At 44.1% G+C, this 41,094-nt stretch carries 35 protein-coding genes; 26 read left to right on the forward strand and 9 right to left on the reverse strand.

The genetic code is table 11. From position 1 onward, the window contains the following. Positions 1-95: 95 nt before the first annotated feature. Positions 96-284 (reverse strand): DUF3545 family protein, encoded by a 189-nt coding sequence (locus ACED53_RS15370; protein ID WP_009848419.1) that lies wholly within the window; start codon positions 282-284, stop codon positions 96-98. Positions 285-994: 710 nt separating this feature from the next. Between ACED53_RS15370 and ACED53_RS15375 the strand changes: the two genes are divergently transcribed. Next, positions 995-2,425, forward strand: a complete 1,431-nt coding sequence (locus ACED53_RS15375) for a sodium:alanine symporter family protein (protein WP_009848420.1) — start codon at positions 995-997, stop codon at positions 2,423-2,425. A gap of 243 nt (positions 2,426-2,668) precedes the next feature. After that, positions 2,669-3,445, forward strand: coding sequence for a peroxide stress protein YaaA (gene yaaA, locus ACED53_RS15380; RefSeq protein WP_017098335.1), 777 nt, complete (start codon positions 2,669-2,671; stop codon positions 3,443-3,445). Between the two features lie 180 nt (positions 3,446-3,625). On the opposite strand, the gene srmB is transcribed toward yaaA, so the two are convergent. Both srmB and ACED53_RS15390 read right to left on the reverse strand, forming a co-directional pair. Beyond that, complete coding sequence (gene srmB / locus ACED53_RS15385) at positions 3,626-4,891, reverse strand: ATP-dependent RNA helicase SrmB (RefSeq protein ID WP_009848422.1); 1,266 nt, start codon at positions 4,889-4,891, stop codon at positions 3,626-3,628. A gap of 107 nt (positions 4,892-4,998) precedes the next feature. Next, positions 4,999-5,727 carry a tRNA1(Val) (adenine(37)-N6)-methyltransferase gene (locus tag ACED53_RS15390; protein ID WP_017098336.1) on the reverse strand — a complete coding sequence of 243 codons (729 nt, stop codon included), beginning with the start codon at positions 5,725-5,727 and terminating at the stop codon, positions 4,999-5,001. Between the two features lie 314 nt (positions 5,728-6,041). Here ACED53_RS15390 and brnQ point away from each other — a divergent pair, with 314 nt between their 5' ends. Further along, the gene (gene brnQ / locus ACED53_RS15395) at positions 6,042-7,355 is read left to right on the forward strand and encodes a branched-chain amino acid transport system II carrier protein (RefSeq protein WP_017100503.1); all 1,314 of its coding nucleotides are present in this window, start codon (positions 6,042-6,044) and stop codon (positions 7,353-7,355) included. Positions 7,356-7,525: 170 nt separating this feature from the next. On the opposite strand, the gene fldB is transcribed toward brnQ, so the two are convergent. Further along, positions 7,526-8,047: a flavodoxin FldB gene (gene fldB, locus ACED53_RS15400; protein ID WP_009848425.1), complete on the reverse strand. Its 522-nt coding sequence runs from the start codon at positions 8,045-8,047 to the stop codon at positions 7,526-7,528. A gap of 150 nt (positions 8,048-8,197) precedes the next feature. Here fldB and xerD point away from each other — a divergent pair, with 150 nt between their 5' ends. The 8 genes from xerD (at position 8,198) to ACED53_RS15440 (ending at position 17,654) form a co-directional block, all read left to right on the forward strand. Then, complete coding sequence (xerD, locus tag ACED53_RS15405; RefSeq protein WP_009848426.1) at positions 8,198-9,112, forward strand: site-specific tyrosine recombinase XerD; 915 nt, start codon at positions 8,198-8,200, stop codon at positions 9,110-9,112. Positions 9,113-9,138: 26 nt separating this feature from the next. Beyond that, positions 9,139-9,918: a thioredoxin fold domain-containing protein gene (locus ACED53_RS15410; protein ID WP_009848427.1), complete on the forward strand. Its 780-nt coding sequence runs from the start codon at positions 9,139-9,141 to the stop codon at positions 9,916-9,918. 79 nt (positions 9,919-9,997) lie between these two features. Then, the gene (recJ, locus tag ACED53_RS15415; protein WP_017100502.1) at positions 9,998-11,734 is read left to right on the forward strand and encodes a single-stranded-DNA-specific exonuclease RecJ; all 1,737 of its coding nucleotides are present in this window, start codon (positions 9,998-10,000) and stop codon (positions 11,732-11,734) included. Positions 11,735-11,985: 251 nt separating this feature from the next. After that, positions 11,986-13,084 (forward strand): peptide chain release factor 2 gene (prfB, locus tag ACED53_RS15420; protein ID WP_100208942.1). Its coding sequence is split into 2 segments (ribosomal slippage): positions 11,986-12,060 and positions 12,062-13,084, totalling 1,098 coding nucleotides; the frame shifts between segments, so codons are not numbered across the junction. A gap of 98 nt (positions 13,085-13,182) precedes the next feature. Beyond that, positions 13,183-14,715: a lysine--tRNA ligase gene (gene lysS, locus ACED53_RS15425; protein ID WP_012603264.1), complete on the forward strand. Its 1,533-nt coding sequence runs from the start codon at positions 13,183-13,185 to the stop codon at positions 14,713-14,715. Positions 14,716-14,991: 276 nt separating this feature from the next. Continuing rightward, positions 14,992-16,326, forward strand: coding sequence for a cyclic-di-GMP-binding transcriptional regulator VpsR (gene vpsR / locus ACED53_RS15430; protein ID WP_009848431.1), 1,335 nt, complete (start codon positions 14,992-14,994; stop codon positions 16,324-16,326). Between the two features lie 572 nt (positions 16,327-16,898). Next, a complete protein-coding gene (locus ACED53_RS15435) occupies positions 16,899-17,150 on the forward strand; it encodes a hypothetical protein (protein ID WP_004735015.1) in 252 nt (83 codons plus the stop codon). 192 nt (positions 17,151-17,342) lie between these two features. Continuing rightward, positions 17,343-17,654, forward strand: a complete 312-nt coding sequence (locus ACED53_RS15440; RefSeq protein ID WP_009848433.1) for a DUF6482 family protein — start codon at positions 17,343-17,345, stop codon at positions 17,652-17,654. 115 nt (positions 17,655-17,769) lie between these two features. Here the strand turns inward: ACED53_RS15440 and mutH are convergent, their stop codons facing one another. After that, on the reverse strand, positions 17,770-18,435 hold the full coding sequence (gene mutH, locus ACED53_RS15445) for a DNA mismatch repair endonuclease MutH (protein WP_102249744.1): 666 nt from the start codon (positions 18,433-18,435) through the stop codon (positions 17,770-17,772). Between the two features lie 616 nt (positions 18,436-19,051). Here mutH and rppH point away from each other — a divergent pair. The 7 genes from rppH to ACED53_RS15480 all read left to right on the forward strand — a co-directional run bounded on the left by rppH (position 19,052) and on the right by ACED53_RS15480 (position 26,593). Continuing rightward, the gene (rppH, locus tag ACED53_RS15450) at positions 19,052-19,570 is read left to right on the forward strand and encodes an RNA pyrophosphohydrolase (RefSeq protein WP_009848435.1); all 519 of its coding nucleotides are present in this window, start codon (positions 19,052-19,054) and stop codon (positions 19,568-19,570) included. 2 nt (positions 19,571-19,572) lie between these two features. Further along, positions 19,573-21,822, forward strand: a complete 2,250-nt coding sequence (gene ptsP / locus ACED53_RS15455; RefSeq protein WP_017100500.1) for a phosphoenolpyruvate--protein phosphotransferase — start codon at positions 19,573-19,575, stop codon at positions 21,820-21,822. Positions 21,823-21,830: 8 nt separating this feature from the next. Continuing rightward, positions 21,831-22,622: a sulfite exporter TauE/SafE family protein gene (locus tag ACED53_RS15460; protein WP_012603268.1), complete on the forward strand. Its 792-nt coding sequence runs from the start codon at positions 21,831-21,833 to the stop codon at positions 22,620-22,622. A 58-nt stretch (positions 22,623-22,680) separates the two neighbouring features. After that, a complete protein-coding gene (gene lgt / locus ACED53_RS15465) occupies positions 22,681-23,502 on the forward strand; it encodes a prolipoprotein diacylglyceryl transferase (protein WP_004735021.1) in 822 nt (273 codons plus the stop codon). 9 nt (positions 23,503-23,511) lie between these two features. Next, entirely contained in the window at positions 23,512-24,363 is an 852-nt protein-coding gene (locus tag ACED53_RS15470; protein ID WP_009848438.1) for a thymidylate synthase, read from the forward strand. Positions 24,364-24,507: 144 nt separating this feature from the next. Beyond that, complete coding sequence (locus tag ACED53_RS15475) at positions 24,508-25,899, forward strand: winged helix-turn-helix domain-containing protein (RefSeq protein WP_017098345.1); 1,392 nt, start codon at positions 24,508-24,510, stop codon at positions 25,897-25,899. A gap of 217 nt (positions 25,900-26,116) precedes the next feature. Then, positions 26,117-26,593, forward strand: a complete 477-nt coding sequence (locus ACED53_RS15480; protein WP_029225423.1) for a hypothetical protein — start codon at positions 26,117-26,119, stop codon at positions 26,591-26,593. A gap of 234 nt (positions 26,594-26,827) precedes the next feature. Here the strand turns inward: ACED53_RS15480 and ACED53_RS15485 are convergent, their stop codons facing one another. Beyond that, entirely contained in the window at positions 26,828-27,973 is a 1,146-nt protein-coding gene (locus ACED53_RS15485; protein WP_017102996.1) for a Na/Pi symporter, read from the reverse strand. Between the two features lie 388 nt (positions 27,974-28,361). On the opposite strand from ACED53_RS15485, the gene nhaR reads away from it, so the two are divergent. Beyond that, a complete protein-coding gene (gene nhaR / locus ACED53_RS15490; RefSeq protein WP_009848442.1) occupies positions 28,362-29,252 on the forward strand; it encodes a transcriptional activator NhaR in 891 nt (296 codons plus the stop codon). 100 nt (positions 29,253-29,352) lie between these two features. Continuing rightward, the gene (locus ACED53_RS15495) at positions 29,353-29,646 is read left to right on the forward strand and encodes a metalloregulator ArsR/SmtB family transcription factor (RefSeq protein ID WP_009848443.1); all 294 of its coding nucleotides are present in this window, start codon (positions 29,353-29,355) and stop codon (positions 29,644-29,646) included. Between the two features lie 220 nt (positions 29,647-29,866). On the opposite strand, the gene rpsT is transcribed toward ACED53_RS15495, so the two are convergent. Further along, on the reverse strand, positions 29,867-30,127 hold the full coding sequence (gene rpsT, locus ACED53_RS15500; protein ID WP_012603273.1) for a 30S ribosomal protein S20: 261 nt from the start codon (positions 30,125-30,127) through the stop codon (positions 29,867-29,869). Between the two features lie 250 nt (positions 30,128-30,377). Between rpsT and murJ the strand changes: the two genes are divergently transcribed. The 6 genes from murJ (at position 30,378) to ispH (ending at position 38,237) form a co-directional block, all read left to right on the forward strand. Beyond that, positions 30,378-31,940, forward strand: coding sequence for a murein biosynthesis integral membrane protein MurJ (murJ, locus tag ACED53_RS15505; protein WP_009848488.1), 1,563 nt, complete (start codon positions 30,378-30,380; stop codon positions 31,938-31,940). A 70-nt stretch (positions 31,941-32,010) separates the two neighbouring features. Continuing rightward, a complete protein-coding gene (gene ribF, locus ACED53_RS15510; protein ID WP_012603275.1) occupies positions 32,011-32,946 on the forward strand; it encodes a bifunctional riboflavin kinase/FAD synthetase in 936 nt (311 codons plus the stop codon). A gap of 63 nt (positions 32,947-33,009) precedes the next feature. Next, positions 33,010-35,868 carry an isoleucine--tRNA ligase gene (gene ileS, locus ACED53_RS15515; RefSeq protein ID WP_017100498.1) on the forward strand — a complete coding sequence of 953 codons (2,859 nt, stop codon included), beginning with the start codon at positions 33,010-33,012 and terminating at the stop codon, positions 35,866-35,868. Positions 35,869-36,026: 158 nt separating this feature from the next. Further along, positions 36,027-36,527, forward strand: coding sequence for a signal peptidase II (lspA, locus tag ACED53_RS15520; RefSeq protein WP_017100497.1), 501 nt, complete (start codon positions 36,027-36,029; stop codon positions 36,525-36,527). A gap of 194 nt (positions 36,528-36,721) precedes the next feature. After that, positions 36,722-37,153, forward strand: coding sequence for an FKBP-type peptidyl-prolyl cis-trans isomerase (gene fkpB / locus ACED53_RS15525; RefSeq protein WP_017100496.1), 432 nt, complete (start codon positions 36,722-36,724; stop codon positions 37,151-37,153). Between the two features lie 127 nt (positions 37,154-37,280). Next, positions 37,281-38,237, forward strand: coding sequence for a 4-hydroxy-3-methylbut-2-enyl diphosphate reductase (gene ispH / locus ACED53_RS15530; protein ID WP_012603278.1), 957 nt, complete (start codon positions 37,281-37,283; stop codon positions 38,235-38,237). 157 nt (positions 38,238-38,394) lie between these two features. Here the strand turns inward: ispH and btsR are convergent, their stop codons facing one another. Both btsR and ACED53_RS15540 read right to left on the reverse strand, forming a co-directional pair. Then, positions 38,395-39,126 (reverse strand): two-component system response regulator BtsR, encoded by a 732-nt coding sequence (gene btsR, locus ACED53_RS15535; protein ID WP_017077726.1) that lies wholly within the window; start codon positions 39,124-39,126, stop codon positions 38,395-38,397. A 105-nt stretch (positions 39,127-39,231) separates the two neighbouring features. Continuing rightward, complete coding sequence (locus ACED53_RS15540; protein WP_017100495.1) at positions 39,232-40,902, reverse strand: sensor histidine kinase; 1,671 nt, start codon at positions 40,900-40,902, stop codon at positions 39,232-39,234. Positions 40,903-41,094 lie beyond the last annotated feature (192 nt).

The following is a 41,094-nucleotide window of genomic DNA, read 5'->3' on the forward strand; positions in this document are numbered from 1 at the left end:
TAGTAAGACTCGCTACACTGTGCGATCTAAACACCTTAAATGATAGGTGTTGCCTATACAGGTGCTTTTTGCTATCCAATTTCTTATCGTGCTGATTAAAGCTTTATATCGTCAAGGCTAAAATCGAGACCTAGGTTCATCTCTCTAAGCTCTTTCTCAAGCTGTCTACGATCATTGATTGCCTCAATTTCACGCCATTTACGTTTGAGTGGTTTAGAGCGTGTTTTTTGAGTGGTACGAGGCATTTCTAGTTCTGATAATTCATCGAATTGAAAGCTATCCATAAGCATATCTCCTTCCGTGGGATTCGTTCTTACGAACCATTAAATATCATATTTAAGTTCACAATAACCTTGATTTGTTTCTCATTTGTTTCAAATGTATGAAGTTTTTGTTCTGTTTTATTATGCATGCTCACACATTTCGGGGATTTTCGTGTACAAAAAACAAGCAAACAAACTTAAGTAAACGATTAAATTAGGGGGGATTGAATGTTAATTCATTGTGCAAATGGAATAGCATTTTGACTACAGTGCATTTAAATGCGCATTGTGCCGTGTAGTATAGGGATCTCATTACCCTAGAAAAAACACAGATCTTCACTATACCTTGTAAAACCTAGGCTGACGTCATTTTTACAGGATGGTGTTTTTGTTTTGATAGTGCCTTAGTTTTTGTTGATATTATGTCCTGACAATGTGACTTTTATTAGGCGCTATTGTTGAAAGTTGTGTTAACAAAAGGTGTCTTATTAGTGAAATGTCATTTTAATATGTGTTTATTTTCATATTGATTTTTAGGCCGTCTCGCTGCATTATCCGCCCGTCAAAAAATACACCGATACGTAAAATGGATGCATGAAGCGACATTTACAATCTAGATCGCAACAAATAAATATAAATCTAATGCCGACACAACTATTGACACTGGCATAGGTGATCTAGAGGAAGGCTAGGAAGCAAGATCGGTGCTTAAACTCAATTACGAGGTTCACGTGACAGACTTAATCAATTTGATGAACGATCTCCTTTGGGGATCTATCTTAGTTTACTTACTCGTTGGTGTGGGTATCTACTTCACTGTACGACTAGGTTTCATTCAATTCCGCCATTTCGGCCACATGTTTTCTGTTCTTAGAAACAGCCGTAAAGCAGACAGTGCAGGTATCTCCTCTTTCCAAGCACTTTGTACTAGTCTAGCAGCACGTGTCGGTACGGGTAACATGGCTGGTGTTGCTGTAGCACTAACCGCTGGTGGCCCTGGCGCTATCTTCTGGATGTGGCTAATTGCCATGCTAGGTATGGCAACATCGTTTGCAGAAAGCACACTGGCACAGCTATACAAAACGCGTGATAACGACGGTAACTACCGCGGCGGCCCTGCATACTACATGGAGAAAGGCCTAGGTATGCGTTGGATGGGGGTTCTATTCTCTATCTTCCTAATCATTGCATTCGGTCTTGTATTCAACGCGGTTCAAGCGAACGCGATTGCAAGCGCAATGAACACGGCATTCGACTTTGAGCGCAGCTACGTTGGTGTTGGTATCGTAATCATCTCTGCATTCGTTATCTTCGGTGGTATCCGTAAGATTGCTCGCACTGCAGAAATCATTGTTCCAATTATGGCACTGGCTTACTTAGCTATCGCTATTTACGTAATGCTAATGAACATTGAGAAAGTGCCTGAAGTTCTGGCTCTTATCTTCAAGAGTGCATTCGGTCTGCAAGAAGCAGCAGCGGGTGGCCTAGGTTACGCAATCGCACAAGCGATGATTAACGGCATCAAACGTGGTTTGTTCTCGAATGAAGCGGGTATGGGTTCTGCGCCAAACGCAGCAGCTTCTGCTACGCCTTACCCACCGCACCCAGCATCACAAGGTTATGTGCAAATGCTAGGCGTGTTCATGGACACGATTGTTATCTGTTCTGCAACAGTAGCAATCATCCTGATGTCTGGTGAGTATGTACCGCACGGTGAAGTAACGGGTATCGAACTCACGCAACGTGCACTAACAGCACAAGTCGGCGAATGGGGTGGTATCTTTGTAGCGGTAGCGATTTTCTTCTTCGCTTTCACTTCAATCATTGCAAACTACTCGTACGCAGAAACAAACCTTATCTTCTTAGAGCACAACAACAAGAAGGGCCTAGTGCTGTTCCGTATCGTTGTACTGGGTATGGTTATGTTCGGTTCTCTCGCGACACTGCCAACGGTATGGGCATTAGCTGACGTATCGATGGGCCTAATGGCGATTGTTAACTTGGTAGCGATCATCTTGCTATCGGGCATCGTGATTAAGCTAGCGAAAGACTACAACCGTCAATTAGACGCGGGTAAAGTACCCACGTTCGATGCGGATGATTTCCCAGAGCTTAAGGCTCAATTGGAAGATGGTATTTGGGTTAACAACAAGAAGAAGTAATCTTGTTGGAGTGATTCATCACTCATCCTAAAATCATTAGAAAGGCTAAGGTTTCGACCTTAGCCTTTTTCTTTGCCTGCGATATTTTCTTTATTATCGATTTTTCTTTGTAAGAGATTCTTCTTTGTAAGCGACTTACAGCTAGATCTGTCTATCAAAGTAATAGGAAGAGTCATAAAGACAAGTTGATGTTTTTTCTATACTCTAGCTGCATCCAGTTAGATAACCGATTAGGGTAAAGTTATGTTAGTTGTCGTTTCTCCAGCCAAGACATTAGATTACGAATCACCATTAGCGACTGAGCGCTTCAGCCAGCCAGAGTTTGTTGAGCACTCTGCAGAGCTTATTGAAGTGTGTCGTAAGCTGACACCTGCTGATGTATCAGCACTGATGAAGGTAAGCGATAAGATTGCTGGGCTGAACGTAGCGCGCTTTGAGCAATGGAGCGAGACCTTTACCCAAGAGAATGCTCGCCAAGCTATTTTGGCGTTCAAAGGTGACGTCTACACAGGCTTAGATGCTGAAACACTGTCGGACGATGATTTTGACTACGCACAGAATCACCTGCGTATGCTTTCTGGCTTATATGGGTTATTGAAGCCATTGGATTTGATGCAGCCTTACCGCCTAGAGATGGGCACACGCTTAGCTAATGAGCGTGGCACCAACTTGTACCAGTTCTGGGGCAACATCATCACAGACAAGCTGAATGAATCGTTGAATGCTCAAGGCGATAATGTGTTGATCAACCTAGCATCGAACGAATACTTTAAAGCGGTGAAGCCGAAGAGCCTTGATGGTCAAATCATCACGCCAGTTTTTAAAGACTGCAAGAATGGCCAGTACAAGGTGATCAGTTTTTACGCCAAGAAAGCGCGTGGCATGATGGCTCGCTACATCATTGAGAACAAAATCGATTCAGTGGAAGCGCTAACCAGGTTTGATACTGCGGGTTACTACTTCGTTGAAGAAGAGTCGAACGCGAAAGAGTTAGTCTTCAAGCGTGAAGAGCAAAACTAATAGCTCTTGGTTAATTAGTCACTCTTGGTTAACGAGTTACTTCGGCTTTAGCCTGTAATTAAAATTAGAAACGAGTTATTTAGCCTGATAACAGGCCAGACAATAATAAGCCAGACAAAGAAAAGCCCCATGCAGATAACTGCATGGGGCTTTTTATTGAATCATTGAAAGGCGGTTCGATTACTTGTTCTTAACGGCTTTCTTTTTCTTAGCGATTTTCTTTTTCTTAGCAATTTTTTGCTTCGCGACCGCTTTCTTGTCTTCTTTCTTCGGTTTCTTTTTCTTTGTTACCGCGGCTTTCTTATGCGTTGGGCGCATGCCTTCGATGAAGCGCTCTTTGATCGCATCTTCAGTGTAACGAGCCACACGTTCAATCATTAGTTGATCGTGCGCTTCAATGATAGAAACCGCGTTACCTTTCTTACCTGCACGAGCCGTACGGCCGATGCGGTGTAGGTATACATCTGCTGTACGCGGCATGTCGTAGTTAATAACGTGGCTTACATCTGGAAGGTCGATACCACGAGCTGCGACGTCAGTTGCCAGCAGTACGTTGATAGAACCATCGCGGAAACGAGAAATCGCGTTGTTACGACGATCTTGAGGCATTTCACCTTGGATCCATACACACGGGATCTGTGCACTTTCTAATTGAGCTCGTAGGTCACCTAGGCGGTCACGAGTCTTCAAGAAGATGATGCTGCGTTCAGCTTGCTCTGTGATGATATGTTTTAGGATATCAAGCTTGTGCTTAGCTGAATCGGCACGGTGATACCATTGAGTGATCTTCTTACGTTCACGCAATGACGATTTTGCATCGATCTCTGCTGGGTTTTTCAGAAGGTCTTCAGTGAAACCTTCAATACCTTTACCTTCTAGCGTTGCTGAGAAAAGTAAAGTTTGTTTACGCCAGCGACACTCTGCAGACAGACGGTCAACAACAGGACCAAAGCCCATGTCTAGCATACGGTCAGCTTCATCGAGAACCAGCCATTCAATCGCACGGCAGTCAAAACGCTCGCCTTCAATATATTCCATCAGACGACCAGGTGTTGCGACTACGATATCTTGAGTCGTGCTTAAGATATCTGCGTGCTCTTGGTACATCACACCGCCCGTGATCGTAAAGATATTTAGGCTGGTGTATTTAGCAAGCTCACGTGCTTGTTCGGTGATCTGCATTGCTAGCTCACGCGTTGGCGTCAGGATAAGCATACGTGCAGGGCCAGATTTCTTACGTGGGAAATCCAGTAGGTATTGCAGTGCTGGCAATACAAATGATGCTGTTTTACCAGTACCTGTTGGCGCAGAAGCCAAAACGTCTCTTCCATCTAACGCTTGTGGGATTGCTTCAGCTTGTATCTGTGTTGGGCGTTCGTAGCCCATTTCGTCAATTGCTTTAAGCAGCTCTTGGTTTAGATCGAGTTCTGCAAAGGTTCTGATCACTGTTGTTTCTCCACAAGCAATAAATGTTTCTGCCTCAAAAAGCAGACGATAAAAAAGAGTAGTCGGACATTATAGAAGCATTAGTGATTAGGATCACATGGTATTTGCTACATCTTGAGATAAAAATCTTTAGTAAGGGCAATAAATGCCTCGCTATAACCGCCATCGTGATGGATCGTAAGCGATTCACGCTGCAAATCTTGCTCGCTAACAGGATCTTTAGATAGTTCAAACAGGATTCTGCTTGGCGGTTTTTTGTCGGTTGTTTTCACATCAAGGCGCTTTGCTAGGTACCAACCACATTGCTCGGCAAGTTTTATGAAGCCTTCTCCTTCGGGCGTCGGCAGTATAAAACTGGCGGTGGCGGCATCAGTTGTTATCTCGAAACAACACTGGGCAAGTTGAAGGTGATCCAAGCTGTCGGTGTGTCTAGCGGTGGCTCTTTGACTTTGCTGTGCCTGTTCACCAGAGTTGAAGTAGGGCGGATTACAAATTATGGCATCAAATTGTTGCGAGAAATCCGTGGTTAACACGCTGTCGTGATGAAGGGATATGCGATCTTGCCAAGGCGACTGCTCAATATTGACTGTGGCAGCATCAATGGCGTGCTGATCAATATCGATCGCAGAGATTGAAGCATCCTCAAAACGTTGTGCTGCCATTAAGGCTAATAGCCCTGTTCCTGTCCCTATATCGAGTACTAATGATTCAGGGGCAAGGTTAATCCATGAGCCGAGTAGTACTCCATCGGTGCTAACAGGCATGCCGCTCTGTCCTCCGTAAATAGAGAACCTCTTAAAATTGAAGCTTTTAGTATTTATCGTTTTGTCTTTCATGAATATTCTGATTATCGAGATATTTTAAGTGATTAGCTCTAATGTTAACTGTTTGTGTAAATTAATATTCTAATTGCTCATCTATTGTTGCTAACAATGATTGGTTGATAATTATGTTAATCTGCATATATTTAGTTTAATTCACTACTTTTTGTTTATATATGCAAATTTATATGGTGTTTTTTTATGGTGACTTGCAGCTAGCCGAGTGTTTCGTCATTATGCGCGACTATTTTAAAGATTGATTGGCAGCTTCTCGCTGTAACATTCATGTAAGCACAACATAAACTCATAAATATAATTAAGGATTATCTGTGAAACAGAGTCTAAAACTAACAGATATAATGGCATTGGGCTTTATGCTTTTTGCGTTTTTCTTAGGTGCGGGTAACATCATCTTCCCACCTCTAGCTGGCCAATTAGCTGGTGATCACTTTCTTCCAGCGATGTCTGGTTTTCTGCTGACTGCCGTTGGTCTGCCGTTAATCACTATCGTTGCGGTCGCAGTGGCTGGTGGTTCATGGGGTCATCTAACGAAAGATCTTCCTAAGCAAGCAGCAACTATCATGGCTGTGCTGATCTTCATCATCATCGGTCCTGCATTTGCTGCACCACGTACCGGTCTTGTTGCTTATGAGATGGCGGTGAAGCCGTTCTTCATTGATGCGACTCAAGTTCATCTAACTCTCTTTTCGATTGCATTTTTTGTGGTAGCGATGTTCTTCTCATGGTCACAAGGTAAGCTTATTGACGTTATTGGCAAGGTACTTACGCCTGCACTATTCGTTGGTTTGGTTGTACTGGCAGTTGCTGTGTTCATTAACCCACAAGGTGATGTCCTTGCGGCTCACGGTGAGTACATCACTCAGCCACTGACCAAAGGTTTCCTTGAAGGCTACAACACCATGGATACTTTTGCTGCTTTGATGTTTGGCATGCTGATTGTTGACGCAATTCGCAGTAAAGGCGTGACTGACCGCGCAGCAACAACTAAGTACCTAATCAGTGCGGGTTGTATTGCGGCAGCGGGTCTAGCATTTGTTTACATCTCTCTGTTCTTCCTGGGCGCAACAAGCGCAACAGTTGCAGCGGGTGCAGATAATGGCGGCGCTATCTTAAGCTTATACGTCCAATCTTTGTTTGGCCCTTCAGGTCAACTCGTGCTTTCTGTGATCGTACTATTGGCTTGTCTAACGACGGCGATTGGCCTTGTATCAGCATGTTCTGATTACTTCAGCTCGCTAACACCTTTGTCTTACAAGACCTGGGTAATCATCAACGGTGTAGCTTGTGCAACCGTAGCGAACGTTGGCCTTTCTCAGTTAATTTCTCTGTCTGTTCCAGTTCTGTTTGCACTTTATCCAGTAGCAATCGCATTGGTCGCACTGACATTCTTGCGCAGCCGTTTCCCTAATCCAAAAGCGGCTTACCGCGCAGTGGTATTAGTGTCTCTACTGTTTGCTCTTATCGATGGTGCTAAAGTTGCAGGTATGGATGTATCTGCAATGAACATGCTGCCATTGTTCGAAATCGGTATGGGTTGGTTGCTTCCAACGACTGCCGCAATCATCTGTATGTTCTTCGTTGGTAAATCAACAGAGCAAGAGATGGCTGAAGAGACTGTTTAATCTTCCGTTGAGATGACATTGTCCTTCGACATGAAATAGAAAAGGCCTCATTACTTCGCAGTAATGAGGCCTTTTTGTATTCTGTGATCTTTTAATATTCTGCTACTTCGCTACTTCGCTACTTCGCTACTTCGCTACTGAGTTACTTAGCTGAGTGTACTTCTGTTTGGTTATAGCTTTTCGCTGTACTCAACCAGTACTTGTTCAACCCAGCTAGCGATACGGTCGTCGCTCAGTTCGTATTGTGAATCTTCATCAAGCGCCAAACCAACGAATTGAGATTGGTCTTCAGTGAGAGCTTTAGACGCTTCGAACTCGTAGCTGTCATCGTTTGGCCAGAAACCGACAAACTCTGCGCCAGCGATTTTCAGCTCATCATGCAATAGACCCATCGCATCTAAGAACCACTCGCCGTAGCCTTCTTGGTCACCTAAACCAAACAGCGCTACAACCTTGCCTTTCATTGGCGTGGTTGCAATGTCTTCCCACAGTTCATTCCAATCTTCTTGGATTTCACCGAAGTCCCAAGTTGAGATGCCGAGCAGTAAAAGATCGTAGTCCGCCATCAATGAAAGAGGGGTTTCTTTCACGTTATGGATATCAACTAGGTCTTCACCAATAATGCCGCGAATTTTCTCTGCTGCCATTTCTGTGTAGCAGGTGGTTGAGCCGTAAAATAATCCAATTTTCATAGCAAACGTTCAATTTTAATTTCAGATGGCGAATTCTAACCATAAATCGACTTCGATTGCAGCGATTATCCGCTCAAGTCGTAATTTTTATGGCATTCATATTTGCTCTGGCATACTCTCAAAACAGTTTCCAATATTGTGAGTAACACTATGCAGTCGCCTCAAGGGCAGAGCGCAGACCACGGTCTAGTAGAACAGTTTTTAGATGCTATGTGGATGGAGCGAGGATTATCGGAGAATACGCTTGTCTCGTACCGTACCGACCTGTCTAAGCTTCTAACGTGGATGGAAAAGAACAATTACCGCCTCGATTTTATTAGTCTTTCAGGACTACAGGATTATCAAGGTTGGTTAGCCGATGCTGACTTTAAGCAGACTTCCCGTGCTCGTATGTTGTCGGCCATTCGTCGCTTGTTTCAATATCTACACCGCGAGAAAGTAAGAGCCGACGATCCTAGTGCGCTGTTGATCAGTCCAAAACTGCCGAAGCGCTTGCCAAAAGATTTGAGTGAAGAGCAAGTGGATTCGCTGCTTGAAGCGCCAGATCCAAACGATCCAATCGAGCTTCGCGATAAGGCGATGCTTGAGTTACTCTATGCAACTGGTCTGCGTGTTACGGAACTCGTCAGTTTGACGATGGAAAACATCAGCCTAAGACAGGGCGTGGTGCGTGTTATTGGTAAGGGCGGTAAAGAACGCTTGGTGCCAATGGGCGAAAACGCCGTCGATTGGATAGAGACTTTTATTGAACAAGGTCGCCCACAATTACTCGGTGATAACAGCTCGGATGTGGTTTTTCCGAGTAAACGCGCGAAGCAAATGACTCGTCAAACGTTCTGGTATCGTATCAAGCATTATTCGGTTATCGCTGGTATCGACACGGATCTATTGTCACCACACGTATTGAGGCATGCTTTTGCCACTCATTTACTGAACTATGGTGCCGATCTCAGGGTCGTACAGATGTTGCTTGGACATAGTGACTTATCGACCACCCAAATTTATACTCATGTGGCGACTGAAAGGCTGAAGCAAATTCACGCTCAGCATCACCCACGTGCTTAAATCCATTTATTTTTAAGGTGAACCTAATGAGCGTATTACGCCGTCTTCCTCTACTAGCGCTTCCTCTCATGATTACTGCATGTAATGCATCAGAAGCGAAAGTAGAAACAACATCAACAGCCGTAGAAGCTGCTCCAGCTCAAGCTATTGATACAGCTGCGTTAACTAAGCGTTTTGAAAAAATCGGTATTAAGGTCGATAAGATTGTTCCTTCGGATATCGATGGTCTTTTAGAAGTTCAAACCAACAGCGGTATTATCTTTTCTTCTCCAGAGGGCGATCATTTTCTAGCCGGTACACTTTACTCTTTGGATGAAAACGGTAAGTTCAGTGATGTTTTGGCTGAGCGTCAGGCTCCACTGAATGCTGAAAAAGTAGCAGCGATGTCGGATACGGTTATCGAATACAAAGCAGATAACGAAAAGTACGTTGTGACGGTATTTACTGACATTACTTGTGGCTACTGTGTTCGTCTGCACAGTCAAATGCAAGGCTACAACGATCTGGGTATCACCGTTCGTTACATGGCTTACCCACGCCAAGGTGCGACAGGGCAAGTTGCCGATCAAATGGCGGCAATCTGGGCGTCTGATGATCCAAAAACAGCTATGCATGATGCTAAAGTCAATCGTCAAATGCCAGCGTCTGGTAAAGACCTAGCAGAGCAAAAGCAGATCATTGCTAAACAATACCAACTCGGTCGTGAGCTTGGCATCAATGGCACTCCGGCTATCGTGCTAGCAAGTGGTGAGTTGGTGAGTGGTTACTTACCTCCGGCGCAACTTATTCAGCGTTTAGAGCAGTAATCTTCATTTTTTATTACCTATTATTCCCCCCTGTTTTTGATTTAAGGAGTGGCCTGATTGATATCAGGCCCATTTTTATATGATAGAGATCCAACGCCGTCCTGAGGTCGACACTTCAGTCTTACCTGCTCACTTACCTGACTTGTTAAAGCGCATTTATGTGAGTCGCGGAATCGACAGTGCTGACCAGCTAGAGACAGCTGCGAAAGGTTTGCACTCTTATCAAAAACTGGGCGGTATTGATGCTGCGGTTGAATTGTTGTTCAAAGCCATTCAGCAGCAAAAACGTATCATCATTGTGGGTGATTTTGATGCCGATGGTGCGACAAGTTCTGCATTGTCTGTGCTTGCCCTGCGTATGTTGGGAAGTTCCAACGTTGACTACCTTGTTCCAAACCGTTTTGAGGATGGTTATGGCTTGAGCCCTGAGGTTGTTGAACAAGCCATTGAACTTGGCGCTGAAGTGATCATGACAGTCGACAACGGTGTATCTTCAATTGACGGTGTTCGCTTTGCTAAAGAGAAAGGCCTTGATGTACTGGTTACTGATCATCACTTGCCTGGTTCTGAATTACCGATTGCAGATGCAATGGTCAATCCCAACCTAGAAAGCTGCGCATTTCCTTCAAAAGCGCTAGCTGGTGTGGGTGTCGCCTTTTACCTGATGATGGCATTGTGTGTTCATATGCGTAAGCTGGGCTGGTTTGCTCAACACGGCATGACAGAACCCAAGTTGATGGAACTGATTGACCTAGTGGCACTGGGTACTGTTGCGGATGTGGTACCACTTGATGAAAACAACCGAATTCTGGTCCACCAAGGGCTACAGCGCATTCGTGCGGGTAAAGCTCGTCCGGGTATTCAAGCCTTGATTGAAATTGCTAAGCGAGATGCTAAGCGTTTAGTTGCCTCCGATTTTGGTTTTGCGCTTGGTCCACGTATCAATGCGGCTGGCCGATTGGATGACATGTCTTTTGGTGTTGAGCTGCTAATGAGTAATAACATCCATGCCGCGCGTCGAATGGCCAGCGAGTTAGATGGCTTGAACCAAACACGTAAAGAGATCGAAGAGGGCATGAAACAAGAAGCGATGGCTTTTTGTGAGCGCCTTGAATTTGGTAAAGACGATTTGCCTTCTGGTTTGGCTCTGTTTCAACGTGATTGGCATCAAGGCGTAATTGGTATTTTAGCTTCGCGTATCAAAGACAAATATCACCGCCCAGTGATCGCATTTGCTGATGGTGGTGAAGGTAGCATTAAGGGTTCATGTCGTTCGATTCCAGGTTTGCACATGCGCGATGCGCTAGACAGAATCGACACTCAAAACCCTGGCCTGATCTTGAAGTTTGGTGGTCACGCAATGGCAGCCGGCTTAACCATTATGGAAAAAGACTTCGAGCGATTCAGCAAGATGTTTGATGACGTTGTGCGTAAAGAACTCGGTGAGACGGCACTTAAGGGCATTATCTTGTCTGATGGTGAGCTGTTACCTGAAGAGTTCTCAATGCATACCGCTGAAACATTGCGTTCAGGTGGTCCGTGGGGACAAGCTTTCCCGGAGCCCATCTTTGATGGTGAGTTTAAAGTTCTGCATCAAAAACTGGTAGGTGAAAAACATCTTAAATTGATGCTAGAACCTCTATACAAAAGCCACCCAACCAATGTGATGATTGATGGTATTGCCTTTAATGTTGACCTACGTCGCTGGCCTGATGCCTCAGTGAAAACGGTACATCTTGCGTTTAAGCTTGATATTAACGAGTTTCGTGGCAATCAATCGTTGCAGTTGATGATTGATCATATCGAAGCGAAATAGTTGAAGCCAAATAGCGTTATCGTTCACTGAATGAGGTTCATCATTTAGTGCCAAATCCAACAAGCTCTGTTCAAAAACAGGGCTTGTTTCCCTTCCTTTCCTTACAAATTTTACGTGTTTTTTCTGCCCGTCAATTTTATATCCGATTAAGTTATTGAATCTTGGTGTACCACTCTAAAAAATTCTGTATCTCCGTCACACTTTTGAGTACAATTCTCCGGTTAAATTCTACTCATAAATGATGAGCTAAAATGTTTGAAATCAATCCTATAAAAAACCGTCTGCAGGATGTGTCTGAGCGCACAAATATCCTGAGGGGGTATCTTTGACTATGACGCAAAGAAAGAGCGTCTAGAAGAAGTAAACGCAGAATTAGAACAACCGGATGTATGGAACGAACCTGAGCGTGCTCAAGCGCTAGGAAAAGAGCGTTCAGCATTGGAAGCAGTAGTAGAAACGATCGACCAACTTGACCAAGGTGTTGAGGATGTTGATGGCCTATTAGAGCTTGCGGTTGAAGAAGAAGATCAAGAAACGTTCGATGAAATTGAGCCAGAACTGGCCGAGCTTGAAGCTAAGTTAGAGAAGCTGGAATTCCGTCGTATGTTCTCTGGTGATCACGACGCATCAGATTGCTACATCGATTTACAGTCAGGTTCGGGCGGTACAGAAGCTCAAGACTGGACTTCAATGATGTTGCGTATGTACTTGCGTTGGGCAGATTCGAAAGGCTTCAAGACTGAAGTTATCGAAGTGTCTGATGGCGATGTTGCTGGCCTTAAAGGCGCAACGGTACGTATCTCTGGTGAGTACGCTTACGGTTGGTTACGCACAGAGACTGGTGTTCACCGTCTAGTTCGTAAGTCACCATTTGATTCAAGTGGTCGTCGTCATACTTCATTTGCTTCTGCGTTTATCTATCCTGAGATTGATGACAACATTACGATCGACATTAATCCTTCTGACCTACGTATTGACGTATACCGTGCCTCTGGCGCTGGTGGTCAGCACGTAAACACCACGGAATCGGCGGTACGTATTACTCACGTTCCAACTAACACCGTGGTTCAGTGTCAGAATGACCGTTCGCAGCATAAGAACAAAGATCAAGCGATGAAGCAGCTACGTGCTAAGCTTTTTGAACTTGAGATTCAAAAGCAAAATGCTGAAAAACAAGCGAGCGAAGAAACGAAATCAGACATCGGTTGGGGCAGTCAGATCCGCTCTTACGTGCTGGATGATTCACGTATCAAAGATTTACGCACCGGCATCGAAAACCGTAATACTCAAGCGGTTCTTGACGGTGACTTAGACAAGTTTATTGAAGCTAGCCTGAAATCAGGTCTGTAAGCTTTATCAACTATTAAGCTTTACCAATAATATTGGTAAAAATGCCTATATTTTCAAAAATATAGCTGTCCAAATTATAAAAGCAGGGTACATCTCAAATGACTGATGCTGTTCAAAACGAAAATACACAAGAAGCTTCTTCACCTGAAGAGAACAAACTAATCGCTGAGCGCCGTAGCAAGCTGGATCATATCCGCCAAAACTGCAAAGCGAACGGTCACCCAAATGACTTCCGTCGTGAGCACCTAGCTGGCGACCTTCAAGCGGAATTCGGTGAGAAGACCAAGGAAGAGCTAGAAGAGCTTAACCACATCGTTGCGATCGCAGGTCGTATTATGGCGAAGCGTGGTCCATTTCTAGCGATTCAAGAAACTTCTGGTCGTATCCAAGCGTACGCAGCGAAAGACGTTCAAAAAGTGCTGAAAGAGAAGTACCAAGGCCTAGATATCGGTGACATCATCGGTGTTAAAGGGGCGCTTCACAAGTCTGGTAAAGGTGACCTTTACGTGAACATGGAAGAGTTTGAGTTGCTAACCAAAGCACTTCGTCCTCTACCAGAGAAGTTCCACGGCCTAACTGACCAAGAGATGCGTTACCGTCAGCGTTATGTTGACCTAATCGTGAACGAAGACTCTCGTAACACATTCATCGTGCGTTCTAAGCTTGTGTCTTCAATTCGTAACTTCATGAGCTCAAAAGGCTACCTAGAAGTTGAAACGCCAATGATGCACGTGATCCCAGGCGGTGCAACAGCACGTCCATTCATCACTCATCACAACGCACTAGACATCGACATGTACCTACGTGTTGCACCTGAGCTTTACCTTAAGCGTTTAGTAGTTGGTGGTTTTGACCGTGTATTCGAGATCAACCGTAACTTCCGTAACGAAGGTCTTTCTCCTCGTCATAACCCAGAGTTCACAATGATGGAATTCTACCAAGCGTACTCTGACTACAAAGATCTAATGGATCTAACGGAAGAGATGCTAAGCACAGCGGCGATGGACGTTCTTGGTTCTACTTCTATGCCTTACGGCGACGAAACGGTTGAGTTCGGTGGCACTTACGCTCGCATGAGCATGTTCGATGCAATCAAACACTACACACCTGAAAATGCAAACATTCAAGCTCTGACTGAAGATGATCTTCAGAACAGAGAATTGATGGTTAAAATTGCAGAAGAAGTGGGTCTGTACGTTGAGAAGTTCTGGACATGTGGTCAGCTTCTTGAAGAGATCTTTGGTGAAACGGCTGAGCCTCAGCTAATTCAACCAACGTTCATCACGGGTTACCCAGCGGACATCTCTCCACTGGCTCGTCGTAGCGACAGCAACCCATTCTTCACAGACCGCTTTGAGTTCTTCATCGGTGGCCGTGAAGTAGCGAACGGTTTCTCTGAGCTTAACGATGCACAAGACCAAGACGAGCGTTTCAAAGCACAAGTTAACGCAAAAGACGCGGGTGATGACGAAGCTATGTACTACGATGCGGACTACATTACTGCACTAGAGCACGGCCTACCGCCAACAGCGGGTCAAGGTATTGGTATCGATCGTCTAGCGATGCTATTTACTAACACGCACACAATCCGTGACGTGATCTTGTTCCCGGCAATGCGCCCACAAGCGTAATTTTCGCTTATGGGGTGTTACTGCCCGTGTAATTTAAAAGCCACCTTCGGGTGGCTTTTTCGGTTTTTAGCGTCAAAACCTAGCTCGTACCGCACTCTTGATTCGAAAAATGATTATTTATGACATAGTCTTACCATTGAGACAAAAAATCTAAGATAGTCTCATTACTATACGTATCGGATCTGAATACGATCTTGCGGCAACTTTGTACCCGTATGATTCGTTTAACTCGTGTTAGCCTGATTGAAAAAAATAAAAACAGAATAAGGAAGAAGGATGGGAACTCAATTTAAGATGGATTCCTTACCAGGTTCTCTTATCGTCGTTGGTGGTGCGTACGAACCCTGGTTATCAGTGTTAGAACAAGTGGGTTGGCAATGTACCCAGTGTGCAGATTTACGAAAAGCCGATGCCTTAATTACTGATATTGGCCCCTGCATTGGCATTGTGGATCTTAGTCATGATGAGTTTAGCCTTAATGGTATCGCTAACCTCGTGAGCAACAACAAGCAAGTTCGATGGCTTGCTTTTATCCGTGAATCGCAATTGAGCTCAGATACAATCTGCCAATTTATCGTTAACTTCTGTATCGACTTTTTCACGGCACCAATCCCTGATGCTCAGCTATTGAGTACCATTGGTCATCAACTGGGTATGCTCAAACTTGAGCAGAAAGTATGGCCAAACTACGGTATTAACAACAATATGGGCCTACTCGGTGATTCTGTGGCGGTGAAACGCTTGAGAGACCAAGTCAAGCGAATTGGCCCCACAGATGTCAGTATTTTGATTTACGGTGAGAGTGGGACAGGAAAAGAGACAATTGCACGTTCCATTCATCAAAATTCATCGCGAGCTCAGAAACCATTTTTAACTGTGAATTGCCGTGCTCTATCTGAAATGAGGATAGAGACTGAGATGTTTGGTATTTCAGCCCCAGCAACGGCAGCGCCTTGTATGTTGGAAGAAGCCGATGGCGGAACCCTCTTACTCAACGATGTCCTAGCGATGCCTCGTAATCAACAATTGAACCTTTTACGCTTTTTACAAGAAGGAAAAATTGAAACCACGAAGGGAGCTAAGTCGGTTGATGTTCGCATTTTGGCTGCTAACTCTTCTGATATTGAAAAGGCATTGATCGAGGGCGACTTCAATGAAGAGCTTTATCATTACATCAATGTTCTGCGTATTCATGTTCCTAGCTTAAAAGAACGTGTGAGTGATATTTCAGTGCTAGCGAATCATTTTCTGCGTGAGTACTCAAAAGAGTTTAATGCGCAAGCGAAGAGCTTCTCAGACGATGCTATCCGCTCGATGAGTCGCTACCATTGGCCTGGCAACGTTCGTGAATTGATGAATCAGATTAAGCGTGTTGTGTTGATGTCTGATGCTGTCATCATTGAGGATCATCAACTGGATTTACCAAAACAGAATGATGAACGCCGCAGTCTGAAAAGTATACGTGAACGTTCAGAGCGAGATGCTTTACTCATTGTGTTGGAATCTTATGGTGGTCAAGTGTCTTTGGCCGCTAAGGAGCTTGGAGTTTCACGCGCAACTATGTACCGCTTACTCAATAAACATGGTCTTATATCTGAGGGCGTTGTTTAGAACGTTCTATTCATTGACTCTATCCGGTGAGTGAAAATTCAAGGGCCACGTATCATACGTGGCTTTTTTGTTTCTGAAGGATAGTCCGCTGTTCTATAGAGAGAGCCCTAAGATAGATATGCTGTGATTTTATATAATCATAGTGAATATGTTATATGTAAATGAATATGCAACTAATATTTCAGGCGAATGCATTGTTTTAAAAATGTTAACCAATTATCGGTTGAATAATATACTCACTTGGTTAGACTTTAACCGTGAAAGCAACGATTTAACAAAGACTTGTCTGCTTTTACGACCCCATTTCTTTTTGGATTTTTTAGTTAGCTTGGAGGCGCAAATGAAACATTTCGATTTTATACAGCATATTTGCGCGTCGTTTGATCCGTGTACTGACATGGTGACTGATATGTCACACGCATCAGCCATGGCCGATCGAAACACCCAAGATAAACCTAACTAATAGATCCGTACCCTTATTTGGCTGCGGAAAAATAGCAGCTAAGTGAGAAGCCCTCATACTATCTAGAACGCTATTTTTCCTCAGTTTATTCCACAACTGGAGAGTTATTATGCGTCACTCAGTATATTTAAAACTAGCAACAGTTCTTATCCGTGCAGACCTTCGTCGTGAAGAGCGTGAATGGCAACGAAAAGTTCGTCGTAGTTCATATGATCTACCATGGAACAACACCCATTTATTGAGAGATATTGGCCTTGAAGCCGATGGTCGACCAATTGGTTTTTCTGAGCCTGAAGTTGTCACGATTGAGCGCCGAGTACGCCATCTTCGTCGTGTCCTAAGTGCGCGAATACCGACGTAATCTGCGGGGTTGATAGCACCGTTCAACCCCTAAGATAAGTCACAGTGATGGTTATGGCGTCGAAAGTGCAAATTTTTGAACTAGAACTGGCCAAAAAAGAGAAGCTCTTGCTTCTCTTTTTTGCTTTTTTAAGTCGTTATCTAGTAAAGGTAAATAGTTCGGCTAAGCTTTATAGAGCAAGGGAGGCTGACTATGCAGAAGCATCAATTAGACATGTGGTTACATGGAGAGCACAAAGACTCTTATCAGACACCGAAAGTGTACGTTATTGGTTGCTCTGATATCTCAGAATATTTACTGGCGGTGGAGTACAAACACAAGCTAGAACCGGTAAAGCAAGACGGCGAGCCGCTTCACTTTGGATCCTTGGATCAAGTGAAAGAGGAATTACTCCGGCTCGGCTTTGAAAAGGCCTACCTTCGCTTGCACAACGCGTATGATGAGTTTGGTAATGAACCCAACCAAAGCTACTGCGATATTGAACTGGCGCTCAAACCTCATTAGAGAGTATGTTTAACGAGCGTTGTAGTGAGAAATTACTTCTAAATTGAGACGGTTTATAACGTACTGATTTTTTAGCCTATCTATGCTAGATAAAACCTCTATGCGTAATGGCTTTCTATGCGTAATGGGTTGTCAGCAATCTGTGGGTGAATTGAGTTCGTAGATAGAAACCACGAGGTTTGGTCTTTATTGGTTTTCCACTTGCACCGTAAGCTTCTGTTAACACTCGACTGTTGGCGGCTTTTGGTCGCAAATGCAGTGCTTCGCCGTGTCTTGCTGTTATCTGTTCAACATTACCTAACACGATCAGCTCCATGAGCTCTTCCCAATCCCTTTTTAAGATCTCGTCTTCCGCTTGGGTTGGTGTCCACAATAAAGGGGATCCTACATGCCTTTCTGTCAGTGGGATCTCTCTTTCTCCCTCTACCGGGATCCACAACACTTTAGACAGCTTGTTTCGAACGTGACTGGTTTCCCACGTTATGCCTTGCACGCCCATCAATGGCGCGACACAAACAAAGGTGGTTTCGAGTGGCTTCCCTGAATAACCAATCGGGATACTTTTTAGCTCGATCCCGAGCTTGGCAAAATCTTGTTCTGGTTTACTGCCAGCTGGCGCACCCAAGTGCCATTCCAATAGTTGTCCAACCCAGCCTTTATCTCGCTTTAGGTCGTTTGGTACAACCATATTGGCTTCATCGGCGAGCTCTTTGAAGGTCATTCCTGCAATAGCATATGCTCTGTCTAACAGCTCTTGTTGTGTTTGTGGTTCTGGTTTCATAATAAAAGGCATGATCAAAAAAATGATTTTACCAGAAGTTATCACCATATGACGACTGGTTAAGAAATGATCGCCTTGCTAGAAAAGGGATCAAACTCATGGTTATCCACAGGACATGAAGGTAATTAATTGAAATATTAATTTAGTGGATAAATAAACAGGGGTTTGCAGGGGATAAAATGCTTGCTAAATAGGGTTTGAAATGAATCTTTCACTTACTAGTGTGGATAAACATCGGAGTGGTTGATCTTTAACCATGGGTGATTTTTAAAAGATCTTTTTATTTTTTCATGTTTTTAAAATTGATGGATTTGTTTTAATTTATTGATTTTTAATTGTTTTTATTGTCGTTTGGTGGTTTTTTGTTTTTGGTTCTGATAAATCTATGGATTAAAAAAAACGATTGCGGGTAATTCTTCACATAGTTATTCACAGAAAAGGTGAATAAATGTGGTCTATGTCTCACTCTTGTGTGGGTAACTAAGATTTGAGCAAAACTTATCCATATTCGTAGTTATTATTCATAAATATAGCGCTTGTCACGTCACTAAGTTTGCTCCGATTGGGGATATGTGGAAAAATCAGTGTAATTAAAAATTTAGATAGAGGTTGGCCAGTGATAGATGGCGATGGTTACCGATTAAATGTTGGTATTGTAATCTGTAACAACCATGGTCAGGTCTTCTGGGCTAAACGATACGGGCAACATTCATGGCAATTCCCTCAAGGGGGAATAGATGAAGGTGAAACTCCGGAACAGGCAATGTACCGCGAGTTGTATGAAGAGGTTGGCCTTACTAAAAAGGATGTAAAGATCGTCGCGACAAGTCGTCATTGGTTACGCTATAAGCTGCCCAAACGACTGGTTCGGTGGGATTCTAAACCTGTCTGTATTGGACAAAAACAGAAGTGGTTTCTTTTACGCTTAGATTGCGATGAATCGCATATCAATATGCAGCGTGGAAGCACACCTGAGTTTGATGGTTGGCGTTGGGTGAGTTACTGGTACCCAGTTCGACAAGTTGTATCTTTCAAGCGAGATGTTTACCGTCGAGCGATGAAAGAATTCGCATCTTTAGCAATGCCGTTTAAAGAGCGAAAAACAAAAGGAAAGCGCAAATTGCGTAGAGGTTAAGCATGCTCAGCCAACTAAGGGAAATAGTTGAACACGTATCAAGAGTTGAAGATGTGTCGACGGCTCTTGATATTTTGGTTAAAGAGACATGCAGCGCGATGCAGACGGAATGTTGCACCGTGTATTTGGCAAATAATGATATGCAGCGTCTTGAGTTGATGGCAACTCAAGGCCTGATCTTCAAAGGCAATAGTATTCACATTGGTTTTGACGAAGGTTTGGTTGGCCTTGTTAAAAGAAGTGCTGAACCTATTAACCTTGCACAGGCGTCTGCTCACCCTACTTATAAGTTTTTTCCCGAGCTTGGAGAAAAGGTTTATCACTCTTTTCTAGGCACTCCGATTATCTATCGCAAGCAAGTGCTTGGCGTATTGGTCATTCAACAGAAGTCCCCCCGTTTATTCAGTGAGATGGAAGAATCCTTCCTTGTTACACTCTCAGCACAACTTGCGGTTATTGTGGCGCATGCCCAAACTCAAGGCCATTGGCTGTTAGAGCAACAGAAGCTACCTGCGACCAAAGGTATTGCAGCTTCATCGGGTGTGGCGATTGGTGACTTATGGTGGGACAATACTCAGCCTGAACTCACCGATGTTTACCCTGCTTCGACGCTCAATGTTGAAAGGGAGCATGAGCTGTTGGCAGTCGCTGTCGAAAATGCTCTCAATGATTTTAAGCGAATGCGAAAGCGTTTAGATAGTGAAATCAATAAAGACGCGTTGGCGATCTTTGATCTGTTTACTCACTTACTCAACGATCCCATGTTACGTAAGGATCTCAAGAGTCAAATTCAGAAAGGCGACAAAGCCGATTGGGCATTGAGACAGGTTGTTGAGAGTTACTCTAACCGTTTTGCTCGTATGTCAGATGTGTACCTTCGGGAGAGAGCGCAAGACGTCCGAGAGCTTGGTCAAAGACTGCTCTATTTCCTCCACAATTCTGAACATGAACTTCGCACGTTAGATAAACCGATTATTTTGGTGGTTCGTGAGTTAACGGCCTCTGTATTAGCGTCTATTCCTAAAGAAAAACTATTAGCGGTTATTTCCTTGGAAGGGGCGGCGAACTCGCACGCAGCGATTTTATCTCGAGCTTTGGGTATTCCTTCTGTTATGGGAGTTAACCTTAATCTTTCGCAAGCTAATGGTAAGCAAGCGATTGTTGACGGGTATAGCGGCGAGATCTTTATTGAGCCGACTAAAAACCTGCTCAAAGAGTATCGGGGGCTGATTCTAGAAGAGAGTGAGCTCTCCTCTATGGTCAATCGAGAACTGTACTTACCGGCAAAAACGAAAGACGACAAGCAAGTCGAGATTCTGCTTAATGCGGGCTTGAGTGCAGACACTAACATCGCTATCAACCAAGGGGTTGATGGGGTTGGTCTGTATCGAACCGAAATTTCTTTCTTGTTGCAGCAAAGGTTTCCGTCAGAGGACGAACAATTCAAACAGTATCGTTCTGTGCTTGCGAGTTACCCTGAGAAGCAAGTGGTGATGCGAACCTTGGATATTGGTGGAGATAAGGCGTTACCTTACTTCCCAATAGAAGAAGATAATCCATTCCTTGGTTGGCGTGGTATTCGTTTTACCCTTGATCACCCCGACATCTTTATTATTCAGTTACGTGCCATGCTACGTGCGAGCTGTGAAAGCCATAACTTGAGTATCTTGCTGCCGATGATTTCTGGTGCGCAGGAGCTGGATGACGCGTTCCAACTGATTGAACAAGCGTATGACGAAGTGCATGAGCTTGATAACCGAGTGCGTATGCCGCGTATCGGTATCATGATTGAAGTGCCATCCATGCTTTACCTTCTTCCGCTTATTGCGGATAAAGTTGATTTCGTTTCGGTGGGCACCAATGACTTAACTCAATATTTATTGGCGGTTGACCGGAACAATTCCCGTGTCTCTGATGTCTATGAATCGATGCACCCTGCAGTGATCATGGCATTGAAACATATCCATGATACTTGTAAGCAATATCAATTGCCGGTGTGTATATGTGGAGAGCTTGCGGGTGATCCAATGGGTGCATTGCTCTTGATTGGGTTAGGGTATGAGACGTTAAGTATGAACACCTCAAATGTCGCAAGGACTAAGTATTTGATTCGTCAATCTAAGCTTAGTGAACTGCAAGATTTGGCAAATGAGGCGCTATCAAAACCGTATGGAAGTGACATCTATAGTATGATGCTCAACTATTTCGAAGAGCGTGAATTTACAGGCTTCATTCGAGCGGGTAAAAAATAGGATTTAACGTGTCATATGAACTGACAGGCTTGCTAGCAGGCCTTGGTGCTATTGTTGGTGTTTTAGCTGGCTTGCTAGGCATTGGTGGTGGTTTGCTGGTGGTTCCTGCTTTACTCTTTTTGCTTCCTAAAGCGGGTATCCCTCAAGAGTTTGCGATGCAAATGGCATTGGCTACCTCGTTATCAACCATCATCGTTACGTCGGGATCGTCTGCGATTAACCATTTAAAATTGGGTAACGTAGAGATATTTGTCGTTAAATGGTTGATGCCCGGAGTGGTGGTCGGTGGCTTCCTAGGTTCTTTCGTGGCCGATGTGATTCCAGCTCAATACTTACCAAAAGTCTTTGGTGTGATTGTCTTGGTATTGGCGTTGCAAATGCTGTTGTCTATTCGCTCTAAGAGCCAAAAGTCGATGCCGGGTTCAGCTAAAACCGTGTTGTGTGGTGGCGGTATTGGTTTGGTATCAAGTTTAGCGGGCATTGGCGGTGGGTCTTTGTCGGTACCTTTCCTCAACCATCACGGTGTGGAAATGCGTAAAGCCGTCGGCTCATCTTCGGTATGCGGTTGTGTTATCGCGATTTCGGGAATGCTAGGTTTCATTTGGCATGGATCTTCTGTCGATGATCTTCCTGCGTATAGCTTAGGTTATGTTTATCTGCCGGCTTTGATAGCGATATCTTGTACCTCAGTACTGACCACACGAGTTGGCGCTAAACTGGCCACTCAATTGCCAACCCCCGTGCTGAAGAAATTCTTTGCGGTATTTTTAATGTTTATAGCAGCCACTATGCTGCTGTAGTGTCTTTTCTGTTAGCTGTTGAGTTAACCGTTATTCAATTTTAGATAGAGAGCCAAGTATGTCTCAGGGTTTTATCGAATTCCCAAATATCGATCCTGTTCTTATTGAACTAGGACCAATCTCAGTTCGTTGGTACGGCCTAATGTACCTTGTCGGTTTTATGTTTGCTCTTTGGTTAGCAAATCGCCGAGCTGATCAACCCGGTAGTGGTTGGACTCGAGAGCAAGTATCAGACCTACTGTTTGCTGGCTTTCTAGGTGTGGTGCTTGGTGGTCGTATTGGCTACGTACTTTTCTACAACTTTGGCCTTTTCATTGATGATCCACTCTACCTATTTAAAGTATGGACTGGCGGTATGTCTTTCCACGGTGGTTTGCTTGGTGTGATCACCGCGATGCTTTGGTATGCCAAAAAGAACGGTCGAACCTTTTTTGGTGTCGCAGACATGATTGCACCATTGGTTCCATTTGGTTTAGGTATGGGACGTATGGGCAACTTCATGAATAGTGAGCTATGGGGTCGTGTGACTGATGTGCCATGGGCGATTGTATTCCCTAACGGTGGTCCGCTTCCTCGTCACCCATCTCAGCTTTATGAAATGGCGCTTGAAGGTATTGTACTGTTCTTCATCTTGAACTGGTTCATCAAAAAGCCGCGTCCTCTTGGTTCTGTATCAGGGTTATTCCTAGCAGGATATGGTACATTCCGCTTCCTAGTTGAATACGTACGTGAACCTGATGCTCAGCTAGGTTTGTTCGGTGGATTTATCTCTATGGGACAAATTTTGTCACTGCCAATGGTTATCATCGGTGTGTTGATGATGGTTTGGGCATACAAGCGTGGTCACTACAAAGATGAATTACCACAACAAACGAAGTAAGGAATTGGTGTGAAACAGTATTTAGATCTCTGTCAGCGTATCGTTAATGACGGTACTTGGATTGAAAATGAACGCACAGGCAAGCGCTGCCTAACCGTAATCAATGCTGACCTTGAATATGATGTTGGTAATAACCAATTCCCACTGGTAACAACACGTAAAAGTTTTTGGAAAGCCGCAGTTGCCGAGCTGCTTGGCTATATACGTGGTTACGACAATGCTGAAGATTTTCGTAAGCTAGGGACTAAAACTTGGGATGCGAATTCTAACCTGAATGAAGCATGGCTAAATAACCCTTACCGCAAGGGTGAAGACGACATGGGCCGTGTTTATGGCGTTCAAGGACGTGCATGGGCAAAACCTGACGGCGGTCATATCGACCAACTGAAGAAGATTGTTGATGATCTAACAAACGGTATTGATGACCGCGGCGAGATCTTAAACTTCTATAACCCAGGTGAGTTCCACATGGGTTGTTTGCGTCCGTGTATGTACAGCCATCACTTCTCTCTACTTGGTGACACTTTGTACCTAAACAGTACTCAGCGCTCTTGTGATGTTCCATTAGGTCTGAACTTCAACATGGTTCAAGTGTATGTGTTCCTAGCAATCATGGCGCAAATCACGGGTAAGAAAGCGGGTGTGGCTTACCACAAGCTGGTTAATGCTCATATCTACGAAGATCAACTCGCACCTATGCGTGATATCCAGTTGAAGCGTGAGCCTTTAGCAGGGCCAACATTCCATATCAATCCTGAGATTAAGTCTTTAGAAGATTTGGAAACGTGGGTGACGATGGATGACTTCTGGGTTGAAGGCTACGAATGCCACGAAGCGATTAAGTACCCATTCTCGGTTTAATCTAATCTGCTTTGTTTGACTGACTGACTGACTGATTGATCGAAAGGCTGCCTCTGTGCAGCCTTTTTTATTTCTGATGCTTGGCTTGCTTACTATTCGTAAAACCAATAATCTTGAGTGGTCTTTTCTAACCACAGAACTACTATGACTCGCTCGCATTGCTTTGTATTGCAACACGACTTTCCTATTTCTTTCTACCCTGATAAAAACCAGTTGGTGATTGATAGTGAAGAGATTCATTTAGAGCCACTACAAGCAAGGCTGCTCAGCTATTTCATCGACAAGCGCGGGCAAGTGGTTAGTACGCAGCAGATAGCTGCTGATGTGTGGCAAAGAACTCAAGTGTCTGACAACTTGGTCAGACAGGTCATCAGTTTACTGCGCAGTCAGCTTCAGGATAAAGTACGTCCGTATCGCATCATTCAGACCATTCCTAAGCAAGGTTATCTGTTCGATATTGAGATAATTCAGCCTAGCGTTGAGACTACTCCCGTAGTAGAAATTCCCCCACCTGAAATCAAAGTTGTTTCTAAGCCTAAAAATAAAACCATCGCCCTGATTACAACCGCAGTATTCTCTATTGGCTTAATAGCAACTTGGGCGTGGCAAATTGATGTCTCAACCAATGACACAGCTGTTATTTCTGCGCCTCAAAGTGATGTGATTCCCGTTTATATCCATGACATAACACTCGATTCTGCGGACGATTATGAGATGTCGGAAAGCGTGTACAACTACCTATTCTACGGGCTGAACTCAGCGAGAAATTTATCGGGTTACCACTTCTCTCAGCTCTCGAAACAGGGCAAGCAATCACTTGCCAATAATGGTGTCGAACTCAAAGGTTGGCTCAAGCAAAAGGGCAGTAATTATATACTGAGCGTGCTGATACAAAACAACCGCCAGCCCAATCAAAGCCAGAAAGTGGAAAAGAGCTTTAGCCAAGATAACTTCTTTGATGCCATTGGGGATGTGATTCTTGAGATTAAAGCCATTATTGCCCCAATGAGTTCAGAATACGGTGTCGTCAGTCATCGAGTGACTTCTATTGATAACTACGACGATTGGAAGGTTATTTCAGAGGGAATATCGCTTTTCTACCAAGGCAAAGGTGGACAGCCATTTGCAGAGATCGCACTTCAGTTGGATACGATTCAACAGCAAGGAAGAGACAATTATTTGGTCAATGCCTTATTGTCGTATTCGGAATCTTTGGCTTATTTGCAAAGTCATGAGCAAGAAGATCGCGAACATGCACTGCAACTGGCAAAGCAAGCCTTTGAGATGAACCCACGTTGTGATATTGCCAACCTTACCTTGGGTCTTGCACTGTTAATCAACCAACATGCCAATCAAGCTTTCCCTTACCTTTTTTATGCGGCCGAAAGTACACCGAGCCCTATCAGTTTTTATCTACTTAGTGTGGCTGACAAGCTGTCGGATAACCCAGAAGGTTCGCAATACAACTATCAGCGCTATACCGAAGTGAAAAAAGAGTATAATGGCCAACTGTTTGATCTTATTGAATCTTTATAAAAAACAAACCTTTCCTAAACCACATAATTCTCTTTGAAGTGAAGACGTTGAGTTACCGCTAATAGTAACGGCTCTTCCGCAAGGTTTCCTTGTGCTAACAGGCTTCTCAACATGTTTGATTATTGTTTGGACTCAGGCTCGATTGCCTTGCATCAAGCGTAAAAACATCGACTTCCACATACTGGTAACCAAATCATTAATTATTTGGGGTACACACATGTTGAAGAAGTTTGCTTTTCAGATCATTCCAATTCAGATCTTCTTATTCGTCTTTTGGTTCAAAAATGGCTTTGTTGATAAAGTGATGGGCGGCGTGCTTGGCTTTATTACGCCAGATACCGCTTATTCAGGTGATACTTGGGCTGGCTGGAAAGGCTATATTGTAGGAACTTGGGATAAGAGCCAAATCGGTCATGCTCTACTGAGTCCAACATTCGATTTTATGTTCCCTATTCTGATTGGTTTGCAATGTGTACCGTTTTTACTGGTTATTCGTTCGGTATTTGCAGGTGAGTTCATGTCTGGCAAGGAGCGTCCGTGGTTACTTTATGCTGCCTTTGCTTCTTTATTTGTGACTGCTTGTATGGCTTTCACTCAAACCATCACAGGCGCAAGCGACGGGCAGTATCTATGGCAACTTATCGGCTTTGGCATGGTTGCCATTATGTATCTGCGTAATGAGCAAGGTAAGTAAGCGTTGTTTAGATGCGGGATACGAAGGGTAGCTAGATACGAGTAAACGAGATGCGGGATACGAAGAGCGTCTTTAAATTTGAGTCAGTGAGATACTGAATATCAAACGCAGATAATGAGAGGCAGTCGCTTTTCGTTACTCGTTCACTCGCATCCCACATCTGCCTTTCAGAAAAGAAAAAGCCCGCAACCTAGGAGGTTGCGGGCTTTGCTATAAGCGATGTTTGTTTTGCTATTAAGCAGTCAGTGCTAACACGCTACCTGGCAGTACAAGGAATACCGCAACAAGATAACCAGCTACTACAGCTTTATTTTTCACTGCCATGTCTGAAATGATGTCAGCTGCTTTCACTGGCAGTTCACGTAGGAACGGAATACCAAAGATGAATACCGTTGCCATGATGTTGAACACCAAGTGTACTAGAGCAATCTGTAGTGCGAATACTGCGAACTCACCAGATACTGCTGTAGCTGCAAGTAGAGCCGTAATACATGTACCGATGTTTGCACCCAAAGTGAATGGGTAAACGTCACGTACTTTAAGAACACCTGAACCTACTAGTGGAACCATCAAGCTTGTTGTTGTAGAAGAAGACTGAACAAGGATAGTCACGATAGAGCCAGAAGCGATACCGTGGATAGGACCACGACCGATTGCGTTCTTTAGAATCTCACGAGCACGGCCAACCATTAGGCTCTTCATTAGCTTACCCATTACCGTGATAGCTACGAAGATAGTCGCGATACCTAGAACGATAAGCATAACCCCACCAACAGTGTCGCCAAACGTTGATAGTGGTTCTTTAATCGCACTTACAACAGGCTTAGTGATTGGCTTGATGAAGTTAAGACCACCCATGCTCATATCACCTGTTGCTAGCATCGGTGATACTAACCAGTGAGAAATTTTCTCTAGAATACCAAACGCCATCTCTAGTGGTAGGAAGATAGCAACGGCTAATAGGTTAAAGAAGTCGTGAATCGTCGCACTTGCGAATGCACGTTTGAACTCATCTTTACAACGAACATGACCAAGGCTAACTAGCGTATTGGTTACCGTAGTACCAATGTTCGCACCCATGATCATAGGGATTGCTAGCTCAACAGGTAAACCACCTGCCACAAGGCCAACGATAATTGAAGTAACTGTACTTGATGATTGAATAAGTGCTGTTGCTACTAAACCAATCATTAAGCCTGCAACTGGGTGTGAAGCAAATTCGAAAAGAACTTTTGCTTGCTCGCCTGTTGCCCATTTGAAGCCTGTACCAACCATTGAAACTGAAAGTAATAGTAGGTAAAGCATGAATGCCAAGTTAGCCCAGCGTAGCCAACGAGTTGTGCTCGAGATAGGCGCTGCTGCAGTAGTAGCTTGGTTCATAATGTTTTCTCCATTGGACCGTTTTAGTCTGTGTTTGGTCTGTTTGTTTAATCTGAGCGTGATGTTAGAGAACAAATATTTCAGTAATATTACATTTTGGTTTAGGTGAGACTTTTTTGTGATGATTTGCTCTTTAAATATTTGCTCTTGAAATGGTGTTGGTTTAACTTGTTGTTTTTAAAGTGTTTTGTTCGTGTTTTTGATAGGTGATATAGATCTTAAAAGTTAGAGAAAAATTGAAAATAATCGTTGAAATATTACATTATGAAATCAGACACTTCGTAAAAATAAGTAGTAATTGATAGTTAGGTGTGGTTTTTCCGAGTTTGTTGAGTGGAGGTGTCATATTTGATATAACAGGTTATCTTCTCTTTTTTACGGCACATTTATGTCGCATCTCAACTATAACCACCTTTATTACTTCTGGATGGTTTGCAAGCAAGGCTCTGTTACTAAAGCTGCAGAAGCCCTATTCCTAACACCACAAACGGTAACTGGTCAGATAAAAGCCTTAGAAGAGCGTATGGACGGCAAGCTAACTAAGCGTAATGGTCGCAGTGTTGAGCCGACAGAGCTTGGGCAGTTGGTCTTTAAATATGCCGATCGTATGTTTGGCCTGAGTTACGAGATGCTGGATATCGTGAATTATAGCCAGCACTCCAATATTCTGTTTGATGTTGGCGTCGCGGATGCACTGTCCAAAAGATTAGTCAGCAAGATATTGATGTCGACAATCCCACCCGATAACAGCATTCATTTACGCTGCTTTGAATCGACTCATGAAATGCTACTTGAACAACTTTCTCAGCATAAGCTCGATATGATTTTGTCAGACTGCCCGGTGGATTCTAGCCAAAGCCCAGGCCTGTTTAGTAAAAAGTTGGGTGAGAGTGGTATGAGCTTTTTCAGTTCAGGTAATGTGGAAGGTGTTAACTTTCCTGCTGTATTAGAACAAAAGAAACTGTTAATCCCAGGAAGTCGAACTTCGATGGGGCGTAAAGTACTGCAATGGTTTGATAGACAAGGACTTAAGCCTGATATTTTGGGTGAGTTTGATGACGCGGCATTGATGAAGGCTTTCGCTCGTTACCACCACGACGCTATTTTCTTAGCGCCTACGCTATATATGTCAGAGGTTGAGGAAGATACGTCATTGCAATTGTTGGGGGGAATCGAGGAGTTAAAAGAGGAGTACTACGTCATATTTGCTGAGAGGATGATCCAACATCCAGCAGTAAAAAATGTATGTGACGCAGATTTTAGCAAATTGTTCGAGTGAGCTTGTTTGTTAATGAATTGATATCGATTATCATGACTTCATAATCTGCCGGAAATACAGATAACCCGGACTTGGCGTAAAGGTTGTATGGAGCCAAACTATGAACTTAAAAGAGATGGAGAAGAATTCAGCACAAGCTGTGATTCTACTCAAAGCCATGGCCAATGAGCGTCGCTTACAGATTCTGTGCCTATTGCATGGTACTGAGCTGTCGGTTGGGGAGTTGTGTGGCAAGTTGGAATTGAGTCAATCTGCTTTATCTCAACATCTTGCTTGGTTGAGAAGAGATGGTTTGGTCGAAACTCGCAAAGAAGCTCAAACAGTGTATTACACATTGAGCAGTGAAGAAGTAAAAGCGATGATTAACCTACTGCATGGTATGTACTGCAAGTAGTTTATTGCTGGTGGGGGAAGTGATTTCTTACCAGGGGTAGGGTCGACACAAGGAAGTGTCAGTATTTCATGTCGAACGTTAGTGCCTATCAGCAAACCGCATATCTTTAAGTAAACCAAGTAACGCTCAGCAAGAAAAATCTCTGTGTTACTCAAAATTTAGATATAAAAAAACCGGCCGAGGCCGGTTTTTTTCGTTTTGCGTTGTAATCAAATTTCTATTAAAGAGCTTTGATTGCAGCAGCGAAACGAGACTTATGACGTGCAGCTTTATTCTTATGAATAAGGCCTTTAGTCGCCATGCGGTCTAGAAGAGGTGTAACTTCTACAAGAGCAGCAGTTGCAGCTTCTTTATTGCCAGCTTCAATAGCTGCAATAGTTTTTTTCATGTAAGTGCGCATCATAGAACGACGGCTAGCATTGTGCTGGCGACGTTTCTCAGCTTGGATAGCGCGCTTCTTAGCAGATTTACTGTTTGCCAAGGTCTAACTCCCAAAAACTTAGTTCGGTGACAATTTAAGGGCGAGGACTATCCCTCATAGGCGCTTAATTGTCAAATGATTTGTGCAAAAACCAATCGTAGCCAAACAAACTTTGGTATGGAAAGGTCATCGCGGTTAAGATGGCGGGGATTCTAACAGCATTTTTAGACCAATGCTAATAAATATGCTTCTTAGGACAGGATAGTATTTATCCTCGCTTGAAAGTAATCAACCAGTGTCAGAGGTTTGTGTGAGTAAACGACTATTAAAGTCAGGCCTGATTGTCAGTGCAATGACTTTTGTTTCCCGCGTATTGGGGCTAGTACGTGATGTAGTAGTAGCAAATTTGATGGGAGCAGGAGCGAGTGCCGACGTATTTTTCTTCGCTAATAAAATCCCTAATTTCTTACGTCGACTTTTCGCAGAAGGTGCCTTTTCTCAAGCGTTTGTTCCTGTATTAACAGAATATCACGCTGCAGGTGATAAAGATAAGACTCGAGATTTAATTGCCAAAGTATCGGGCACGCTCGGGGTACTAGTTTCTATCGTCACCGTTATCGGGGTGTTGGGCTCGGGTGTCATCACTGCGATGTTTGGCGCAGGTTGGTTTATCGATTGGTTAAATGATGGCCCAGCAGCACCAAAATTTGAGCTGGCGAGCTTTATGCTCAAGATTACCTTTCCTTATTTATGGTTTATCACCTTTGTTGCTTTATCTGGTGCAATCCTCAATACCATGGGCAAATTTGCGGTTTCGTCATTTACCCCTGTGTTCCTGAACGTAATGATCATAGGTTCAGCATGGTTTATCTCTCCTAATTTAGAACAACCCGAAATTGGCTTGGCCATCGGTGTGTTTCTTGGTGGTTTAGTCCAGTTCCTTTTCCAAATGCCTTTCTTGATTAAAGCGGGTGTGTTGGTTAAACCGAAGTGGGGGTGGAGAGATCCCGGTGTAGTTAAGATCCGCACGCTAATGATCCCTGCCTTGTTTGGTGTGTCAGTGAGCCAAATCAACTTGTTGTTCGATACCTTCATTGCCAGCTTTCTAGCAACCGGCTCTATCAGTTGGCTATATTATTCGGATCGATTATTGGAATTCCCACTCGGTTTGTTTGGTATTGCTATTGCGACGGTTATTCTTCCTGCTTTGTCGCGTAAACACGTAGACGCTCAAGGGGAAGGGTTTGCTCATACAATGGACTGGGGCGTGCGCATGGTTTTATTGCTAGGTATTCCTGCTATGTTAGGTCTTATTGTTTTAGCCAAGCCTATGCTGATGGTGCTCTTCATGCGTGGCGAGTTTTCACCACATGATGTACAGCAGGCTTCCATGTCTTTGGTGGCATACGCTTCAGGCTTGCTTAACTTCATGTTGATTAAAGTGTTGGCTCCGGGCTATTACTCACGTCAAGATACTAAAACCCCTGTGAAGTACGGCATCATTGCGATGGTCACTAACATGGTGTTCAACGCGATCTTCGCTTATTTCTATGGTTATGTTGGTTTGGCAATCGCAACGGCGTTATCTGCGTTCGTGAATATGACTCTACTTTATCGTGGTCTGCATATAGCGGGTGTTTATCGTTTAACCAAGACTACATTGTTGTTTAGCCTTAAATTATTAGTATCTGGAACTGTGATGGTTGGCGTGATTTTATGGCAACTAGACAATATGCAGCTGTGGCTTGATTGGAGCTTCAACCAAAGAGCGTTGACGCTAACAGGGTTGATCGCACTTGGTGGCTTTGCTTATATTGTGTCGGTACTGGTTTTAGGTATCCGAGTAAAACATTTAAAAGCAGCGACAGATTAATACTGATTAGTATATAATCCGTCGGTTTCACACAATAAATGATGCAAATAACAGGTTTTAGCTGATCACAATGGAACTGATCCGAGGTATACACAATATTAAAGCACAGCATCATGGCTGTGTATTAACCATAGGTAACTTCGATGGTGTTCATTTAGGGCATCAAGAGGTTCTGAGTCAGGTTTCTAAACAAGCTACAGCACTGGGACTCCCTTCTGTTGTCATGACGTTTGAACCGCAACCTATGGAGTTGTTTGCTAAAGGTCGAGCGCCAGCGCGTTTAACTCGCTTACGAGATAAGTACGTGCAATTGAGCAAGCTAGAGATTAGTCGTTTATTGTGTGTGAATTTCAATCAGTATTTTGCAAGCTTGTCTGCGGAAGCGTTCATTAAGGATCTTTTGGTTGATAAGCTTGGTGTGAAATTCTTGGTGGTTGGTGACGACTTTTGCTTTGGCAAAGGCCGAACAGGTAATTTCGCTATGCTTAAAGAAGCGGGCGAAAAATATGGTTTTGAGGTGGTGAGCACCCAAAGCTATTGCTTAAACCAATTACGAGTAAGCAGCACTGAGATACGAAATGCGTTAGCGGCCAATGACTTGGCTTCTAGTGCTACCATGCTTGGGCGTGACTACAGTATCAGTGGTCGTGTTTCTCATGGTCGTAAACTAGGGAGAACTATCGGTTTCCCTACCGCTAATATTCCATTAAAACGTTGTGTTTCTCCTGTGTCGGGAGTGTATGTTGTTGAAGCATTAGATATCGACGGTGTTCCTGTCGGTGGTGTTGCTAATATTGGACAACGACCAACAGTTAATGGTGTAAGGCAGCAATTAGAAGTACATTTTTTTGACTTTAAAGCCAATTTATATGGTAAACAGTTAGAAGTGCGACTTTTGCACAAACTGCGCGACGAGATAAAGTTTGAGTCGTTCGACGCATTAAAGAATCAAATAGAATTGGATGCTGAAGCCGCAAGGGTGTGGCTGCTTCAGCTAAAGAATTAGTCGGATAATTCCACCGATTAACATAATGTCTAACTTCGCCCAATATAACGGAATTAAGAATCGATGAGTGATTATAAAGATACCCTGAACTTACCAGAAACAGGGTTCCCAATGCGTGGCAATCTGGCAAATCGTGAACCAGAAATGCTTAAGCGTTGGTACAAAGAAGACCTTTACGGTGAGATCCGTAAGGCAAAGAAAGGTAAAAAATCTTTCGTACTGCATGATGGCCCTCCATACGCGAACGGCGACATTCACATTGGCCACGCGCTGAACAAGATTCTTAAAGACATTATTATCAAATCTAAGACCCTTTCTGGTTTTGATGCACCGTACATCCCTGGTTGGGACTGTCACGGTCTTCCAATCGAGTTGATGGTTGAGAAGAAGAAAGGTAAGCCTGGTCAGAAGATTTCAGCGGCAGAATTCCGCGAAGAGTGTCGTAAGTACGCTGCGGGCCAAGTTGAAGGTCAGAAAGAGAGCTTCAAACGTCTTGGTATCATGGGCGAGTGGGATAAACCTTACCGCACTATGGATTTTGGAACTGAAGCGAACATCATTCGTTCTCTAGGCAAAATCGCAGACAAAGGTCACCTTCTTAAAGGTTTCAAACCAGTTCACTGGTGTACTGACTGTGGCTCTGCTTTGGCTGAAGCTGAAGTTGAATATAAAGATAAAGTGTCTCCATCTATCGATGTGAAATTTACAGCAGCTGACGAAGCGGCTCTACTAGAGAAATTTACTCTAGCGGAAGGTCACGCGGGTCAGGGCGAAATCTCTATCGTTATTTGGACGACAACACCATGGACTCTGCCGGCTAACCGCGCAGTATGTCTACGTGATGATCTTGAATACGTACTTATCCAAGTTGAAGCGAATGGCGAACAGCCTGCTCAACGTATCGTTGTTGCTTCTGAACTAGCAAAAGACGTAATGGATCGTGCGGGTATCGAGCACTTCCATAACCTTGGTTTTGCTACTGGTGCTGATCTTGAGCTTTCTCAATTCAACCACCCGTTCTACAACTTTACGGTTCCTGCTGTTCTTGGCGACCACGTTACAACGGACTCTGGTACTGGTGTGGTTCATACCGCTCCTGGTCACGGTCAAGAGGATTTCGTGGTTGGTAAGAAGTACAACCTAGAAATTGCTAACCCAGTAGGTTCTAACGGCGTTTACCTGCCAGATACTGAGCTATTTGCTGGTCAGCACGTATTCAAAGCGAACGACTCTGTTTTAGAAGTTCTAAAAGAGAAGGGTGCACTACTGCATCACCACGCTTACGAGCACAGCTACCCACACTGTTGGAGACACAAAACTCCAATCATCTTCCGTGCAACACCACAATGGTTCATCTCTATGGATCAAGCTGGCCTACGTGCAAAAGCACTAGAGTCAACGAAGAGTGTTGAATGGATGCCAGAATGGGGTCAAAGCCGTATCGAAGGTATGATCGAAGGTCGCCCTGAGTGGTGTATCTCTCGTCAACGTACTTGGGGTGTGCCAATTGCTCTGTTTGTTCATAAAGAAACATCAGAACTTCACCCAGATAGCCCAGCGCTTATTGAAAAAGTAGCGAAGCTTGTGGAAGAAAAAGGCATTCAAGCTTGGTGGGATGTAGATGCTGCTGAACTGATGGGGGCTGAAGACGCTGACAAGTACGAGAAAGTACTTGATACGCTAGACGTATGGTTCGACTCAGGTGTAACGCACTTCTCTGTTGTTGACTCTCGTGAAGAGTACAACTTCCCGAATGAAGAAAGAACGCACAGTGCTGATCTTTACCTTGAAGGTTCTGACCAACACCGTGGCTGGTTCCAGTCTTCTTTGATTTCATCTATCGCGATGAAAGACGAAGCACCATACAAGCAAGTGCTAACGCACGGTTTCGTGGTTGATGGTAACGGCCGTAAGATGTCTAAATCTATCGGTAACGTTGTTGCTCCTAAAGATGTAACCAACAAGCTAGGCGCAGATATTCTACGTCTATGGGTTGCTTCTACGGATTACACTAACGAAGTTGCGGTTTCTGACGAGATTCTTAAGCGTTCTGCTGATGCTTACCGTCGTATTCGTAACACGGCTCGTTTCTTCCTAGCGAACTTGAACGGTTTCAACCCTGAAACTGACCTAGTGCCTGCTGAAGAAATGGTAGCACTTGATCGCTGGGCTGTTGGCCGTGCTCAAGCTGCACAAGAAGAGATCGTTAAAGCATACGGTGAGTACAACACTCACGGTGTAACTCAACGTCTAATGCAGTTCTGTTCTATCGAAATGGGTTCTTTCTACCTAGACGTAATTAAAGACCGTCAGTACACAGCAAAGCAGGGCAGCCATGCTCAACGTAGCTGCCAAACGGCGCTTTACTACATCGTAGAAGCTCTAGTTCGTTGGATGGCTCCTATCATGTCGTTCACTGCAGATGAAATCTGGAACGAGATGCCAGGCGAACGCGACACGTTTGTATTCACAGGTGAGTGGTTCGAAGGCCTATTTGGTCTTGCTGACGACGAAGAGCTAAGCAACGAATTCTGGACTGAAATCCAGTCAGTTCGTGGCGCAGTGAACAAGCTTCTTGAAGATGCTCGTAAAGAGAAAACAATCGGTGGCGCTCTGCAGGCTGAAGTTACTCTATACGCTGACGATGCACTAGCGGCTAAAATCAACAAGCTAGAAGATGAGCTACGTTTCGTACTTATTACTTCTGCTGCGGTTGTTAAACCACTTAGCGATAAGTCTGATACAGCTCAAGCGACAGACGTTGAAGGTCTGTACGTTGAAGTTGCAGCAACTGAAGCTGAGAAGTGTGACCGTTGCTGGCACCACACTCCAGATGTAGGCACAATTGAAGGCCACGAGAAAGTTTGTGGTCGTTGTGTGTCGAACATCGACGGTGAAGGCGAAGTGCGTAAGTACGCATAACGACTCAGAGAAATACTGAACTTTTTGTAAAAATCATAGCCCCAGTACCAACTGGGGTTATTTTTAATTATAGGAAATGTGTTTAGCCAAGTTTGGTAATCAAGGTCACTTAAATTGAGTAACAGTGAATACCAACTTCGTAAATACTAGGAATAGAAATGAGTGAAGTTTCGTTAAAACAATCTGGTGTGCGTTGGTTATGGTTGGCCCTACTGGTCTTCCTTGCTGATATCGGTATCAAACTCTTTGTTATGGACAACATGGGTTATGGCTGGGCAAACCGCATTGAGGTGTTGCCATTCTTTAACTTTTTGTACGTGCATAACTACGGTGCAGCATTTAGCTTCTTGAGTGATCAAAGTGGTTGGCAGCGCTGGTTATTTACTGGTATCGCATTTGCGGTAACGGGGATGCTGACGTACTGGATGAGCAAGCTACCAGCAACAGATAAGTGGAACAACATTGCTTATGCGATCATCATTGGTGGCGCTGTTGGTAACGTGTTCGACCGTGTTGTACATGGCTTTGTCGTCGATTACTTAGACTTCTATTGGGGTACTTACCACTGGCCTGCATTTAACCTAGCGGATATGGGAATCTGTATCGGCGCCGCGATGATCATCCTAGATGGTTTCCGCAAGAAAGATGAAAGCAAATAGGCGACTCAGGTATTAATGAGTATTAACTAAATCGCTTTGAATTAGATTGCCCTAAAGTCAGTCTATGACTCACAGAATGGAATAGCCCTAAGCGCTGTCGGTTGATTCCGGCGGCGCTTTTTTTTATGCTTCAGTCAACAAGGAAGCAAAGCACAGCGCATTCTCAAATAATAAAGAAATCTAAGGAAAGTAACGTGGCAGCAATTAAAAATGATTCAGCAGTAACTCTACATTTTACGATTAAAATGAAGGATGGTTCAGTTGCCGATAGCACCGAAAATATGGGTAAGCCTGCAAAGTTCGTGATGGGTGATGGCAGCCTAAGTGAGAACTTTGAACAGTGCCTGATTGGCCTTGAAATGGGGGCTGAAAAGTCTATCGAATTGAAGGCGGAAGACGCGTTTGGTATGCCAAATCCAGATCATATTCATCATATGGATCGTGCTAAGTTTGTTGGCGATTCTGAAGTCGAGGTTGGCACTATTATGGCTTTCTCTGGTCCTGATGGTATGGAAATTCCAGGTATTATCACTGAGATCGCGGGTGATTCAGTGACGGTTGATTTTAATCACCCATTAGCCGGCCAAGACGTTACGTTTGACGTCAACATCTTAGCGGTGGAATAACGATAGAATAACATCGCCTTACAGGTGTGGCGCAACCCAGAGCTTCACTGTCTGGGCGCTTCACTGTAGAATGCGAACCTCGCTGACAGCGAACTCTATAGAAAAAACCTTAGTACCGCGGTAAATGATGAGCAATGAAATGAAAATAATGTTAGCTAACCCTCGTGGCTTTTGTGCCGGTGTCGATCGTGCGATCAGCATCGTAGAGCGCGCACTAGAAATGTATCAGCCACCGATCTATGTTCGCCATGAAGTGGTGCACAACCGCTTTGTTGTTGAGGGGCTCAAGCAGCGTGGTGCTATTTTTGTCGAAGAGTTAAGTGAAGTGCCAGACGATAATATCGTGATCTTCTCTGCTCACGGTGTTTCTCAAGCGGTACGTAAAGAAGCGAAAGAACGCGAGTTAACGGTATTTGATGCGACGTGTCCTTTGGTGACTAAAGTTCATATGGAGGTTGCTCGAGCGAGCCGCAAACATATGGAAGTGGTATTGATTGGTCACGCTGGTCACCCAGAAGTGGAAGGCACCATGGGTCAGTATGCTAGCCAAACTGGCGGTATGTACTTGGTTGAAAGACCAGAAGATGTACAGAACTTAGTCGTGAACGACCCGAGTAACTTACATTACGTCAGCCAAACCACGTTGTCAGTTGATGAAACCGCAGATGTGATTGAAGAGTTACGTCGCGTGTTCCCTGAGATCCAAGGGCCACGTAAAGACGATATCTGCTACGCAACACAAAACCGTCAAGACGCAATTCGCGAGATGGCCGGTGATGTTGATGTCGTGATTGTTGTCGGTTCTAAGAACTCATCGAATTCAACACGTTTGAAAGAGCTGGCTGAGAAGCTAGGCACGCCAGGTTATCTAACCGACTGCCCTGAAGATATTCAAACTGAATGGGTTGAAGGGAAAAAGAAAATCGGTGTAACTGCCGGTGCTTCTGCTCCTGAAGAGCTAGTAAACCAAATCTTAGATCGTATTCGTGAGTTGGGTGCTACCGAGGTTGAAGAGATTCAAGGTCGTGAAGAGAACATGTTCTTCGAAGTACCAAAAGAGCTGCAGATTAAGCAAGTCGACTAGTCGCTATTGATTTGTGACAAGATTGATTCGTAACTCTATCGATTCGCAAACACTATCGATTTGTAAACACTATTGATTTGTAAACAGTAGGAAGCCAACGTTGGTGCGTTGGCTTTTTTGATCGTGCTTTGGAACAAGTCGTCTAACTTCTAACTCGTTACTGGAGACCGAGTTGCTCTTTTAAAGTCTTTAAATAACGACGACTGACAGGTACTTCAAAGCCAGTCAGCGTGATGATCTCCGCTAATCCATTTTCCAACAGTTTGATCTCTTGGATCGATTTTATGTTGATCAAATACTGTCGATGACAACGGATCAAATCGGTTTTTTCTTCCAAGATCTTTAGCGTTAACTGTGAGGTCGCCGTTTGTGAGGAGCTACGAACATGCACACCACTGATATCCGAATAAGCGCACTCGACCGTTTGGCTTGCCATGATCACAATGCGGTTATGGCCGATACACGGGATCTGTTCTAAACGGCATGGAGCAATGGCAGAGATGTCTTGCTCCGGCGCTTTGTGGTTCTGCTTGATGACCTTATTCAGACGACAAACACTCTTGTTTAATCGACAGGGTTCAACTGGCTTGAGTAGGTAATCAAAGGCGTTATCTTCAAAGGCTTGAATCGCATATTGGTCGTAGGCAGTGACGAATACCACGTAAGGCATGGTGTCTGGGTCAAGCATGCTTAACAGTTCAATTCCGGTAACCTGCGGCATTTGGATATCCAAATACACCACATCAGGCTTGAGCAGATTGATCTGTTTCAGTCCTTCGATCGCGTTACTTGCTTGGCCGATGATTTCCACTTCTCCTGTTTCGGTCAGTAGTTCAATCAGTTCTTCGCGAGCAAAAAGCTCATCATCGACAACTAATGCCTTTAACATCCTACAATCTTCATCTTGGTTCTATCCCTGCTTGGTTCACGCTTTTCTTTTAAATGTCAGCTTCTAAATGTTTCAACTCGGAGCGATTCGTCTCCGAAAATACCTTTATTTTAGTGTAGGTATGATAAAGCTCATTCGAGTGAATTGCTGTGGTTGAGATTCTATTTTTAGTGCTGAATCTTGTCCAAAGAAATTAGTGAGTCGTTTGTCAACAATTTCCATACCTAGTCCAACATGATCTTTCGATGGCTTTTGATAATTGCCCGCGTTGTCTTCAACGGTCAACTTAACCCCACCCTTGAAAGCCTCGCTATAGATCTTCACTTTGCCACCTTCCAGCATGTTAGAAATCCCATGTTTGATGGCATTTTCTACCAGCGGTTGTAGGGTAAAGCTTGGCAGCTGCGACTCATACAGTTGTGGGTCAATATCCCATTCCACTTCTAATCGATCGGTAAAGCGTGCTTTCTCTATGGTCAGGTAAGCGTTGACGTGTGCCAGTTCGTCTTTGAGCTTCACGGTGTTGATGTTCTGCTTTAGGTTGCTTCTAAAGAAGTGAGACAGGTGCTGAATCAACTCTCGAGCTTTATCTGGGTCACGACGTGTTACTGCGCTAATGGTGTTAAGCGCATTAAACAAGAAGTGTGGGTTCACCTGTGCATGCAGCAGTTTGATTTCCGCTTGGGTGAGCAGCGTTTGCTGTTGTTGATAATTACTAAACAGGATCTGGCTCGACAATAGCTGAGCGATACCTTCACCCATCGACATATTGATGGTTGAGAATAGTTTCAGCTTTGGCTCATACAGTTTGATGGTTCCGATGACTTCGTTTCCTGCTCTTAACGGGATAATTAGCGCGGAGCCTAGCTTACAATCTTGCGAAAGGGAGCATTGGTACGGATTCTCTTTGCCATCAAGGTAGATGATGTCGTTCTGTTCCATCGAAGTGAGCGTGCTCTGCGATGAAATCGGCGTGTTCGGAATATGGTGTTCATCACCAATGCCGATGAACGCGAGGATTTTTTCTCGGTCGGTGATCGCCACCGCACCAACGTTGGTCTCTTCGTAAATGATCCGCACGATTTTTTGTGCGTTATCGGAATTAAACCCACCATGCAGAATACCAACCGAACGTTCGGCGATGGTTAATGCGCGACGTGAGAAGGTCGCAGAGTATTTTTCGAAGATGGTTTTCCTGTCTTGGATGATGCTCATGAACAGCGCTGCACCCACAGAGTTGGCGATGATCATTGGCGCGGCAATATCGGATACTAGAGCGTAGGATTGCTCAAACGGTTTCGCGACCGCTAACAGAATTAGCATCTGAATAATCTCTGCAAACAGGGTTACCGAGAAAACCACCAATGGATTAAACAGCTGGCTGGCTTTGTTCTTTCTCACTAGGTAAACGTGCAGTAGGCCGCCAATTAAGCCTTCAGCAGTGGTTGAAATAGCACAAGCGAGGTCAGTGAAACCACCTAATGAGTAACGGTGAATACCGCCAGTAAAGCCGACCGCAAAGCCAACGACAGGGCCGCCAAATAGACCACCCATAACGGCACCCATCGCACGAGTGTTGGCGATGGCGTCATTAATCTGCAGTCCAAAATAGGTGCCCATAATACAAAACAGGGAAAACAGAACGTAGCAGCTTATCTTATGACTTAAGCGTGAAGAGATGCTCAACAAAGGGAGAATCAATGGAGTTTTACTTAGCATGTAAGCAATCACTAAGTAGACACAGGTTTGTTGCAGCAGAGAGAGAATGAGTTCCATATTTTCACCTATTGAGACGCTGGTTAAGTGTAAAGCTCATTGCGTGGTAACGGTAGCTTTGCTTGTGTTTTCGTTGGTTATATCCAGTGATGATTGCTTCTCAATGCTGAGATACAGTAAAGCCCATCACAGAGGACTAATGCCGATCGTTTAAGAAGACTTGAACGATCTTGCAGTTAGCAGATAATCCCC

This window comes from Vibrio sp. 1F169 (genome assembly GCF_041439605.1).
Classification (GTDB): domain Bacteria; phylum Pseudomonadota; class Gammaproteobacteria; order Enterobacterales; family Vibrionaceae; genus Vibrio; species Vibrio tasmaniensis_A.

Coding starts and splice junctions, on each gene's coding strand:
- ACED53_RS15370 (WP_009848419.1), bottom strand. CDS start 284: ATGGATAGCTTTCAATTCGATGAATTATCAGAACTAGAAATGCCTCGT.
- yaaA (WP_017098335.1), top strand. CDS start 2,669: ATGTTAGTTGTCGTTTCTCCAGCCAAGACATTAGATTACGAATCACCA.
- ACED53_RS15390 (WP_017098336.1), bottom strand. CDS start 5,727: ATGAAAGACAAAACGATAAATACTAAAAGCTTCAATTTTAAGAGGTTC.
- fldB (WP_009848425.1), bottom strand. CDS start 8,047: ATGAAAATTGGATTATTTTACGGCTCAACCACCTGCTACACAGAAATG.
- xerD (WP_009848426.1), top strand. CDS start 8,198: ATGCAGTCGCCTCAAGGGCAGAGCGCAGACCACGGTCTAGTAGAACAG.
- ACED53_RS15410 (WP_009848427.1), top strand. CDS start 9,139: ATGAGCGTATTACGCCGTCTTCCTCTACTAGCGCTTCCTCTCATGATT.
- recJ (WP_017100502.1), top strand. CDS start 9,998: ATGATAGAGATCCAACGCCGTCCTGAGGTCGACACTTCAGTCTTACCT.
- lysS (WP_012603264.1), top strand. CDS start 13,183: ATGACTGATGCTGTTCAAAACGAAAATACACAAGAAGCTTCTTCACCT.
- vpsR (WP_009848431.1), top strand. CDS start 14,992: ATGGGAACTCAATTTAAGATGGATTCCTTACCAGGTTCTCTTATCGTC.
- ACED53_RS15435 (WP_004735015.1), top strand. CDS start 16,899: ATGCGTCACTCAGTATATTTAAAACTAGCAACAGTTCTTATCCGTGCA.
- ACED53_RS15440 (WP_009848433.1), top strand. CDS start 17,343: ATGCAGAAGCATCAATTAGACATGTGGTTACATGGAGAGCACAAAGAC.
- mutH (WP_102249744.1), bottom strand. CDS start 18,435: ATGAAACCAGAACCACAAACACAACAAGAGCTGTTAGACAGAGCATAT.
- ptsP (WP_017100500.1), top strand. CDS start 19,573: ATGCTCAGCCAACTAAGGGAAATAGTTGAACACGTATCAAGAGTTGAA.
- lgt (WP_004735021.1), top strand. CDS start 22,681: ATGTCTCAGGGTTTTATCGAATTCCCAAATATCGATCCTGTTCTTATT.
- ACED53_RS15475 (WP_017098345.1), top strand. CDS start 24,508: ATGACTCGCTCGCATTGCTTTGTATTGCAACACGACTTTCCTATTTCT.
- ACED53_RS15480 (WP_029225423.1), top strand. CDS start 26,117: ATGTTGAAGAAGTTTGCTTTTCAGATCATTCCAATTCAGATCTTCTTA.
- ACED53_RS15485 (WP_017102996.1), bottom strand. CDS start 27,973: ATGAACCAAGCTACTACTGCAGCAGCGCCTATCTCGAGCACAACTCGT.
- nhaR (WP_009848442.1), top strand. CDS start 28,362: ATGTCGCATCTCAACTATAACCACCTTTATTACTTCTGGATGGTTTGC.
- ACED53_RS15495 (WP_009848443.1), top strand. CDS start 29,353: ATGAACTTAAAAGAGATGGAGAAGAATTCAGCACAAGCTGTGATTCTA.
- ribF (WP_012603275.1), top strand. CDS start 32,011: ATGGAACTGATCCGAGGTATACACAATATTAAAGCACAGCATCATGGC.
- ileS (WP_017100498.1), top strand. CDS start 33,010: ATGAGTGATTATAAAGATACCCTGAACTTACCAGAAACAGGGTTCCCA.
- lspA (WP_017100497.1), top strand. CDS start 36,027: ATGAGTGAAGTTTCGTTAAAACAATCTGGTGTGCGTTGGTTATGGTTG.
- ispH (WP_012603278.1), top strand. CDS start 37,281: ATGAGCAATGAAATGAAAATAATGTTAGCTAACCCTCGTGGCTTTTGT.
- btsR (WP_017077726.1), bottom strand. CDS start 39,126: ATGTTAAAGGCATTAGTTGTCGATGATGAGCTTTTTGCTCGCGAAGAA.
- ACED53_RS15540 (WP_017100495.1), bottom strand. CDS start 40,902: ATGGAACTCATTCTCTCTCTGCTGCAACAAACCTGTGTCTACTTAGTG.